Annotated in this window: 54 protein-coding genes and 1 tRNA gene (1 of these 55 running past the window's edge); 19 read left to right on the forward strand and 36 right to left on the reverse strand. The window is 71.0% G+C overall.

Annotated features, from left to right (window positions below):
* From CcI49_RS31910 to CcI49_RS43785, 3 genes are all read right to left on the reverse strand, one after another.
* The coding region (locus CcI49_RS31910) for a methylmalonyl-CoA mutase family protein (protein WP_241840364.1) at window positions 1–433 on the reverse strand (433 nt) is incomplete at its 3' end.
* Window positions 434–727: 294 nt separating this feature from the next.
* Window positions 728–1,363: a hypothetical protein gene (locus CcI49_RS31915; protein ID WP_076832898.1), complete on the reverse strand. Its 636-nt coding sequence runs from the start codon at window positions 1,361–1,363 to the stop codon at window positions 728–730.
* 117 nt (window positions 1,364–1,480) lie between these two features.
* Window positions 1,481–1,813: an STAS domain-containing protein gene (locus CcI49_RS43785; RefSeq protein ID WP_054565073.1), complete on the reverse strand. Its 333-nt coding sequence runs from the start codon at window positions 1,811–1,813 to the stop codon at window positions 1,481–1,483.
* Between the two features lie 493 nt (window positions 1,814–2,306).
* Here CcI49_RS43785 and CcI49_RS31925 point away from each other — a divergent pair, with 493 nt between their 5' ends.
* Window positions 2,307–2,879 carry a hypothetical protein gene (locus CcI49_RS31925; RefSeq protein WP_076832901.1) on the forward strand — a complete coding sequence of 191 codons (573 nt, stop codon included), beginning with the start codon at window positions 2,307–2,309 and terminating at the stop codon, window positions 2,877–2,879.
* A gap of 85 nt (window positions 2,880–2,964) precedes the next feature.
* Here the strand turns inward: CcI49_RS31925 and murA are convergent, their stop codons facing one another.
* Both murA and CcI49_RS31935 read right to left on the reverse strand, forming a co-directional pair.
* Window positions 2,965–4,227: a UDP-N-acetylglucosamine 1-carboxyvinyltransferase gene (gene murA, locus CcI49_RS31930; protein ID WP_054565464.1), complete on the reverse strand. Its 1,263-nt coding sequence runs from the start codon at window positions 4,225–4,227 to the stop codon at window positions 2,965–2,967.
* A 26-nt stretch (window positions 4,228–4,253) separates the two neighbouring features.
* Complete coding sequence (locus tag CcI49_RS31935) at window positions 4,254–4,877, reverse strand: NUDIX hydrolase (protein ID WP_347280158.1); 624 nt, start codon at window positions 4,875–4,877, stop codon at window positions 4,254–4,256.
* Between CcI49_RS31935 and CcI49_RS31940 the strand changes: the two genes are divergently transcribed.
* Both CcI49_RS31940 and CcI49_RS31945 read left to right on the forward strand, forming a co-directional pair.
* Window positions 4,867–5,925, forward strand: a complete 1,059-nt coding sequence (locus tag CcI49_RS31940) for a hypothetical protein (protein ID WP_241840365.1) — start codon at window positions 4,867–4,869, stop codon at window positions 5,923–5,925. The two genes, CcI49_RS31935 and CcI49_RS31940, sit on opposite strands and share 11 nt — an antisense overlap.
* A 39-nt stretch (window positions 5,926–5,964) precedes the next feature.
* The gene (locus tag CcI49_RS31945) at window positions 5,965–6,555 is read left to right on the forward strand and encodes a cob(I)yrinic acid a,c-diamide adenosyltransferase (RefSeq protein ID WP_054565075.1); all 591 of its coding nucleotides are present in this window, start codon (window positions 5,965–5,967) and stop codon (window positions 6,553–6,555) included.
* Between the two features lie 276 nt (window positions 6,556–6,831).
* On the opposite strand, the gene CcI49_RS31950 is transcribed toward CcI49_RS31945, so the two are convergent.
* From CcI49_RS31950 to CcI49_RS32060, 22 genes are all read right to left on the reverse strand, one after another.
* The gene (locus CcI49_RS31950) at window positions 6,832–7,089 is read right to left on the reverse strand and encodes a F0F1 ATP synthase subunit epsilon (protein WP_006544715.1); all 258 of its coding nucleotides are present in this window, start codon (window positions 7,087–7,089) and stop codon (window positions 6,832–6,834) included.
* Window positions 7,089–8,528 (reverse strand): F0F1 ATP synthase subunit beta, encoded by a 1,440-nt coding sequence (gene atpD, locus CcI49_RS31955; RefSeq protein WP_054565076.1) that lies wholly within the window; start codon window positions 8,526–8,528, stop codon window positions 7,089–7,091. The genes CcI49_RS31950 and atpD overlap by 1 nt, the downstream gene beginning before the upstream one ends.
* Before the next feature lie 99 nt (window positions 8,529–8,627).
* The gene (locus CcI49_RS31960; protein ID WP_076832904.1) at window positions 8,628–9,524 is read right to left on the reverse strand and encodes a F0F1 ATP synthase subunit gamma; all 897 of its coding nucleotides are present in this window, start codon (window positions 9,522–9,524) and stop codon (window positions 8,628–8,630) included.
* Between the two features lie 3 nt (window positions 9,525–9,527).
* On the reverse strand, window positions 9,528–11,186 hold the full coding sequence (gene atpA, locus CcI49_RS31965) for a F0F1 ATP synthase subunit alpha (RefSeq protein ID WP_076832906.1): 1,659 nt from the start codon (window positions 11,184–11,186) through the stop codon (window positions 9,528–9,530).
* 99 nt (window positions 11,187–11,285) lie between these two features.
* A complete protein-coding gene (locus CcI49_RS31970; RefSeq protein ID WP_054565079.1) occupies window positions 11,286–12,125 on the reverse strand; it encodes a F0F1 ATP synthase subunit delta in 840 nt (279 codons plus the stop codon).
* A gap of 2 nt (window positions 12,126–12,127) precedes the next feature.
* Complete coding sequence (locus tag CcI49_RS31975) at window positions 12,128–12,706, reverse strand: F0F1 ATP synthase subunit B (RefSeq protein WP_076832909.1); 579 nt, start codon at window positions 12,704–12,706, stop codon at window positions 12,128–12,130.
* Window positions 12,707–12,719: 13 nt separating this feature from the next.
* Window positions 12,720–12,968: a F0F1 ATP synthase subunit C gene (locus CcI49_RS31980; RefSeq protein ID WP_076832912.1), complete on the reverse strand. Its 249-nt coding sequence runs from the start codon at window positions 12,966–12,968 to the stop codon at window positions 12,720–12,722.
* A gap of 68 nt (window positions 12,969–13,036) precedes the next feature.
* A complete protein-coding gene (gene atpB, locus CcI49_RS31985; protein WP_076832917.1) occupies window positions 13,037–13,918 on the reverse strand; it encodes a F0F1 ATP synthase subunit A in 882 nt (293 codons plus the stop codon).
* Between the two features lie 387 nt (window positions 13,919–14,305).
* Window positions 14,306–14,662, reverse strand: a complete 357-nt coding sequence (locus CcI49_RS43795; RefSeq protein WP_083749846.1) for an AtpZ/AtpI family protein — start codon at window positions 14,660–14,662, stop codon at window positions 14,306–14,308.
* A 6-nt stretch (window positions 14,663–14,668) separates the two neighbouring features.
* The gene (locus CcI49_RS31995) at window positions 14,669–15,163 is read right to left on the reverse strand and encodes a hypothetical protein (RefSeq protein WP_076832920.1); all 495 of its coding nucleotides are present in this window, start codon (window positions 15,161–15,163) and stop codon (window positions 14,669–14,671) included.
* The gene (locus CcI49_RS32000) at window positions 15,160–16,269 is read right to left on the reverse strand and encodes an MraY family glycosyltransferase (RefSeq protein WP_006544705.1); all 1,110 of its coding nucleotides are present in this window, start codon (window positions 16,267–16,269) and stop codon (window positions 15,160–15,162) included. The genes CcI49_RS31995 and CcI49_RS32000 overlap by 4 nt, the downstream gene beginning before the upstream one ends.
* A 100-nt stretch (window positions 16,270–16,369) precedes the next feature.
* Window positions 16,370–17,626 carry a serine hydroxymethyltransferase gene (gene glyA / locus CcI49_RS32005; RefSeq protein ID WP_076832924.1) on the reverse strand — a complete coding sequence of 419 codons (1,257 nt, stop codon included), beginning with the start codon at window positions 17,624–17,626 and terminating at the stop codon, window positions 16,370–16,372.
* Between the two features lie 195 nt (window positions 17,627–17,821).
* Window positions 17,822–18,475 (reverse strand): L-threonylcarbamoyladenylate synthase, encoded by a 654-nt coding sequence (locus CcI49_RS32010; protein ID WP_198955703.1) that lies wholly within the window; start codon window positions 18,473–18,475, stop codon window positions 17,822–17,824.
* Window positions 18,472–19,569, reverse strand: coding sequence for a peptide chain release factor N(5)-glutamine methyltransferase (gene prmC / locus CcI49_RS32015; RefSeq protein WP_083749847.1), 1,098 nt, complete (start codon window positions 19,567–19,569; stop codon window positions 18,472–18,474). The genes CcI49_RS32010 and prmC overlap by 4 nt, the downstream gene beginning before the upstream one ends.
* Complete coding sequence (gene prfA, locus CcI49_RS32020) at window positions 19,566–20,636, reverse strand: peptide chain release factor 1 (protein ID WP_054565086.1); 1,071 nt, start codon at window positions 20,634–20,636, stop codon at window positions 19,566–19,568. The genes prmC and prfA overlap by 4 nt, the downstream gene beginning before the upstream one ends.
* Before the next feature lie 102 nt (window positions 20,637–20,738).
* On the reverse strand, window positions 20,739–20,975 hold the full coding sequence (gene rpmE / locus CcI49_RS32025; RefSeq protein ID WP_006544700.1) for a 50S ribosomal protein L31: 237 nt from the start codon (window positions 20,973–20,975) through the stop codon (window positions 20,739–20,741).
* Window positions 20,976–21,236: 261 nt separating this feature from the next.
* Window positions 21,237–23,609 (reverse strand): transcription termination factor Rho, encoded by a 2,373-nt coding sequence (gene rho / locus CcI49_RS32030; protein ID WP_076832927.1) that lies wholly within the window; start codon window positions 23,607–23,609, stop codon window positions 21,237–21,239.
* 510 nt (window positions 23,610–24,119) lie between these two features.
* Window positions 24,120–25,085, reverse strand: a complete 966-nt coding sequence (thrB, locus tag CcI49_RS32040; protein ID WP_198955704.1) for a homoserine kinase — start codon at window positions 25,083–25,085, stop codon at window positions 24,120–24,122.
* Between the two features lie 59 nt (window positions 25,086–25,144).
* Entirely contained in the window at window positions 25,145–26,269 is a 1,125-nt protein-coding gene (gene thrC, locus CcI49_RS32045; RefSeq protein ID WP_076832935.1) for a threonine synthase, read from the reverse strand.
* On the reverse strand, window positions 26,266–27,579 hold the full coding sequence (locus tag CcI49_RS32050; protein WP_347280159.1) for a homoserine dehydrogenase: 1,314 nt from the start codon (window positions 27,577–27,579) through the stop codon (window positions 26,266–26,268). Before CcI49_RS32050 ends, thrC begins: the two co-directional genes overlap by 4 nt.
* A gap of 5 nt (window positions 27,580–27,584) precedes the next feature.
* On the reverse strand, window positions 27,585–29,288 hold the full coding sequence (argS, locus tag CcI49_RS32055; protein WP_076832938.1) for an arginine--tRNA ligase: 1,704 nt from the start codon (window positions 29,286–29,288) through the stop codon (window positions 27,585–27,587).
* 223 nt (window positions 29,289–29,511) lie between these two features.
* Window positions 29,512–29,898 carry a response regulator gene (locus CcI49_RS32060; RefSeq protein ID WP_006539829.1) on the reverse strand — a complete coding sequence of 129 codons (387 nt, stop codon included), beginning with the start codon at window positions 29,896–29,898 and terminating at the stop codon, window positions 29,512–29,514.
* A 73-nt stretch (window positions 29,899–29,971) separates the two neighbouring features.
* Between CcI49_RS32060 and CcI49_RS32065 the strand changes: the two genes are divergently transcribed.
* Window positions 29,972–30,043: transfer RNA gene (locus tag CcI49_RS32065), tRNA-Arg, on the forward strand.
* Window positions 30,044–30,965: 922 nt separating this feature from the next.
* Here CcI49_RS32065 and CcI49_RS32070 read toward each other — a convergent pair.
* Complete coding sequence (locus CcI49_RS32070) at window positions 30,966–31,448, reverse strand: GNAT family N-acetyltransferase (RefSeq protein ID WP_054565090.1); 483 nt, start codon at window positions 31,446–31,448, stop codon at window positions 30,966–30,968.
* A gap of 472 nt (window positions 31,449–31,920) precedes the next feature.
* On the opposite strand from CcI49_RS32070, the gene CcI49_RS32075 reads away from it, so the two are divergent.
* On the forward strand, window positions 31,921–32,358 hold the full coding sequence (locus tag CcI49_RS32075) for a DUF4362 domain-containing protein (protein WP_076832941.1): 438 nt from the start codon (window positions 31,921–31,923) through the stop codon (window positions 32,356–32,358).
* A 147-nt stretch (window positions 32,359–32,505) separates the two neighbouring features.
* Window positions 32,506–32,940 (forward strand): hypothetical protein, encoded by a 435-nt coding sequence (locus CcI49_RS32080; RefSeq protein WP_054565092.1) that lies wholly within the window; start codon window positions 32,506–32,508, stop codon window positions 32,938–32,940.
* Between the two features lie 186 nt (window positions 32,941–33,126).
* Here CcI49_RS32080 and CcI49_RS41105 read toward each other — a convergent pair whose 3' ends face one another.
* From CcI49_RS41105 to CcI49_RS32090, 3 genes are read right to left on the reverse strand one after another with little or no spacing between them, the layout of a single operon-like run.
* Complete coding sequence (locus CcI49_RS41105) at window positions 33,127–33,534, reverse strand: arsenate reductase ArsC (protein ID WP_116437560.1); 408 nt, start codon at window positions 33,532–33,534, stop codon at window positions 33,127–33,129.
* A 39-nt stretch (window positions 33,535–33,573) separates the two neighbouring features.
* On the reverse strand, window positions 33,574–34,284 hold the full coding sequence (locus CcI49_RS41110; RefSeq protein ID WP_116437561.1) for an aquaporin: 711 nt from the start codon (window positions 34,282–34,284) through the stop codon (window positions 33,574–33,576).
* A gap of 11 nt (window positions 34,285–34,295) precedes the next feature.
* Window positions 34,296–34,886 carry an ArsI/CadI family heavy metal resistance metalloenzyme gene (locus tag CcI49_RS32090; RefSeq protein ID WP_076832944.1) on the reverse strand — a complete coding sequence of 197 codons (591 nt, stop codon included), beginning with the start codon at window positions 34,884–34,886 and terminating at the stop codon, window positions 34,296–34,298.
* 102 nt (window positions 34,887–34,988) lie between these two features.
* On the opposite strand from CcI49_RS32090, the gene CcI49_RS32095 reads away from it, so the two are divergent.
* From CcI49_RS32095 to CcI49_RS32115, 5 genes are all read left to right on the forward strand, one after another.
* The gene (locus tag CcI49_RS32095; protein WP_054565470.1) at window positions 34,989–35,429 is read left to right on the forward strand and encodes a metalloregulator ArsR/SmtB family transcription factor; all 441 of its coding nucleotides are present in this window, start codon (window positions 34,989–34,991) and stop codon (window positions 35,427–35,429) included.
* A 52-nt stretch (window positions 35,430–35,481) separates the two neighbouring features.
* On the forward strand, window positions 35,482–35,751 hold the full coding sequence (locus tag CcI49_RS32100; protein ID WP_054565095.1) for a metal-sensitive transcriptional regulator: 270 nt from the start codon (window positions 35,482–35,484) through the stop codon (window positions 35,749–35,751).
* 377 nt (window positions 35,752–36,128) lie between these two features.
* Entirely contained in the window at window positions 36,129–37,601 is a 1,473-nt protein-coding gene (locus CcI49_RS32105; protein ID WP_076832947.1) for an MBL fold metallo-hydrolase, read from the forward strand.
* Complete coding sequence (locus CcI49_RS32110; protein WP_076832949.1) at window positions 37,598–38,197, forward strand: rhodanese-like domain-containing protein; 600 nt, start codon at window positions 37,598–37,600, stop codon at window positions 38,195–38,197. The genes CcI49_RS32105 and CcI49_RS32110 overlap by 4 nt, the downstream gene beginning before the upstream one ends.
* Window positions 38,194–38,970 (forward strand): sulfite exporter TauE/SafE family protein, encoded by a 777-nt coding sequence (locus CcI49_RS32115; RefSeq protein WP_076832952.1) that lies wholly within the window; start codon window positions 38,194–38,196, stop codon window positions 38,968–38,970. The genes CcI49_RS32110 and CcI49_RS32115 overlap by 4 nt, the downstream gene beginning before the upstream one ends.
* Before the next feature lie 57 nt (window positions 38,971–39,027).
* Here the strand turns inward: CcI49_RS32115 and CcI49_RS32120 are convergent, their stop codons facing one another.
* Together CcI49_RS32120 and CcI49_RS32125 are read right to left on the reverse strand one after the other, a co-directional pair.
* Entirely contained in the window at window positions 39,028–39,717 is a 690-nt protein-coding gene (locus CcI49_RS32120) for a hypothetical protein (protein WP_235497693.1), read from the reverse strand.
* Window positions 39,718–39,840: 123 nt separating this feature from the next.
* Window positions 39,841–41,088 carry a DNA methyltransferase gene (locus tag CcI49_RS32125; protein WP_076832956.1) on the reverse strand — a complete coding sequence of 416 codons (1,248 nt, stop codon included), beginning with the start codon at window positions 41,086–41,088 and terminating at the stop codon, window positions 39,841–39,843.
* A 406-nt stretch (window positions 41,089–41,494) separates the two neighbouring features.
* Between CcI49_RS32125 and CcI49_RS32130 the strand changes: the two genes are divergently transcribed.
* On the forward strand, window positions 41,495–42,325 hold the full coding sequence (locus tag CcI49_RS32130; protein ID WP_054565101.1) for a patatin-like phospholipase family protein: 831 nt from the start codon (window positions 41,495–41,497) through the stop codon (window positions 42,323–42,325).
* 61 nt (window positions 42,326–42,386) lie between these two features.
* Here CcI49_RS32130 and CcI49_RS32135 read toward each other — a convergent pair whose 3' ends face one another.
* On the reverse strand, window positions 42,387–43,259 hold the full coding sequence (locus tag CcI49_RS32135) for an LLM class F420-dependent oxidoreductase (RefSeq protein WP_054565102.1): 873 nt from the start codon (window positions 43,257–43,259) through the stop codon (window positions 42,387–42,389).
* A gap of 169 nt (window positions 43,260–43,428) precedes the next feature.
* Here CcI49_RS32135 and CcI49_RS32140 point away from each other — a divergent pair, with 169 nt between their 5' ends.
* From CcI49_RS32140 to CcI49_RS32150, 3 genes are all read left to right on the forward strand, one after another.
* Window positions 43,429–45,849 carry an EAL domain-containing protein gene (locus tag CcI49_RS32140; protein WP_083749849.1) on the forward strand — a complete coding sequence of 807 codons (2,421 nt, stop codon included), beginning with the start codon at window positions 43,429–43,431 and terminating at the stop codon, window positions 45,847–45,849.
* A complete protein-coding gene (gene aat, locus CcI49_RS32145) occupies window positions 45,843–46,721 on the forward strand; it encodes a leucyl/phenylalanyl-tRNA--protein transferase (protein ID WP_076832962.1) in 879 nt (292 codons plus the stop codon). The genes CcI49_RS32140 and aat overlap by 7 nt, the downstream gene beginning before the upstream one ends.
* Before the next feature lie 669 nt (window positions 46,722–47,390).
* On the forward strand, window positions 47,391–48,668 hold the full coding sequence (locus tag CcI49_RS32150; protein WP_054565104.1) for an ABC transporter substrate-binding protein: 1,278 nt from the start codon (window positions 47,391–47,393) through the stop codon (window positions 48,666–48,668).
* A 170-nt stretch (window positions 48,669–48,838) separates the two neighbouring features.
* Here the strand turns inward: CcI49_RS32150 and CcI49_RS32155 are convergent, their stop codons facing one another.
* The gene (locus CcI49_RS32155) at window positions 48,839–49,660 is read right to left on the reverse strand and encodes a class I SAM-dependent methyltransferase (RefSeq protein WP_198955705.1); all 822 of its coding nucleotides are present in this window, start codon (window positions 49,658–49,660) and stop codon (window positions 48,839–48,841) included.
* A gap of 614 nt (window positions 49,661–50,274) precedes the next feature.
* On the opposite strand from CcI49_RS32155, the gene CcI49_RS32160 reads away from it, so the two are divergent.
* The 4 genes from CcI49_RS32160 to CcI49_RS32175 are packed head-to-tail and all read left to right on the forward strand — an operon-like array spanning window position 50,275 to window position 54,257.
* Window positions 50,275–51,636 (forward strand): pyridoxal phosphate-dependent aminotransferase family protein, encoded by a 1,362-nt coding sequence (locus tag CcI49_RS32160; protein WP_076832965.1) that lies wholly within the window; start codon window positions 50,275–50,277, stop codon window positions 51,634–51,636.
* A gap of 57 nt (window positions 51,637–51,693) precedes the next feature.
* On the forward strand, window positions 51,694–52,653 hold the full coding sequence (locus tag CcI49_RS32165; protein ID WP_054565106.1) for an ATP-binding cassette domain-containing protein: 960 nt from the start codon (window positions 51,694–51,696) through the stop codon (window positions 52,651–52,653).
* Window positions 52,650–53,471: an ABC transporter permease gene (locus CcI49_RS32170; protein WP_076832968.1), complete on the forward strand. Its 822-nt coding sequence runs from the start codon at window positions 52,650–52,652 to the stop codon at window positions 53,469–53,471. Before CcI49_RS32165 ends, CcI49_RS32170 begins: the two co-directional genes overlap by 4 nt.
* A gap of 12 nt (window positions 53,472–53,483) precedes the next feature.
* Window positions 53,484–54,257 carry a MerR family transcriptional regulator gene (locus CcI49_RS32175; protein WP_054565473.1) on the forward strand — a complete coding sequence of 258 codons (774 nt, stop codon included), beginning with the start codon at window positions 53,484–53,486 and terminating at the stop codon, window positions 54,255–54,257.
* 789 nt (window positions 54,258–55,046) lie between these two features.
* Here CcI49_RS32175 and CcI49_RS32180 read toward each other — a convergent pair.
* On the reverse strand, window positions 55,047–57,671 hold the 3' portion of the coding sequence (locus CcI49_RS32180) for a UvrD-helicase domain-containing protein (protein ID WP_076832972.1). Its footprint extends 852 nt past the window's final position; 2,625 of the gene's 3,477 nt are visible here — the last part of the coding sequence; the start codon falls outside the window, past its right edge — the gene reads right to left on this strand; the stop codon is at window positions 55,047–55,049.

Here is a 57,671-nt window from a genome sequence, read left to right on the forward strand (position 1 = left end):
GGCCGGGCGGGAACACATAGGTCCCGCGGGACAGGTACTCCTTGATGATGTCGTTCTGCGTCGTACCGGTCAGCTCGGCCGGCGCCGCGCCCTGCTCCTCGGCGGCCACCTGGTACAGCGCGAGGAGCCACATCGCCGTCGCGTTGATGGTCATCGACGTGTTCATCTTGCCCAGCGGGATCTGGTCGAACAGCGCCCTCATGTCACCCAGGTGCGCGATCGGGACGCCCACCTTGCCGACCTCACCCCGCGCCAGCACATGATCGGGGTCGTACCCGGTCTGGGTCGGCAGATCGAAGGCCACCGACAGACCCGTCTGCCCCTTCGCGAGATTGCGCCGATACAGCGCGTTGCTCTCGGCCGGGCTCGAATGGCCCGCGTAGGTCCGGATGATCCACGGCCGATCCCGCTCTGGCCGAGCCGTCTCCGTCATCGCCGTCTCCTCGCGCTCCGTGCGGGGGTGGTGCCCGGAACCAGCGGTCGGGCATGACGGCACCAGGCGGCACAGGGCATGGCAGCACAGGCTTGGCCGTCACCGACGCCGGGCCGGGACAGAGATCGTTCGCCGCCAGCTCGAAGGCTGCCGGCGACCGAAGCAGAGTAACGGCCCGAGCCGCCCGCGCGCCCCGGATGTGACCTGGCCTACGACGAGGTCGAACCGGCCCCGCGCCGGTGCCGAACCGGCCCGCGGGAGATGAACCGGGCTGTGAGATCCGGTCCGGTCGGCTCAGGAGGCGCAGATACCCGGGCTCAGGACCGTCATCAGCTTGGCCGGAATCGAACTGCACGCACCGGGCCCGAGGGCGACCAGCGTCCAGGGCTCGCTGCCGACTCGCTTCCACACATGCGGGTCGGGCGCATCCGTCTCCGGCACGTCCTTGATCTCGGTCTGGGCGACGGCCCAGAACTCGTCATGTGCGCTGTCGGCGCCCTCGATCGCGCCGTAGAACAGGGTGTCCTTGACGATGGTGACATCGTCCATGGTCGGCGTGGTGCTGCCGGGGGTCTTCTCGCGCACCTTCCAGGCGGCGAGCCACTGCAGCGGCAGGCGCACGCTCTGACGCTCGGTGGCCGACAGCGTCACCTTGTGCGGAGTGCCCTCGACTCGGCTCGTCGCCCAGCTCACCAACGGGAGGGCCGGGCTGAGGACCGGGTTGTCGGGCAGCTCGGTCGTGGCGGTGACAGTGGCCGGCTCCTCGTCGTCGGCCCAGGCCAGTCCGAGAACGACCCCGAGCAGGATCGCGACCACGAACGAGCCCGCGACGAGAAGAGGTCGCTTCCGCTCGGTCCACGTCGCGGCGCCGGATCCGGCCACGCGACCACTGGCTGAGTCCACCCCTGCGGGCACCTCCACGTCCAGCATGTCTGCGTCTGCCCTCCACCATGCCATGCCTCGGCCTGATTATCGGGAAAGCATGCCCTATCGCGACTCGACATCCTCCGACGGGCGGTCGTCAGTCACGCACCGTCTCGCGACAGATCATTCCGGTGACGTATCTCGTGAGGCAGCCGGAACCAGCGGTTCATGCACACTGCGCACCCGCAGCAGCTGCCCGAGGCGGTCGGCCGCCAGCAGCGGCCACAGCGCCGCGGGCACGTCCAGCAGGACCAGCGAACGCCCGATCGAACGCGCCCGCCGGGCACCGCCCAGCAGCACCCCGACACCGGCATTGTCCGTGAGCTCCAGGCCGCCGACATCCACGTGCAGCGGCCCACACCCCGCGTCGATCGCCGCGTGCAGCTGGATCCGCAGCTCACCGACGGATCGGACGTCCACCGTCCCGGTGAGCCGCACCGTCTGGTGCACGTCCACCTGGTTCGGGTCTGCATGGTGCGTGTCCGCCCGGTGTCGGTCCGCCCGGTGTGGGTCCGCCCGGTGTGGGTCCGCCCGGTGTGGGTCCGCCCGATGTGGGTCGAGGTCGGCACGATCGGCTGCCGCCACCGCCCGTACGGCGCCTGGAGGCACCACCGCCTGACCTGCCGACAGCACGTCCACCGAGGCCTCCGATCCCATGCACCGGCTGCCCGAGACGTCTGTCGGGGCCCGCCGTTGGGCACCTGGACACGCGCTCGAGCTGCCCGCACGAACCGGACATCCGACCGCGGAAGTGGGCCACTCGGAGCCCACTCGAACTGATGATCCCACCAACCCGGCCACGATGTTCGATTCCGCCGCCGCGACAGCCTGATCAGGGACGAAGTTCTCTCCGGCAGACCCGCGACGGTGCGACGATGGACCCGGCGGCAGCGATCCGGCGCCCTGCGCGGGATCGCCCAACGGCACGTCGCGCGTCCAGGAGGCGACCGTGGAGACCACCGCGCTCGGTTTTCTCTACGGGCCGACCCTGGTGCTGCTCACCATCGGCGTGCTGGTCTTCATCTGCCGGCTGACATCCGGTTCGGCGCCCCGCGGCCGGGCCGGCAGCCCCCGGAACGGCAGCGCCCGGCCCAGAAGCCCACGAGACGGCACATCCAGGCACAGCGGATCCCGGCGCCGTGGGCCACGGCGTGCGCATCCCCGCAACCGTGGCTCGAGGCCGGGCCTGGCCTGGCCCGGCGCCCGGCAGCCGCAGGACTTCGGCCTGCTCGTGCCGGTCGCCACCGGGCCGAAGGAACGGGCGGCGCAGGTGCGGGCCGTGCTCGCTGCCGGTGGGGTCCGCGCCACCCTCGGCCCGGCCGGGACGGCCCGGGCCCGGCATGGCCGCCCCGTCGAGCTCGCCCACGTGCTCGTCTTCGCCAACGACGTCCCGAGCGCGTTGCGGACCCTGCGACAGGCCCGCGGCGCACCCGGCCAGCGGCCGGACCGCGGGCCGGACGGCGGCGGGCCGGGCAGCGGGTCAGCCGGCAGGCCGGGCGGCGGGGGCGGCACGAACCGCTGACCCCGCACCCAATCTCGGGGTTCGGGGCTGAGGGCGCACGGGTTCAGGGCCGCTGCGTTTCAGGGCCTCGTGCCCTCAGAGGGCCTCAGGCGGCCACCACCGAGGGCGGCTCACGGCGTACCTGGGCGCCCAACCCGGTGAGGCTCTCGACGAAGTTCGCGTAGCCCCGGTCGATGTGGTGCACGTCGCGGACCTCCGTGGTGCCCTCCGCAACCAGCCCGGCCAGCACCAGCGCCGCGCCGGCCCGGACGTCCGACGCCAGCACGGAGTCGCCCACCAGGCGGGGGGTGGGACGAACCACCACATGGTGGCCGTCGGTGCGCAGGTCCGCACCGAGCTTGTGCAGTTCACGGCAGAACACGAACCTGCTGTCGAAGACGTTCTCCGTGATCAGAGACGTGCCTTCGCTGATCGCCTCCAACGCGATCACCTGGGGCAGCAGGTCGGTCGGGAAGCCCGGATACGGCAGTGTGACGACATCGATCGACTTCGGCCGCCCCTGCGCGCTGACCCGGAAACCGTCCGCATGCAGTTCCACCAGGGCACCGGCGTCGCAGAGCTTCTCCAGCACGATCCCCAGATGATCGGCGCGGCCATGGTGGATCATCACATCGCCGTCGGTCATCAGCGCGCCGATCGCCCAGGTGCCCGCGACGATCCTGTCCGGCACCGTCCGGTGCGACACCGGGCTCAGCGTGTCGACACCGTCGACGACCAGCGTGGACGTGCCGACCCCGCCGATCCGCGCGCCCATCTCCACCAGCAGCGCGCACAGGTCCGCGATCTCCGGCTCCTGCGCGGCATTGTCGATCACCGTGGTGCCCTTGGCCAGCACACCGGCCATCAGCAGGTTCTCGGTCGCGCCGACGCTGGGGAAGTCCAGCCAGATCGACGCCCCCTGCAGGCGCCCGGACGAACGGGCCACCAGCGCCCCCGCCTCGACGTCCACGACCGCGCCCAGCTTCGCCAGGCCGTTCATGTGGATGTCGAGCGCACGCGAGCCGATCGCGTCACCTCCCGGCAGCGCCACCCGGGCCTCGCCGCGGCGGGCCACCAGCGGCCCCAGCACGGCGACCGACGCACGGATCCGGCGGACCAGCTCCGCCGGTGCGGTGGACTCCACCATCTCGGGCACGTCGATGACGACCCGCCCCGCATCCCGGTCACGTGAGGTGCTGGCACCGAGACCGCACAGGACGTCCGCCATCACCGACACGTCGAGGATGTCCGGCACGGCCTCCAACGTGGTGCGGCCGGGTGCGAGCAGGCTCGCCGCCATCAACTTGAGCACCGAGTTCTTCGCACCCGGAACGGCGACCTCGCCGACCAGCCTGGTCCCGCCTGTCACGACGAAGCGTTCCACGGRCTCCGATGCTAGGTGCTGCGCGGGGGATCTTCAGACCAACCCCGGGGATTGGCCGCTGTGGACCACGATCGGACCCCCGGTCCGGCCTCCGCTGACGCCCCTTCTCCCACGCCGTCCAACGCGCCACTCTCCACGCCAAGGAGACGAACGCCGTCATGGTGGCGCAGGACAGGCTCCTGCCGACCGGCCAGCGCGTCCGTGACCCGCACGGCGAACGCGGGCGTCGACCGCCGCACGACCTCCTCCACCGTGAGCCACTCGACCGCCGTGGCCTCCTCGGTCTCCGTCAGCGGCTCCGCCTCCGCCAGGTCCTCGGTGTGCCCCTCTCGGCAGAGAAAGACCAGCGCGACCACGCCCAGCGGCAGGTTCAGGTAGATCCCGGTGAGCCGCTCCGGCTCGACCGACATTCCGGTCTCCTCGCGAACCTCACGGCGAAGCGCCTGGTGAAAGGTCTCGCCGCGTTCGAGCACCCCACCCGGAATCTGCCAGGCCCCGTTGTCCCGCCGCCGGATGCAGACCACACGACCGTCACCCCGACGGATCACCGCGGCCACGCTGACACCGACGCGCACCTGGGTGTGGAGAACTCCCGGGACGTCCACGCCCGCATCATCGGTGGACGTGACAGCCACCTCCCACTACCTGGTGTCGGCGTGTTACTACTCTGAGGAGGCGGGTTCGGCGATGTGGGAGGCGATCACCGGGATGCGCACCACGGTGGCCAAGAGCTGGTCGTTCAAGGCTCACAACGAGGACACCTGCGGAACGCGCGCGGACGGCGCCTGGGTCATCGACGGCGCCTCTGCGCTGGAGCCAGGGCCGTTCCTCGACGGGCTGCCCGGGCCCGCCTGGGTGAGCACCCTGGCGGGGGCCTATCTCAGCGAGGTCGACTGGGACGGGCAGGCGCTGCGGGACGTCCTGGTAGAGCTCATCGAGCACCTGATCGAGCGGGGTCGGCGGGCCGGGCTGGTCGACGCGGGCACCGCCCGCTCGTCCGGATTCCCCACCGCCGCGATCTCACTGGTCCGCCAGCGCGGCGCCCTGCTGGATGTCTGTCTGCTCGGCGACGCTCCCGTCGTACTCAGCGGCTTCGCCACCCCCGCAAGCACCGCGAGCACCGCCGGGGCTGACGGGCCCGGCGGGCCCGGCGGGCCCGGCGGTCAGCCGATGGTCCTCACGGATCCGCAGTACGACGATGTCGAGCGTGAGCTGCTCGGCCGGGTCCGGGCGAGCCTCGACCGAGGCGACGATCCGGCCACGGCCTATGGACGACTCCACGAGACCCTGCTGGACCACCGCAGACGCCGCAACACCGACGCCGGCTCGTGGATCCTCGGTGACGTCCCGGCCGCCGCCGCGCACGCCCGCTGCCTGAGCATGCCGCTGGCCGGCGACGCGGAGGTCCTGATCTGCTCGGACGGGTTCGGCCGCCTGGTGGAACCGTTCGGTCTGGTGGACGGCTACGGTGCCCTGCTGGCCGCGGTCCGCGACGGAGCGGCCGGCGAACTGGTGGAGCGGCTGCGCGCGGTGGAGGYGGCGGACCCCGACCGCGTCCACCGTCCGAGATTCGGCGCCAGCGACGACGCGAGCGTCGTACACGCCATCATCGACCCGATTCTCGACCCGAGCGGCGCGGACGGGTCGCGATCGCGATCACGGTCAGGATCGCGCCGGCTGTAACCGCGGGCATCCGCGCAGGCTCCCCCATACAGTGACGGCATGGCGGTGCACCTGACCCGGATCTACACCCGGACCGGCGACGACGGGACGACGGCGCTGGGCGACATGTCGCGGGTGCCGAAGACGTCGGTGCGGCTGGCGGCCTACGCGGACGTCGACGAGACGAACGCGGCGATCGGGGTGGCGCTCGCCCTCGGGGATCTCGGCGCTCTCGGAGAACTCGGCGCCGAGGTGCGGGAGACGCTCGCCCAGGTGCAGAACGACCTGTTCGACGTGGGTGCGGACCTGTGCTCCCCCGTGGTCGCGGAGCCGAAGTACCCACCGCTGCGGATCACCGACACGTATGTCGACCGGTTGGAGGAGGCCTGCGACCGGTACAACGAGACGCTGACGAAGCTCAACTCGTTCATCCTGCCGGGGGGCACTCCCGCCGCGGCACTGCTCCACGTGGCACGCACCGTGGCCCGTCGGGCCGAACGGTCCTGCTGGGCGCTGCTCGAGGCGGAGCCGGACAGCACGAACCCGCTGCCCGCCCGCTACCTGAACCGCCTGTCGGACCTGCTGTTCATCCTGTCCCGGGTCGCGAACCCCGACGGCGACGTGCTGTGGAAGCCCGGCGCCGGAGGCTGAGCGAACGCCGCCGGCAGGCTCGAGCACCCCGGCCGCCGGCTACCCGCCGCGCCACCGGAGGCTCAGCTCGTCCGAAGAGCTGAGGATTTCGGTCGTTCCCACAACCGAAATCCTCAACTCCTGCCCGGGAGCAAGGCTCTCCGTAAAGAAGCGGAGAAGCGGTTGGATTCCGGTTCCGGGGGAAAACGGATCTGGCCCGGGCTCGGCGCTGGCGGCGTGCCAGCACCGGAAACCGGGCCAGAGTCAGAACAACAGTTCAGAACAAAGGAGTGCAGGTCAGGCGACCGTCGCGCTTTCCGCGAGGATGCTGACGCCCTCCTTGGTGACGGACAGGAAGCCGCCGTCGACACCGGCGGAGATCTCCTGCGAGCCGACCTTCACGCGGACGACCTGGTCACGGACCAGGACCGCCAGCATCGGGACGTGACCCGGCAGGACACCGATGTCGCCCTCGACGGTCCGGGCGACGACCATGTCGGCGTCGCCGGACCACACCTCCTGCTCGGGCGAGACGATCGCCACCCGCATCGGCATTACAGGTTCTCCGCGTTCTTCTCGGCGTCCTCGATCCCGCCGCACATGAAGAACGCCTGCTCGGGCAGGTGGTCGTAGTCGCCCTGGGTGAGCTTGCGGAACGACTCGATCGTCTCCGCGACCGGGACGAACTTGCCGGGGATGCCGGTGAACTGCTCGGCCACGAAGAACGGCTGCGACAGGAACCGCTGGATACGACGGGCCCGGTTGACGAGGATCTTGTCCTCTTCGGAGAGCTCGTCGATACCGAGGATGGCGATGATGTCCTGCAGGTCCTTGTAGCGCTGCAGGATCCGCTGCACCTCACGGGCGGTGTCGTAGTGCGCCTGCCCGATGTAGCGCGGGTCCAGGATCCGGGAGTTCGAGTCGAGCGGGCTCACGGCCGGGTAGATACCCAGGTCGGAGATCGCTCGGTCGAGCACCGTGTTGGCGTCGAGGTGGGTGAACGTCGTCGCCGGAGCCGGGTCGGTCAGGTCGTCCGCGGGCACGTAGATCGCCTGCAGCGAGGTGATCGAGTGACCACGGGTCGAGGTGATCCGCTCCTGCAGGGCGCCCATCTCGTCGGCGAGCGTCGGCTGGTAGCCCACAGCGCTGGGCATCCGGCCGAGCAGCGTCGACACCTCGGAACCGGCCTGGGTGAACCGGAAGATGTTGTCGATGAACAGAAGCACGTCCTGCTTCTGCACGTCCCGGAAGTACTCGGCCATGGTGAGGGCGCCGAGGGCGACCCGCAGCCGGGTGCCGGGCGGCTCGTCCATCTGGCCGAAGACGAGGGCGGTGTCGTCGATGACGCCGGCCTCGGTCATCTCCAGGAAGAGGTCGTTGCCCTCACGGGTGCGCTCGCCGACACCGGCGAACACCGAGACGCCACCGAACTCCTTGGCGACTCGACGGATCATCTCCTGGATGATGACGGTCTTGCCGACGCCGGCGCCGCCCATCAGACCGATCTTGCCGCCTCGCACGTACGGGGCGAGCAGGTCGATGACCTTGATGCCGGTCTCGAACATCTCGGTCTTCGACTCGAGCTGGTCGAAGGTCGGCGCCGAGCGGTGGATCGGCCAGTAGGTCTGGGCGTCGACGCTGTCCACGTCGAGCGGCCGGCCGAGCACGTTGAACACGTGCCCCTTGGTGGCGTCTCCGACCGGTACGGAGATCGGCGCGCCGGTGTCCTGCACCGGGGCGCCGCGGACGAGGCCGTCGGTCTGCTGCATGGAGATCGCGCGGACGGTGTTGTCGCCGATGTGCTGCGCCACCTCGAGGGTGAGGACCGCGGTCTCACCGTTGATGGTGCGCTCCACGTGCAGCGCGGTGTAGATCTCGGGCAGTTCGTCGGGTGCGAACTCGACGTCGACGACCGGTCCGATGACTCGGGCGACTCGGCCGGTCCCCGGAGTCCGGCCCTCCGCCGTGGCCGGCGAGCTGGTGGTGACGGTCATGGCGTCCTCGGTTTCACTGTCGTTGCCCGCCGCCGCGGGCTTCGGGCTTGACGTTCTGCGGTGTCGACGGGCCGGAGTCTCACACCTGACTCCTGACTCCTAGGAGCCGGACGCCAGGGCGTTCGCGCCACCCACGATCTCGGAGATCTCCTGGGTGATCGCGTCCTGCCGGGCCCGGTTCGCGGCGCGGGTGTAGGTCTTGACCAGATCCGTGGCGTTGTCGGTCGCCGACTTCATGGCGCGCTGGCGCGCGGCGGACTCGGAGGCCGCCGACTCCAGCAGCGCCGCGTACAGGCGGCTTTCGACGTACCGCGGCAGTAGCGCGTCGAGCACCGCCTCGGCCGACGGCTCGAACTCGTAGTTCGGCAGCGGGCCACCGGGCGGCGGCTCGTTGTGCTCACGCAGCACCATCGGGAGCAGCCGGTGCGCGACCGGAGTCTGGGTCATCGCACTGACGTACTCGGTGAAGACGAGGTGGATCTCGTCGACGCCGCCCTCTTCGGTCGGGGTGGTGAACGCGTCGATCACCGCGTCCGCCACCGCCTTGGCGTCACCGTAGCCGGGCTGCTCCGAGAAGCCGGTGTATTCGCCGGCCAGCGTCCGGCTGCGGAAGCGGTAGTACGACACCGCCTTGCGGCCGACCGCGTAGAGCACCGGCTCCTTGCCCTCCTCGCGCAGCAGCTCGGCCAGCTCACCGGCACGCTTGAGCGCGTTGGAGCTGTAGCCGCCGGCGAGGCCGCGGTCACTGGTGACCACGACCACGGCGGCGCGGGTCGGCTGCGGGCGCTCGGTGGTGAGCGGGTGCGCGATCGTCGTCTGCGAGGCCACCGCGGTGATCACACGGGTGATCTCGTCCGCGTACGGCCGGGACGCGGTGACCCGCGCCCTGGCCTTGGCGATCCGCGACGCGGCGATCAGTTCCATCGCCTTGGTGATCTTCTTGGTCGAGTTGACCGTCTTGATCCGCCGGCGGTACTCGCGAAGCTGGCCCGCCATAGGTCAGCGACCCTTGTTCTCGGACGGCTTGGGGTGGTGGACGGCGATCTCCTCACGCTCGACCGCGGACGGGTCGAGTGCCTCCGGAGTCGCCTCGTTCACCAGCGGGCTGCCGCTCGACAGGGTGAACTGCTGCTTGAACTCGGCGATCGCCGAGGTCAGCGAGGCGATCGTGTCGTCGCCGAGCTTGCCGGTGTTCACGATGGCGTCGTAGATGCCGCCGTGGGTCCGCCCGACGAAGTCGAGGAACTCGCCCTCGAAGCGGCGGATGTCCTCGACCGGCACGTCGTCCAGCTTGCCGGTGGTGCCGGCCCAGATGGAGACGACCTGGCGCTCGACCGAGAACGGCTTGTTCTGGGGCTGCTTGAGCAGCTCCACCAGCCGCGCACCGCGGGCGAGCTGGTCGCGCGAGGCCTTGTCCAGGTCGGAGCCGAACGCCGAGAAGGCCTCCAGCTCGCGGTACTGGGCCAAGTCGAGCCGAAGCCGGCCGGCGACCGACTTCATCGCCTTGACCTGCGCACTACCACCAACTCGGGAGACCGAGGTACCGACGTTGATCGCCGGCCGGACGCCCTGGTTGAACAGGTCGGACTCCAGGAAGATCTGGCCGTCGGTGATCGAGATGACGTTCGTCGGGATGTAGGCCGAGATGTCGTTGGCCTTCGTCTCGATGATCGGCAGCCCGGTCAGCGAACCGCCGCCCAGCTCGTCCGAGAGCTTCGCGCAGCGCTCCAGCAGGCGGGAGTGCAAGTAGAAGACGTCGCCCGGGTAGGCCTCACGGCCCGGCGGGCGGCGCAGCAGCAGCGAGATGGCCCGGTAGGCCTCGGCCTGCTTGGAGAGGTCGTCGAAGACCACCAGCGCGTGCTGCCCGTTGTACATCCAGTGCTGCCCGATGGCGGAACCGGTGTACGCGGCGATGTACTTGAAGCCGGCCGGCTCGTCCGCCGGGGCGGCGACGATGGTCGTGTAGGCCAGCGCGCCGGCCTCTTCAAGGGTGTTGACGACCTCGCGGATCGTCGACTTCTTCTGGCCGATGGCGACGTAGACGCACTTGACCTGCTTCTTCGGGTCGCCGCTGAGCCAGTTGTCACGCTGGTTGATGATCGCGTCGATCGCGACCGTCGTCTTGCCGGTCTGCCGGTCGCCGATGATCAGCTGACGCTGACCACGGCCGATGGCGGTCATCGCGTCGATGGCCTTGATGCCGGTCTGCAGCGGCTCCTTGACCGGCTGACGCTCCACGACCGACGGCGCCTGCAGCTCGAGGGCACGGGTGCCCTCGGCCACGATCTCGCCGAGGCCGTCGACCGGCCGGCCCAGCGGGTCGACGACCCGGCCGAGGAAGCCGTCGCCCACCGGGACGGCGAGGATCTCGCCGGTCCGGCGGACCTCCTGGCCCTCCTCGATGTGCTCGGCCTCGCCGAGGATGACGCAGCCGATCTCGCCGACCTCGAGGTTGAGAGCGAGGCCCAGCACGCCGCCGTGGAACTCCAGCAGCTCGTTGGTCATCGTGTGCGGAAGGCCCTCGACCCGCGCGATCCCGTCACCGGTCACGACAACGCGGCCGACCTCCTCCCGTTCACCGGAGGTGGCCTGGAAGGAGTCGACGTACTCCCGGAGGGCGTCGCGGATCTCCTCCGGCCGGATGGACAGCTCAGTCATCGCGTTGGTCCTTCATGGCTGACGTGGATCTGGTCATAGGTCGTCACTGCCGGCCCTGGCCTCGGGCCCGCTCTGCGCTCGCCCATCGCGCGTCCAGGCCTAGCCCGTCAGCCCGCGGCGGGCCGCGGCGAGCCGGCGCAGGACGGTGCCGTCCACGACCTCGTCGCCGACCCGCACGGACAGACCGCCGAGGATGGACGGGTCGAGGTCGATCTGGAGCTGGATCTGCCGGCCGAAGAAACGGCTGACCGCCGCCTTCAGCCTTGCGATCTGGTCTTCGTCGAGCACGCTCGCGGTGCGGACCACCGCGACCACCCGCCCGCGGCGGGCGGCCGCGATCCGGCTCAGATGCTCCAGACGCCGTTCGACGTCACCCTGCGAGGGGTCGGCCGTCGCCTGCTGAGCCAGCCGGACGGTCACCGGATGGGCCCGGTCGGACAGCAGCCGGGACACCAGGGCGGCCTTCGCCGACGCCGGCGCGGCCGGGTCGGTGAGCGCGAGGGAGAGCTGCGGGTTCTGCCCGAGGATCCGGCCGAACCGGAACAGCTCGTCCTCCACCTCGTCCAGCACGTCAGCCGCCTGTGCCTCGGCCAGGGTGGCCTCGACCGCGAGCTCCTCCAGTGCGAGGCGCAGGTCGATCGGCCGGGACCAGCGGCCGGAGACGGCCGCTGAGACCACGGAGAGCGACGCCGGGCTGATCTGGGTACCGAACAGGCGGCTGGCGAGACCCGCCCGCGACTGCGCCGGCGCACCGGGATCGGTCAGCGCACGGCGCACCGTCGCCTCACGGCCGACGAGCGCCGCGACCGCTCCAAGCTCCTCGGCGATCGCGCGCACATCGGGCTGCCCCGAGCCGGTGGTGGCGCCGACCGGCACCGCCGTCACCTGGTCGAGGACCGACCTGGCGGCGGCGAGTGACTGCCGGCTGGCTCCCTCCACCGTCAGGCCCCCGGCCCGGCCGGGGCGGCCGCGGGACGCGGCGCCTCGTCGAGACCCGCAATGAAGTCGTCGACGAGCTGCCGCTGGCGCGTGTCGCTCTCGAGCTCGTGCCCGACGATGCGGGTGGCGAGCTCGAGCGCGATCTCGCCGATCTCACGGCGCACCGACGCCACGACCTGGGCCCGTTCGGCCACCAGTGTCGCGTCGGCGCGTTCCCGGATCTCGGCGACTTCCTGCTGGGCCTGCGCGCGCAGTTCCTCGACGATCTGCCGCCCCTGGGCCTGGGCGTCCTCGCGGATGCGAGCCGCCTCGGTCCGGGCTTCAGCAAGCTGGGAGCGGTACTGCTCGAGCAGGACCTGTGCCTCCGCCTGCGCCGTCTCGGCGCGCTTGAGGCCACCTTCGATGCGTTCGGTCCGTTCCGCATAGGTCTTGCGGACCTGCGGATAGACCTTCCAGAAGAAGAAGCCCACGAGCAGGCCGAAGGCCAGCAGGCCGACGATCAGCTCGGCGAGCGGCGGCACAAGGACGCTGTCCTCGTGCTCCGCGCCTTCTTCGGCGGCGAGAATGAGTGTGTGCAGCACCAGGCGCCCCGGATCAGGTGAAGACGAACGGCACGACGAAGCCGATGAGGGCAAGCGCCTCGACGACGGCGAAGCCGATCAGCATGTATCGGAAAGCCACCTGCTCGGCCTCGGGCTGGCGAGCGATCGCCTGGACACCCAGACCGAAGATGATGCCGACGCCGATGCCGGGACCAAGGGTGGCGATGCCGTAGGCCACCGTCCCGATGTTGCCGCTGATGGCCTCATCAGCGGCGAGCAACGCGGACGCGGAAAGAGACATCGTTGTTATCCGTCCTTCTGTGGTCAATGCACCGGGGATCTCCCACGGTGCGCGTGGGTCGTTTGGCTTCAGGCCCGCGCCACCGCGACGGCGGCGACCGGTTCGCTGTGTTCGTGGTCGTGCGCTGCGCCGTGGTCAGCACCGTGGTCGCCGCCGTGCGAGGAGATCGCTCCGCCGATGTAGGCGGCCGTCAGGACCGTGAAGATGTAGGCCTGCAGGACATCGATCATCAACTCGAAGGCGGTCAGGCCGATTGCCACCACGCCGGAGACCACACCGAAGATGAACTGCGGCTTGGGTAGCAGGTAGTCGGCACCGAGGGCGAACACGAGCAGCAGCATGTGGCCGGCGAACATGTTGGCGAACAGCCGGATGGCCAGCGTGGCGGGCCGGGCGACGATGGTCGAGACGAACTCGATCGGCGCCAGGATGATCTTGACGAACAGTGGGGCGGTCGGCGCCGGGACCAGCATGTCCTTGAAGTAGGCACCGAACCCGTGTTCGCGGATACCGACGACGTTGAAGATCACCCAGCTGGTCAGCGCCAGGATCAGCGGAACCGCGATCCGGGACGTCACCGGGAACTGGGCGACCGGAATGACCGCCAGGACATTCGCGACCAGGATGAAGCAGAAGAGAATGGTCAGGTACGGGGCAAAGGTCTTACCCCGCTCCCCGATCACGTTCCGCGCGATCGAGATGTCGACGAAGTCGTAGATCGACTCACAGAAGTTCTGCAGGCCGCGCGGTACCAGCGTCGCCTTGCGGAACCCCAGCCAGAGGAAACCTCCGACGAAGAGCGCCACGAACAGCGTCAGCGCGGTCCACTTGTTGAAGTAGAAGTCGATCGGTCCCAGGTCGAACTCGAACCAGCTCTTCGGCTTGAAGACATCGGGAGTCGGCCCGTGGAAGCCATCGTCGGCCGCCAAGAGCACCGATCCGCTCGGCACTTCCGATACCTCCAAGATCATTTATGCTGACAAAGTTCGCGATCCCCCCAGGGCTGGATCGACCTCACCCTATACGGGATGGGCCGCCGCCCCGGGCAATCAAAGACAAGCGGAGGACCGCTGAGCGCTACCCGTTCAGAGCTTCGGTGGCAGGGGACTTGCTGTCCCGGTACCGATGCGGTCGAAGTGGTGGCGCCCAGTGCCGACAGCGTCCACAGACGCTCCCCGACAGGGCAGATGCTATCCGGCCGGGCGCGCGAGAGCACTCGTTGCAGGACTAAGATCTCCGACGGACGGTCGAACGTTCATCTTCCGTTGGGTTTTTGGACATATTGTCACACTACGTTGTCGAGTCCTTGCCCAACGCCCCGCCAATGACACGCTCCGTCAACGGCGGGCACCGAAACGGTAGATGACCAGATAGAGCGAGGCGACCATGCCGACGATGAGCCCGATCGGAAAGAACACGGGGCCGAAGCCCGCCAGGTGATCGACGCCAAAGCCCACCAGCCCCCAGAACCCACCGCCGGCCACGAGAGTGCCGATGATGCCCCAGGCCTCTCCCGGCGGCGGACCGGCATCGACCGGTCCCGATCTTAGTCTTTCATCCTTTTCACCACTGCCCTTTTTGCCCGATAGGCCGCGATTCTGCCCATTGGTGCCATTCGCCGCCACGTTGCGCCTAATCCGGGCCGACGAACGCTCCAAGGCCGCGCCCACCTCGGGCTGCCTACGGCTGGCCATGCTTGCCTACAGCTCCTCGTGTGACGGTGCGGCCACGCCCGAGGTGCCCCCGGCCGGGCGCCCCTGAGCGGAGAAAACCGGCGCGACCCGGGACGGATCGAAAGTCTGCGGATCATAGAAGGGCACCCGCAACCGGGCGGCGACCCACACCTCGGCCCCCACCCAGCACAGCGTGGCGGCCATGATCGACCAGGCGAAGCTGGGCAGGTCGATCGCGGTCGCGTCGCGCAGCGCCAGCAGGACCACGCCGAGGACGGCCACCTTCGCCGCGTAGACCCCGAGCGCGGCCGGCAGCAGCATCGTCGTGGCGCCCCGGCGGGCCACCGCGACCAGAGCGAGCTTGCCCAGCGCGAAGAAGGCCGCGACCAGGCCGACGGCGAGGGCGGCCCCCGCCACCCCGGACGCACCCCGCAGGACACCCCCGAGGGTCAGCACGACGACCAGCAGGGCCGCCATCGCGCCCAGGCCGGCACGCAGCGCGGGCAGCGCGGTGGCGATCATGCCCGACGCGCCGCTCGCTGCCCGGTGAGCAGCAGGGCGACCAGCGCGAGCAGGCCCACACCGACGGTCGCGGCGAGGATCGGGAGCGGCGAGTCCGAGAAAGATGCCGCCACTCCCCCGAAGCCGACGAGCGCGGCCCAGAAGTACATCAGCAGAACCGCCCTGACATGGGAGTTTCCGATGGAAAGAATTCGATGATGTAGATGCATTTTGTCCGCAGCGAACGGCGAGCGACCCGCCTTCGTGCGCCGGATCACCGCCAGCCCGAAGTCCAGCACCGGCACGGCGAGCACCGCGAGCGGAATCGCCAGCGGGATAAGCGACGGTAGCTGCCGGGAGGGTCCAGCGTAACCCCCGTACGCGACCTGGCCCGTCACCGAGATCATCGAGGCCGCTGAAAGGAGCCCGATGAGCATCGATCCCGAGTCCCCCATGAACAGCCGGGCCGGATTGAAGTTGTGCGGCAGGAAGCCGACGCAGACACCCGCCGTGACAGCGGCGAGCAGGGCCGCCGGCGAGGCCCGGTAGAAGCCGTTGATCACCGCGATCTGATAGGCGAAGTAGAAGGTCGCCCCGGCCGCGATCGCGGCGACGCCGGCGGCGAGCCCGTCCAGGCCGTCGATGAAGTTCATCGCGTTGACCAGGATGAGCGTCGCGAGAATGGACAGCGGCACAGCGGTTTCGGGCCCGAAGCTGATGGTGGTCTGGCTGTCCCGGTCGATCGCGAAGGACCATTGCACACCCAGCAGGACCATGACCCCCGCCGCGGCCACCTGGCCCGCGAGCTTGGTCAGCGAGTCCAGCTCCCAGCGGTCGTCGGCCACCCCGAGCAGGCAGATCAGCGTCCCCGCGACGAGCACCGCCCTCGTCTCCGACCAGTCCTGGGAGACCACGGAGAGAAAGGGGAGCCGGTCCGCTACCTCGAGGCCGGCGTAGAGCCCGGCGAGCATCGCCAGACCGCCGAGGCGCGGCGTCGGGGTCGCGTGCACGTCGCGGGCCCGCGGCCACGCGACCGCACCGATGCGGAAGGCGATCCAGCGGGCGACCGGAGTCGTGAGGAAGGTGACCGCCGCCGCGACCGCGAAGACGAGCAGGTACTCGCGCATGTCAACTCATTCCGCAGTTCATCGTTCGCGCACTCGGTGCGCCCCCTCGGTGCAGGTCCTCAAGACAGGGCCGGTCGGACGGACAGTCGCTCCCGGCCCACTACCTCGGATACGCGGGGAAACGCGTGACCAGCGCGGCCACCGCCGCCGTCACCTCCGGCGCGGACTCCGGCTCGCGGACAGCCCGGGAGATCAGGCTGGAGATCTCCTTCATCTCACCCTCCCGCATGCCCTGGGTCGTCACCGACGGGGTGCCGACCCGGACACCGGACGAGACCGCCGGCGGCTGCGGATCGAACGGGATGGCGTTCTTGTTGAGCGTGATGCCGGCCGCGCCGCAGCGTGCCTCCGCCTCGCGGCCGGTGACGCCCAGCTCCTGAAGATCGAGCAGGGCGAGATGGGTGTCGGTGCCACCGGCGACCGGTCGCAGCCCCTCGGCGGCGAGCCCGCCCGCCAGCGCCTGGGCGTTGGCGACCACCTGCCGCGCGTAGGCCGCGTACTCGGCGGTGGCGGCCTCCCGCAGGGCCACCGCCTTGGCCGCGATCGCGTGCATCAGCGGGCCACCCTGGCTGAACGGGAAGACCGCCTTGTCGATGCGCGACGCCAGCTCCTCCCGGCAGAGGATCATGCCCCCGCGCGGCCCCCGCAGGACCTTGTGGGTCGTGGCGCTGACGACATCCGCGTAGGGCACCGGACTGGGCACCGCACCACCGGCCACCAGGCCGATGAAGTGCGCCGCGTCGACCAGCAGCCAGGCTCCCACCTCGTCGGCGATCGAGCGGAAGGCGGCGAAGTCGATCAGCCGCGGGTACGCCGTCGCACCACAGATGATCATCTTGGGCCGGTGCTGCAGGGCGAGCTGACGGACCTCGTCGTAGTCGATGAGCTCGGTGTCCCGGCGGACTCCGTAGCCCACGACGTCGAACCAGCGGCCGGAGAAGTTCACCCGGCTGCCGTGGGTGAGGTGCCCGCCGTGCGGCAGCGACATCGCCAGCACCGTGTCGCCCGGCGTGAGCAGAGCCGCATAGACGGCGAAGTTCGCCTGGGCGCCGGAATGCGGCTGCAGGTTCGCGTGATCGGCGCCGAACAGGGCCCGCGCCCGCGCGATCCCGATCTCCTCGGCACGGTCGACGACCTCGCAGCCGCCGTAGTACCGCCGCCCCGGATAGCCCTCGGCGTACTTGTTCGACAGGGTCGAGCCCAGCGCCGCGAGCACCGCCGGAGAGGTCAGGTTCTCACTGGCGATCAGTTGCAGACCGCCGCGGAGCCGGTCGAGCTCGCCCAGCACGACCGAGGCGATCTCGGGATCGGTGGCCCGCAGCTGGTCGAAGTCCGGGCCCCAGAACGGGGTGCTCATGATGCGTTCACCTCCCGCGGCTGCAACGCCAGGATAAGTCCGGCCGCCGCGGCACCGCGCGTCGCCGCCATCCCATCCGGCCGGGCACCGGCCCGCCGCGCCACCGGAACACCTGCGGGCAAAGGGCCGACGACGGCCAGGGGTCGACGACGGCCGGGCGGTCAGCGACGCGCGAAGATCAGCGGCGCGCGAAGATCAGCGGCGCACGGGCTCCGCGATGTGCGGCACCACCGAGCGCAGCGCCTCGAGGTCCACCGCGCCCTCCCGGACGACCACCGGGACGGTCCCGGTGCAGTCCAGGATCGTCGAGGCCTTGCCGACCGGCGTCCGGCCCCCGTCGAGGTAGACGTCGACCGCACCGCCGAGCTGCGCGAGCGCGTCATGGGCCGTCGTCGCGGGCGGACGCCCGCTGATGTTCGCGCTGGACACGGCCATCGGGCCGGTCCTGGTCAGCAGCTCGATCGCCACCGGGTGCAACGGCATCCGGACCGCGACGGTGCCCCGGGCGTCGCCGAGATCCCAGCTCAGCGACGGCGCATGGTTGACGACCAGCGTCAGCCCGCCCGGCCAGAAGGCCCGCACGAGGTCACGAACCTGATCGGTGACCTGCTCGACCAGGCCGTCGAGGGTCCGCCAGGAGCCGACCAGCACCGGGACGGGCATGTCACGGCCCCGGCCCTTCGCCCCGAGCAGGCACCCCACCGCAACCGGGTCGAAGGCGTCCGCACCGATGCCGTACAGCGTGTCCGTGGGCAGCACCACGAGCCTGCCGCTGCGGACGGCGGCCGTGGCGGCGTCGAGTCCGGCGGCGCGTCGATCCTGCTCCGCGCAGTTGAACACCTGCATCATGCGTCCTCTCCGGCGCCGCGCGGCCGGCCCCGCTCCGGCGGGTTCCAGCGGGCCGTGACGAACCTGTCCCGCCCGGCGAGATCAGGATGATCAACGATATGAGACCACAGGCCGGCCCATCCCGCGCCGCCGGACGGCCCGCTCGCAGCAGGCCCGTGCGCGGACGGCCCGTTCTCGGACGGCCCACTCTCGGCCAGCAGGGCGGGAACAGCCTGGCCGTGCTCGTCGGCGTGCTCCATGACCAGCACGCCGCCCGGGCGCAGCAGGACGGCGGCGGCGGCCACGACAGCCCGGGGGCCGTCCAGCCCGTCCGGTCCGCCCCACAGCGCGGCCGGCGGGTCATGGCGGCCCACCTCGGGCTCGACCAGTGCGCGGTCGCGGTCGGGAAGATAGGGAGGGTTGCTGACCACCAGGTCGACCCGCCCCGCCAGGTCGGCGAGCGCAGCCCGCACCGGCGGCGCTGGCGGGCGCCCCGTGCCGGTGCCAGTGCCAGTGCCGGTGTCGGTGTACGCGGAGATGCCGACATCAGCCTGGTGCACATGCACCGGCAGCCCGGTGCGCTCGACGTTACGGCGCAGCCAGTCGAGCGCGGACGGCTCGATCTCCACCGCGTGGACCTGGGCGGCCGGGAACTCGTCGGCCAGTGCCAGGGCGATCGCACCCGATCCAGCGCACAGATCAACACAGACCGGGCGGGCGACCCCCAGCGAGCGCAGCGCCGCCAGCGCGCCCTCGACGACCCACTCCGTCTCCGGGCGCGGGATGAAAACCCCCGGGCCGACGGCGATGTCCAGCCGGCGGAAGCCCGCGACACCGGTCAGGTGCTGCAGGGGAACTCGGCCCGCCCGCCGTTCGACCAGCGCCCGAAGCTCGGCCGCCGCGGCGGCGTCGATCCGGTCGACCAGGGCCAGCCGGCCGCGGGAGACGTCCAGCACGTGTGCGGCGAGCTGCTCCGCGTCGCCGCGGGGACTACCCACCCCGGCGGCCTCCAGACGTGCCGCGGCAGAGATCAGCTCGTCCCGCAGAAGAACGGAATCGTCCCCGGCCGCCGCCGAGACGCCGGTGCCCGCCGCCGCGATCCGCGGCAGGGTCACGGGGCCGCCACCATCCGGGCTGCCTGGTCCGCCTCGATCAGGGCGTCGACCACGGCGTCGAGGTCTCCGTCGAGCACCTGCTCGAGGTTGTGCGCCTTGTAGTTGATCCGGTGGTCGCTGATCCGGTTCTCCGGGAAGTTGTACGTGCGGATCTTCTCGGAGCGGTCCACGGTGCGCACCTGGCTCGCCCGGGCGGCGGCGGCCTCCGACTCGGCCTTCTCCCGGGCGGCGGCGAGCAGCCGCGACCGCAGGATACGCATCGCCGACTCCTTGTTCTGGAGCTGGCTCTTCTCGTTCTGGCAGGAGACGACCACCCCGGTCGGCAGGTGGGTGATGCGCACGGCCGAGTCGGTGGTGTTCACGCTCTGACCGCCCGGGCCGGAGGAGCGGAAGACGTCGATACGCAGGTCGTTCGGGTCGACGTCGACGTCGACGTCGGCCGCCTCGGGGAGGACCAGGACCCCGGCCGCGGAGGTGTGGATCCGCCCCGCCGACTCCGTCACCGGCACCCGCTGCACCCGGTGCACCCCGCCCTCGAAGCGCAGCCGCCCGAAGACACCCTGGCCGGGTCCGGCGGAGCCGCGGGCCTTCACCGCGACGCTCACATCCCGGTAGCCGCCGAGATCGCTCGGGTTCGCGTCCAGGATCTCGGTTCGCCACCCGCGCCGCTCGGCGTACCGCAGGTACATCCGCAGCAGGTCGCCGGCGAACAGCGCCGACTCCTCGCCGCCGGCGCCGGCCTTGACCTCGAGAATGGCGTCCCGGCTGTCGTCGGGGTCGGTCGGCACGAGCCAGGCACGCAGACGGCTGGCGAGCTCGGCCCGACTGTCCTCCAGCGCCGTGATCTCGTCACGGAACGACGCGTCCTGCTCGGCGAGCTCACGGGCCGCTTCCAGGTCACCCTCGACGCTCTCCAGCCGCAGGGCGAGATCGACCGGGGTGGCAAGCTCGGCGTACCGACGGGTGAGCTCCCGCGCCACCGACGGATCGTTGTGAATGGCAGGATCCGCCAGCCGCTTCTCGATGTCGGCATGCTCGGCGATCATGCTCGCGAGCGGGGAGGTCATCGCTGTTCCTTCAGTCATCGGGCCGTGCAGCATCGGGGCCGGGCAGCCGCCAGGACGCGAACGGCGCCCGCCCGGGGGTCCGGAACGGGCGCCGTGGACGGCCTACTTCGCGCCGCCGGCCTTGTCGCCTGGCCGGCGCCGACCGAAGCGACGCTCGAACTTCTCCACACGACCACCGACGTCCATGATCTTCTGCTTGCCCGTGTAGAACGGGTGGCACTGCGAGCAGACCTCGGCGCTGATCGCGGCGTTGTCCTTGGTCGAGCGCGTGGTGAACGTGCTCCCGCAGGTGCAGGTCACGACCGTCTCGTGGTACGTCGGGTGAATGTCAGCCTTCATGGTCCCTCTTCCGATGTGGCCGCCGGGTCGCCGCCGCGGGCGCGGAGGGCGTGAACCGGAGCCGCTGTTCCAGTAACGCTGCTGTTCGGGGTAACGCTGGTGTGTCGCTGGTGTTCCCAGTCTGCCAGACCCGTCCGACCGGACCCGGCCAGCAGCACTCGACAACGCCTCCGGCGAGCCTCGATGTTCCCCGGGGCCCGTCGGAGGCGTCGTCGCGCCGGTCCGCGCCGGTCGGTGAACCCTTCCGGCGACGGAACAGGCTCAGTCCTGCGGCGGCGCGGTCTTCGCGATCTGCATCAGGAACTCGTAGTTCGTCCTGCTCTGCTTGAGCCGGTCGAGCAGCAGGTCGAGCGCCTGCTGCGGCTCCCGGGTGTGCAGGACGCGCCGCAGCTTGTGCATGATCACAAGCTCCTCGGGCGCCAGCAGGATCTCCTCCTTGCGGGTTCCGGAGGCGTCGACGTCCACCGCCGGGAAGGTCCGCTTGTCGGCGATCTTGCGGTCGAGCTTGAGCTCGGCGTTGCCGGTGCCCTTGAACTCCTCGAAGATGACCGTGTCCATCGTCGACCCGGTCTCGACCAGCGCGGTCGCGATGATCGTCAGCGAGCCGCCGTTCTCGATGTTGCGCGCCGCGCCGAGGAACCGCTTCGGCGGGTAGAGCGCCGTCGAGTCGACACCACCGGACAGGATCCGCCCGGACGCCGGCGCCGCCAGGTTGTAGGCGCGGCCGAGCCGGGTGATCGAGTCCAGCAGGACGACGACGTCATGCCCCAGCTCGACGAGCCGCTTGGCCCGCTCGATGGACAGCTCGGCCACGTTGGTGTGGTCGGCCGGCGGGCGGTCGAAGGTCGAGGCGATGACCTCGCCCTTCACCGACCGCTGCATGTCGGTGACCTCCTCGGGACGCTCGTCGACGAGCACGACCATGAGGTGGCATTCGGGGTTGTTCGTGGTGATCGCGTTCGCGATCGCCTGCAGGACCATCGTCTTGCCGGCCTTCGGCGGGCTGACGATCAGTGCCCGCTGGCCCTTGCCGATCGGCATCACCAGATCGATGACCCGGGTGGTCAGCATGTGCGGCTCGGTCTCCAGCCGCAGCCGCTCCTGCGGGTACAGCGGGGTGAGCTTGTGGAACTCCGGCCGGCCGCGCGCCTCGTCCGGCTCCATGCCGTTGATCGTGTCGAGCCGGACCAGCGCGTTGTACTTGTCCCGGCGCTGCTCGCCCTCCTGCGGCGCGCGCACGACGCCGGTGATGGCGTCGCCGCGGCGCAGGCCGTTGCGCCGGACCTGGGCGAGGCTGACGTACACGTCCGTCGGGCCGGTCAGGTACCCGCTTGTCCGGATGAACGCGTAGTTGTCGAGCACATCGAGGATGCCCGCGACCGGCACGAGGACGTCGTCCTCGCGCACCGTCGGCTCGGTGTCGGCCGGGCCGCCCTGGCCACCGCGCCCACGGTTGCGGCCACGCTCGCGGAATCGGCCGCGGCGCCGGCTGCCGAACTCGTCGTCGCCCTGGCCCGCGCCGTCGCCCGGCACGGAGGAGCGGTCCCCAGCAGGGGCCCGGTCACCGGAGCGCGTCCGGTCGGCGCCGCCACGGTCACGGTCGCCGCCGCGGTCGCGGTCCCCGCCACGGTCACGGTCGCCGGTCCGGTCACGGTCGCCGCTCCGGTCACGGTCGCCGGTCCGGTCACGGTCTCCCGCGCGGTCCCGGTCGCCCGCGGGCTGCGAACGGCCCTGACGGTCGTTGCCGGAGCGCTCCGCCCGGTCGCCCGAGCGGTCCCGTTCGCCAGACCGGTCGCGGTCGCCGGAACGGTCCCGATCGCCGGACCGATCCCGGTCAGCGGAACGGTCCGCCCGGTCACGGTCGCCGGAGCGCTCCCGGCGGTCGTCACGGCTGCGGGTGGGGGCCTCGGAGCCGCCGGCCGCGGCACGCGGCGCGGTGGCCACCGGCGCGGTCGCGGCCGGGGCCTCGGCGGCGGCCTGGGGGCGGACAGCCTCCTCGGCCGGCTCGCCGGCGGCCGGCGGCGCGGACGGCAACGTCTGCTGCTCACCAGCAGGACTCGTCACCCCGCGGGAGGCACCACGCCGGCCACGTGCCCGGGCCGGGGGCGCGGACGGCGCCTCGGTGCCGGTCGGCGCCGCCGCGCTGGGCGCGCCGCCCTGCGTCGGCGCGGTGGCGGCCTTCTCCTCGGCCGGCGGCGCTGCGGTGACGGTGGCGCCCGCGGAGGCGGGCTTTTCCGACACGGCCTGGTCGGCGGTGGCGGAGGCTACGGAATCGGCGGCCGCCGTCGGCGCCGCTGAGGATCTGGGCACCGGTCGGGTCGCCGCGTCTCCACTCTGAACGTTCTGTATGGCTGCGATCAGCTGGCCCTTGCGGAGTCGACCGACTCCGGGGATGCCCATCTGCGAGGCCATGGCCTGCAGCTCAGGCAGAAGCATCGCGGACAGGCCGGTGCCGGACCTCCGGCGCCGGGGAGCCGTGGCCGATCCGGCCGAAGTGGCGTGGTTGCCGTTCGAGTCGATCGGGTCGGCCGAGTCCACGGTCGTCGTGCCGGCCGCAGCGGGACTGTCGACGGGCGAGGCAGGCGCCGCAGACTCACGTGCGCTGTCGGGCAGCACGTCGGTGGTGTCGCTCAAGGTTTTCCTTCCTGGAAGGAACCGGCCTCTCAGGCCGGGCGTAGCGTGTGAACTTTCTTCGCCTGCGCGCATGCCGGATGTGTGGAGATGCAGCACCATTTGAACGGCGAGCAACGCGCCCTCAAAGGCCCTGACGGCCGACAGCCGCGAGCGAACCCGATTTCCCGCCGACAGGTGCCGGTACGCCAGCCGAGGCAACGGCGACGAGGCTTGAAGCACCGGGAACCCTGACCAGGACCAGCCACCGTGTGCGACCGATCGCTGAGGTGAGGCTCCACCACAGCTTGGTCACCACGAAGGACCAGATCAGGCTGGCGGGGGCGAGCACGCGCCGCGGCGGCAGCGGGTGCAGTCATCAGACTATCCAGACGGAGACACCTCGGCAACAACCTAGAGACCTCTGGATCTCTCGATGACGTCACGAGGGACTCTCGATGACTACCCGCAGCCCCTTCCTGGCACCCAAACCGGTCGGGCGCCGCCATTTGTACACCAGTAGGAGTTAGCCGACTACTCCTGGGAGTCGACGGTCTCCACCTGTACGCCCTCGGCGTCGAGAGTCAGCGGGATCACCGAGAACCCGGGCGCGGCCACGCCGATCGCGGCCGCGGCCTGACCCCCGCCGACGGCGAGCGCGACGACGGAGGGCCCCGACCCGGACAGCGCCGCCGGGATTCCCTCCGCGCGCAGCCGCCGTACCAGATCCGCGGACGCGGGGAGCAGGGGCAGCCGGTAGGGCTGGTGCAGGCGGTCCTCGGTCGCGGCGAGCAGGAGCCTGGAACGCTCGACACCCACGGCCACGGCGGGTTCCGCGCCGCTGAGCGCGAGAGCCAACAGGGTGGCCCGCCCGAGGTTCACCGCCGCGTCGGCGTGCGACACCTGCTCGGGCAGCACACCCCGCGCCTGTTCGGTCGACTGACGGCGGGATGGGACGAAAAGGACCGGTCGTACCTCACCCGCCGGTTCGACCCGCAGCGTCTGCGGAACGCCCGCCTCGAACCAGGCCACGGTAAGACCACCGAGGAGCGCAGCCGCGACGTTGTCCGGATGGCCTTCGATCGCGGTCGCCAACCGAAGCCGGCCGGCCGGGCCGAGCGGGGAGCCCGCAAGGGTGTCGGCCGCCGCTACTCCCGCCACGATCGCCGCGGCCGACGAGCCCAGCCCGCGGCCGTGCGGGATCCGGTTCACGCAGCGCAGCGCCAGGCCGGGCTGAGCCCAGCCGATCTCGTCGAAGGTGGCCCGGATAGCCCGGACCACAAGGTGATCCTCGGTGGCGGGCACAACGTCCGGGCCGACCACGTCAATGGTGAGACCAGATCGCGTCGGGTGGACGGACACCTCGTCGTACAGGCCGAGGGCGATCCCGAAGGCGTCGAAGCCCGGCCCGAGGTTCGCGCTGGACGCCGGTACTCGCAGCCGGACCCCGCCTGCCGCCGGCTCACCAGCTTGCTCCGCCGCCTCCACGGACGTGCTCACCGCGACGCCGGTGGCGTGCGTGGCTTCGTGGGCTGCGGCGGCCCGACCACCGACGGCTGTCACAGGTTGCGCAGGCCAAGGGCCTGCGCGGCCCCGGCGACGGTCGGCGGGATGGTCTCGGGCTTCGCGGCTCCGCTGATGGCCCAGTCGGGGTCCTTGAGACCGTTGCCGGTGACCGTGCAGACCACGCGCTGACCGGCGTCCAACCGACCGTCGGCGTGGGCGGCCAGCAGCCCGGCGACGCTGGCGGCGCTGGACGGCTCGACAAAGACGCCCTCACGGCGTGCGAGGAGCCGGTAGGCGGCGAGGATCTGGCGGTCGTTGACCGCATCGATGAGGCCACCCGAGGCATCGCGGGCATCGGTCGCGAAATCCCAGGACGCAGGATTGCCGATGCGGATCGCGGTGGCGATGGTCTGCGGCGCGGTCACGACCTCACCGCGCACGATGGGCGCCGCACCGGCGGCCTGGAAGCCGAACATGCGCGGGCGGCCGCTTCCGACCCGGGTGTCCTCCTCCACGTRGCCACGCCAGTAGGCCGTGATGTTCCCGGCGTTCCCGACCGGGAGGCAGTGCACGTCCGGCGCCTGGCCGAGCGCCTCCACGATCTCGAAGGCCGCCGTCTTCTGGCCTTCGAGGCGGTGTGGATTGACCGAGTTGACCAGGGTCACGGGGAACGTGTCGGCCAGCTCGCGGGCGACGCGCAGGCAGTCGTCGAACGAGCCGCTGACCTGCAGCAGGCGCGCCCCGTGGACCAGCGCCTGAGCCAGCTTGCCGAGCGCGATCTTGCCACTGGGCACGAGCACCGCGCAGGTGAGCCCGGCCCGGGCTGCGTAGGCCGCAGCCGAGGCCGAGGTGTTCCCCGTGGAGGCGCAGATGACGGCCTGGGAGCCTTCCCCCACCRCACGGCTGATCGCGACCGTCATGCCCCGGTCCTTGAAGGAGCCCGTCGGGTTGGCCCCTTCGACTTTGAGATGAACATCACACCCGGTCAGCTGCGACAGGTGATCCGCGTGCAGGAGCGGCGTGCCGCCTTCCCGCAGGGTGATGACCGGAGTCTCCGGCGTGACCGGCAGCCGGTCCCGATACTCCTCGATGATCCCGCGCCAGGCCCGCGGCAGCTGCCCGGAGACCTCAGCGGAGCTCGACGCACTCGAAACCGGCATCGACGACATCGTGGTCATGACTCAACTCCCTCGACCCGTACCACGCCTGACACTGCCCGTACCCCGTCGAGGACACGTAGGTCCTCGACGGTCGCGGACAGCGCCGCGTCCGCGGCCGGATGGGTGACCAGGACGAGGCTGGCGTCGTCGCCACGGCCGTCCTGACGAACACTTCTGATGGAGACATCGTGCCGGGCGAACGCACCGGCCACCGACGCCAGCACACCCGCCTTGTCCGTGACGTCGAGCTGCAGGTGGTAGCTGGTGACCGTCGGCCCCATCGGCAGGACCGGCAGCGCCGCGTACGCGGACTCCCCCGGGCCCTGTCGGCCCGCGATGCGGTTGCGGGCGACCGCGACCACGTCACCGAGGACCGCCGAGGCGGTCGGCGCGCCGCCCGCCCCGCGGCCGTAGAACATGAGCTGACCGGCGGCCTCGGCCTCGACGAAGACCGCGTTGAACGCCTCGCGCACACCGGCGAGCGGATGCGAGCGGGGAATCATCGCCGGGTGGACCCGCAGGCTGATGCCCGGCCGGTCGCCGGCGCGCTCGGCGATCACGAGGGCCTTCACCGTGCAGCCGAGCTCACGGGCGCTGGCGATGTCGGCGGCGGTCACCCCGCGGATGCCCTCCCGGTAGACATCGTCGATGGTCACCCGGGTGTGGAACGCGAGCTGCGCGATGATCGCCGCCTTGGCGGCGGCGTCGAAGCCGTCGATGTCCGCGGACGGATCAGCCTCCGCATACCCGAGCGCGCCGGCCTCGGCCAGCGCGTCGTCGAAGGAGGCCCCGGTCTCGTCCATCCGGGTGAGGATGTAGTTCGTCGTGCCGTTCACGATGCCGAGGACACGGCGGATCCGGTCCCCCGCGAGGCTTTCGCGCAGTGGCCGCAGCAGCGGGATCGCGCCCGCCACCGCGGCCTCGTAGTACAGGTCGACACCCGCGGCGGCCGCCGCGTCGTGCAGCAGCGAACCGTGCGTCGCGAGCAGCGCCTTGTTCGCGCTGACCACGGATTTCCCGGACTGCAGCGCGGCGAGCAGCCAGCTGCGCGCGGGCTCGATACCACCGACGACCTCGATCACGATGTCGATGTCATCCCGGGCGACCAGCGCACCGGGATCGGTGGTGAGCAACGCCCGGTCGACCGCGATCCCGCGGACCCGGTCGGGGTCACGGACAGCGATGCCGGCGATCTCCAGCGGAGCGCCGACCCTGGCGGCCAGGTCGTCGGCATGCGTGCGCAGCAGACGCACCACCTCGGTACCGACGACGCCGCAGCCGAGCATCGCGATTCTCATCGGGCGCGGACGCCCCCCGTCGATCGTCATTCGCCTCACATCCGTTCCGGCGCGCCGACGCCGAGCAGATGCAGCCCGTTCGCGAGGACGACCCGGGTCGCCTCGACCAGCAACAGCCGGGCGGCCGTCAGCGCTGTCGCCTCCTCGTCGCCCTGGGGCAGCACGCGGCAGGAGTCGTAGAAGCGGTGGTACGTCCCGGCCAGCTCCTCCAGATACCGGGCGATGCGGTGCGGCGCCCGCAGGGCGGCCGCCGACTCGATCACCCGCGGCAGCTCACCCAGCGCCCCGAGAAGCTCCACCTCCCGCTGATGGGTGAGCAGCGACACGTCGACCGCCTCGAGGTCGAACGCCGGATCGGCGGAGGTCGCCAGACCCAGCGCGGCCGCGTTGCGGATCAGCGAGCTGATCCGGGCATGTGCGTACTGGACGTAGAAGACCGGGTTGTCGTTGGTCTGCCGCGCGATCACGTCGAGGTCGAGGTCGAGCGACGAATCCATCGACGCCCGGACCAGCGAGTACCGCGCCGCGTCGACGCCGACCGCATCCACCAGGTCGTGCAGTGTCAGGAACGTGCCGGCACGCTTGGACATCTTCACGGCCACCCCGCCCCGCGACAGGGTCACCAGCTGGCCGATGATCACATCCAGGGTCTGCTCGGGATCGTCACCGAAGCACGCCGCGATCGCGCGCAGCCGCCCGATGTAGCCGTGGTGGTCAGCGCCCAGCAGGTAGCAGAGCCGGTCGAACCCACGGCGGCGCTTGTCCCGGTAGTAGGCCGCGTCGGCGCAGAAGTAGGTCGGGTGCCCGTCGCTCTTGACCAGGGCGCGGTCCTTGTCGTCGCCGAAGTCGGTGGTGCGCAGCCACACCGCGCCGTCCGCGTCGAAGACGTGCCCCTTCGCCCGGAGCTCCTCGATGGCCGCGGTCAGCTCGCCGGCCTCGTGCAGGCTCCGCTCCGACTTCCACAGGTCGAACTCGACCCCGAAGCCGGCCAGCGTCGAACGGATCTCCGCGAGCATCATCTCGACGCCGTCGCGAGCGCAGACCGCGAGTGCCTTCTCATCCGCCACCTGGCCACCGGACCCGGCGGCGACGAGCTGCTCCAGGCCGGGGTTCGCCRCCACGACCCGCGCGGCGATCTCGGCGACATAGGCGCCGTGGTACCCGTTCTCGGGCGCGGGCTCGCCGCGCAGCGCGGCAAGGATCGACGCCCCGAACCGCTCGACCTGCACCCCGGCGTCGTTCACGTAGTACTCGGTGCCGACCTCGTAGCCGGCCGCCGCCAGCACCCGGGCCAGCGCGTCACCGACCGACGCCCAGCGTGTGGACGCCAGCGTCACCGGGCCGGTGGGGTTCGCACTGACGAACTCCAGGTTCACCCGCAGGCCCCGAGGCGTGGTCGCACGGCCGTAGGCCGCACCGCCACGGACGACGGCCTGCGCGATCCCGCCGAGGGCGGCGCCGGCGAGCCGGATGTTCAGGAAGCCGGGCCCGGCCACCTCGACCTCCGCCACGCCCGGGTGCGTTCGCAGGCGCGCCGCGAGAAGCTCGGCCACCTGCCGGGGCGGGCGGCGGGCCGCCTTCGCCAGCTGCATGGCGACCGGTGACGCGTAGTCACCGTGCTCTGGTTGCCGCGGGCGCTCGATCGTGACCGTGGTGGGCACGGGCACATCAAGCTCACCGCCTGCGACGGCATCACGAACGGCCGCGACGATGGAGTCGGCCAGCTCGGCGGGGGTCATGTCGCGATGCTATCGGCGCGCCCGCCCATTCCGGTCGCCGCGCGTACGGACCGGGCGGCGAAGGGTGCCGCGCCCCGTTCGGCATCGCCCCAGGCAGCGCCCACTGGAGACCTTCCGCACGCAGTCGGTGGCGTCTTCAGGAAGGTCACGGAAGGACACACCGGCACCAGCCCCCGCCGCGCCGCCGGCATGTGCGCCGATCCCCGCTACCGGAGCCGGGCCCTCAGACCGGCTGGCCCGCCGCGAGGCGGCTGACCACCCCGATCAGCAGATCGGGGTCGAACGGCTTCGTCAGGTAGTAGTCCACGCCGAGGCGCGCACCGCGTTTGACGTCGGCCTCCTGCGCACGCGCGGTAAGCATGATCACCTTGATGCCGGCCGTCGCCGGGTCGTCACGCAGCCGCGCGGCGACGTCCCAGCCGTTCACCCGCGGCATCATGATGTCCAGCGTGATCACCTGTGGCGCGATCTCATGGACCCGCTCAAGACAGTCAGCACCGTCGACAGCGGTGTGCACCTCGAAACCTTCCAGTTCGAGGTTGACGACCACGAGCTGACGGATCACGGCGTCGTCGTCCACGACGAGCACGCGGGGGGCGCTGAAGTACACGGGCGAAGCTTACGGGCACCGGGTTGCACAGTCTGCCGATCCCACCTGGTACGGTATGCCTCGTTGCCCTGGAGCCCCCGTAGCTCAGGGGATAGAGCACCGCCCTCCGGAGGCGGGTGCGCAGGTTCGAATCCTGCCGGGGGCACACGACTTGGGGTGCTTTGCGCCCAGCGGGGCTGGGGTTTGGCGTCGTGTCAGTTTGTTGGGGGGCGGCCACCCAAGCCCCCCGGGCGGCCGGCGCTCTTGGGTGGCCGGGGTTTTTATGGTGGCTTGCGGGGCTTGGCTCGTCGCCAACGCCGCGCGATCGGTGCCTGGGTGGGTTCGTGCGTCGCCAGCGGTTCGCAGATCTTCGCCTCGCCCAGGTCGAGCATGTCGCGGCCTCGGAGGGCTGCGGGAGCAGGCGCGCGCCGGCCGGTGCCGTCACCTCGTCCGGTCGTTCGTCCCACCGACGTCGACGTCTGGGGAGTCGGCCGCGCTGTCGAACTCATGAGCCCAGGGCTGGCCGTCAGCCGGAATGCCGCGCTCCGCATCAGCCCGGACATCCCGCGAGCCGTTCCGCGAAACCGTGGCATCCAGCGCCCTGGCGGAGAAACGCTACACCGAGAGGCTCCGGAACCTCGCCGCCTGGATCGGCCTGGACCGCTGAGCGCCAGGTGTCGAACGCCGACGCCGCGGGTTGCCGGATCAGTCCCTTTATTGATCAAGCCGTGGTGCGGGTTGCGCCGCGCGGCCGGCTGGGTGTGGCCGGCTGCGCGTGGCGGTGAACGGCTGTGCTCGCCGGGCGCGTCGCAGCCCGCACCGCGTAGATGATCCCGAGATGTTCGAGGAACGCGCACCGGCCGACAGCACCCCGGAATCGGCCGAGACACGCACAGGGAACCGCGGGCTGCCACCGCGTACGCGGTGGCAGCCGAGAACGAGCAGAGGGCACGGCCAGCGCAAGACCGGGAGACAACGCCAGGACGCTACGCTCCCCGGACAGCGCGGGTGAACTCCATGCCGTCAGGCCATCACCGCGTTGCGCCTGAGTCAGCAACAGCGACCGCGCCTGTCGCGTGACGACCACCTCAGAGATTCCTGTGGTACCGGACCATGGGCAGTGCCGTGAAACCGGCGCTTTCGTAGGTGGCTCGCGCGGGAGCATGACCCGGATCACCGCCGGTCTCGACGATGGCAACGCCGCATCCAGATTTGCGGATGTACTCGATGGCTTGCGTCATCAAGGCATCCGCGACGCCTTTCCGTTGATGGCGCGGATCCACGCCGATTATCTCGATCTCGCCGCGGCTCGACTCCCGATCGATGATGACAGCCACGAAGCCGACGGCGTGTCCGTCGACGTCCGCCACCCAGACCCTGGCCTTGTCCCCCACGCAGACCCCGCGCACGAACTCCGCATGGGACACCGGCCAGTCCGGCCATACTCGAAGAAAGACGGCACGACCAAGCACCTGTTCGACCGACGCGAAAACCGGGCCCCATGCATCCACCGAGAATGCGACGACCTCTTCCACGTCCGCGGTGACCAGCGGCCGTATCACCAGGTCCACGGACTCAGTATGGCTGGTGCGGGTGTGCAGTCAATCGGCTTTCGGCGTCCTATGACGTACCGCAAGCCGAACGGCCGGGGAGACCGTCACGACTTCCATACTGGGCCCCTGATCACGCCGGAGGGTCTTAGCCTCAGGTATGAGCGCCGTTCCCCGGCGGTGCGCACGACGATCCCGCCGGGGAAGGGGTAGGGGGCGCCCGTAGCCCCGTCGGACGGCCCTGCGTCCCTCGCCCATGTACCGCTCCATCGCCGTCCGGCCCTCCTCGTAGCGCTCCCGCATCAGATGGATGTAGGCCCTCCGCCGTCAGGTTCGGTGAACGGCGCCCGAGCCGCCGTTGCACGCCGAACAGCACGTCGAACAGCACGTCGAACAGCAGGGTGAACCGCGAGGCCCGCGCCTGCGTCCAAAAGCCATGACGTCAAGGGATATTGATCGCAGGCTGACCGTTGTCGGTGCTCTTGCCTCTCTTGTGGCAGCTCTTGCACTGGCGGGCTGCGAAAACTCGGGCGAGCCCACTCAGCCGCAGGTCCTGCCCTCGACGACCAGTGGCGGCACCGTTGGGACCGCCGTCGTCGACTGTGGGAGCGAGCGGATCGGGCCGAGCGGTCTGGCCGCCGGGGAGGCCCGACGGTGCTTCATCGAGGCCGTCGCCGCTGGGCGGGCAGCGACCCTGCAAAGCACCGTGCTCAGCACGGAAGGCGATCCAGTTGTCTACTCGCTCACCAGTGACACCCGGCGTGGCATCACCGTCGTCGAGGACCGCGGTGAGGACCGGTTCCGCGGTGCCGGTCCAGCCCGGTGGCGGTTCGTCTGTACGTCCATCGACAGCGCCGAGGAGACCAGGCCTGGTCATGCCGATCTCGTCGTCAATCGCCTGCGCGGCTGTACCTCTCCGGAGCCTGTCTGATCCAGCTGGGCTGTTGTCGGCCGGATCGGTCTGAACGATGCATGCAACGGCCCGCCGGCGGGAACGTGCCCGCCGGACGGCGGACAATTCGAACTCGCCACCGGCGACGAATCTCGAAGCCGGAACGGCCCGGCGCTGGGAGTGAAAATGGATACGACGACTCCAGGGGATGGCGACGGCAGCCCCGACGACGACCATCATGATGGTCCGCGCGACGTCGTGCAGCTCGCCATTCCCGCCGCCGGGGCTTTCCTGGTCGTCCTGCGCACCGCGACCGCATCCCTGGCCGCGCGGGCGGACTTCACCCTTGACGACATCGAGGATCTGCGGATCGCCGTGGACGAGGCCTGCGCCCAGCTGCTGGTCTCCGCGGTCCCCGAATCGGCCCTGGAGTGCGTTTTCACGCTGTCGGCAGGCCTCCTGAGAGTGACCGTCTCAGTCGACAGCCTCGACGGTGAGCCGCCGTCGAAGGACACGTTCGCCTGGACAGTGTTGAGCGCGTTGGCCTGCGAGGTCGGCACCGCCACAGGGCCGGGCCAGCGAGTCACGATCGAGCTGGCGAAACGGCGCGGCGGCGAATAGCCGATCGCCCGCGCCCGCCGCTGCCTGCGGCCTGGACGAGGCACCTCGGAGGTTCGCGTGCATAGTTGCCGGTGATCGGCCGCCGTGCCCCCGTGGGCCGGCCGGGGGCCTTCGGGGAGCACGCGTCCAGCTCGGGCGACCGGTTCTGCGCGGATTTCAGGCCATCGTGGGTAGCCGCTCATCGCCTCAGCGGGGGGGCAGGAGTTCGTTCAGGAGCGTTTCGACGTGGGCGCGGATCGCGTCGCGGATCGGGCGGACGGCGTCGAGGTCAAGGCCGGCGGGGTCGTCGAGCTTCCAGTCCTCGTATCGGATGCCGGGGAAGACCGGGCAGGTGTCGCCGCAGCCCATGGTGATGACCAGGGTCGAGGTCGCGACCGCGTCGGCGGTGAGGATCTTCGGTGTCGCGGCGGCGATGTCGATGCCGATCTCGGCCATCGCCGCCACGGCTACCGGGTTGACCTCAGTCGCCGGAACTGAGCCGGCGGAACGGACTTCGACCTGGTCGCCGGCGAAGTGGGTGAGGAAGCCGGCGGCCATCTGGGAACGGCCGGCGTTGTGCACGCAGACGAACAGGATCGACGGTTTCTCGGGCACGGATGGCTCAGTCCTTTCACGGGCGGGAAAAATGCCTGCTCACCGCCCGGCAGACGCGAGCGGGTAAAGCACGCGGACCAGGCAGTAGCCGACCAGGCCACCAACGACCTGGGCGGCGGCGAAGGGCGGGACGGATGCGGGGGCGATACCGGCGAACGTGTCGGAGAGCATCCGTCCGAGGCTGATCGCGGGATTCGCGAAGCTGGTGGAGCTGGTGAACCAGTAGGCGGCGCCGATGTAGGCGCCGACCGCCGCCGGTGCCCGTTCCGCGCGGGCGGTCCGGGTCAGCGAGAAGATCAGCAGGATCAGTCCGGCGGTGGCGACGACCTCGGCGAGCAGGCGGGCTCCCGACGCCCGGTGGTGCGTCGAGATCGACACCGCCGGGCCGTCGAACATCAGGTTCGCCAGGATCGCGCCGCAGCAGCAGCCGGCGGCCTGGGCGGGCAGGTAGGCGGCGGCGTCCCGCCACGGCAGGCCACCGAACGCGGCGTCGACCGCCGTGACGACCGGGTTGAGGTGGGCGCCGGACACCGGCCCGACCATCAGGATGATCGCGTACAGGCCGGCGGCGGTCGCCGCGGCGTTCTCTACCAGTTGCAGGCCGACCTGGCCGGGGCTCAGCTGCTGCGCGGCGATTCCGGAGCCGACGACCAGTGCCGCCAGCAGCAGGCTGCCCAGCGCCTCGGCGAGCAGCCGTCGTGCCAGCGGCGGCCGTACCAGCGGCGGATGGCCCGCCAATGCGTTCGTCACGGGCGGCGGGTTCAGCAGCAGGAGCCGGTCGAGGCCGGTCCCGGCTCCGCGTTGGATGCGTTGGATGCGGTGGATGCGGTGACTGTGCCGACTGCGGTGGATGCGGTGGATGCGGTGGCGTCTGGCGCGCAGATCGGGCCGCAGTCGCAGGCGGAGCCCGGCCCCCCGGCACGCTCCGCACGTTCGGCGGCCGACGGCGTCGCATCTGGACGGGTCGTCTCGGCGACGTCGGCGAGCACCGTGTAGACCTCCCACGGCGCGCCGTCCGGGTCGTCGACCCACACCTTGTCCTGCAGGGCGTAGCAGCAGGCCGTGTTCTCCTCCACCGCCGTCGCCAGCCCGGCTCCGGCGAGCCGCGCGGTGGCCGCGGACACCTCCTCGGACGTGCCGACCTCGATGCCCAGGTGGTTGAGCGCCCCGGCGACCCCGGCGCCACGCGCCGCCGGGTTCTCGATCAGGACCAGCTTCAACGGCGGCGCGTCGATCGCGAAGTTCGCGTACCCCGGCCGCAGTTTCGCCGGCTCGGCCCCGAACAGCCTCCGGTAGAACTCCACCGCCGCGTCCACGTCCGAGACGTTCAGCGCCAGCTGCACCCGCTCCATCAGGAACCCCCACGATCACATCGATGGCCGTCTATGTCTGGATGAGCAGAGGATGACCGACCAAATAGACGACTGTCAATGTCCTGGGGCATGCTGGGATCCATGGCGACGACACCCCCGCCGGCCGCGAGCCCCGCCCTCGCCCCTCGCGCCGAGGCCCCCGAGCTCACGGGAGCACCAACGGGAGCGCTCTCGGCCTGCTGCGGGCCACTGGCCCGTGAGCCGCTGTCCGTCGAGGACGCCGAGCGGCTCGCCACCGTTCTCAAGGCGATCGCCGTGCCCACCCGGCTGCGGCTGCTGTCCATGATCTACGCACGTGACGGCGGTGAGGCCTGCGTCTGCGAGCTCACCGAGCCGCTCGGCCTGACTCAGCCCACGGTCAGCCATCACCTCAAGGTCCTCGTCGACGCCGGTCTGATCACCCGCGAGAAGCGCGGCGTCTGGGCCTACTACCGTCCCGTGCCCGGCACCATGGCCACCCTCGCGGCGATGCTCACGCCGGCACCGGCACCAGCACCTGTTGCCTTTCCCACCGTTCCGTAGCGAGGCTGCCCAGGTACCCCGGGGGGTACCCTCGCCGTGGAGGTGGGGCCTGGTGGAGATGAACGCCGCGATCCTGTCGGACGCGCTGACACGGTTGCGTCGCGCCCACGGTCAGCTCGGCGCCGTCATCGGCATGATCGAGAACGGTGACGACTGCGAGCGGGTGCTGACGCAGCTCGCGGCGGTGTCACGGGCGCTGGACAAGGCGGGCTTCAAAATCATTTCCACCGGCATGCGCCAGTGTCAGGCCGCACGCGAACGCGGCGAGCAGCCACCGCTTACCGAGGATCAACTGGAGAGGCTGTTCATGGCCCTGTCCTGACGCACGTACCGGGGCGCTCCCGGGGCCGTGCGGGCGCTGGAACCGCGAGGCGGTCCCACCACCCGCGCGGTGTGGCACCGCCCGGGCGGTACCAGGTTCCGCAGATACCCCCCCGGGTATGGGGGCGCCCGTCCGGGGTGCGGCGGCGACGGCCCGGCGTGGTGGATCCGTCCCGCCGGGCATCGGTGGGTGCCGTCGCGCCGCCGCCGGGCACCGGTCAGGTGCCGGCCCGCACTCCGCGGGGCCCCGGCGAGCCGCTGACCCGGCCGCACCCGGCACCACCTCGACATCAGCGACCAGGCACGACCAGCGAGCACGAGCAGGCACGACCAGCGAGCAGACAAGCAGACGACCAGACGAGCCGAAGGGAAAAGCCGATGACCGTGGGAGCGGAGCTCCGGATCGACGTCCAGGTCGTGGAGACCTCGTCGCTGGGTGATCGCAGCTACCTGGCGCACGACGGGCAGGTCGCGGTCGTCGTCGATCCGCAGCGTGACATCGACCGGGTCCTCGCCCTGGCCGGGCGGCTCGGGGTCCGGGTCACCCACGTCGCCGAGACGCACCTGCACAACGACTACGTCTCCGGCGGGCTCGCCCTGGCCCGGATCACCGGTGCCCGGTACCTGGTCGCGGCCAGCGACGTGGTGGGCTTCGACCGCCTCCCTGTCGCCGACGGCGACGAGATCGCGGTGTCGGGCGCGATGCGGCTGCGGGTGGTCGCCACTCCCGGGCACACGTTCCACCACCTGTCGTACGTCCTCGACGGCACCGACGGGTCCGTGGGGGTGTTCACCGGCGGGTCGCTGCTGTTCGGCACCACCGGCCGCACCGACCTGCTCGGCCAGCGCCACGCCCACACCCTCGCCGCGCAGCAGCACGCCTCGGCGCGCCGTCTCGCCGACCTGCTGCCCGACGGCACGCGGATCTGGCCGACCCACGGGTTCGGCAGCTTCTGCTCCGCCACCCAGTCCGACGCCCGTGCCTCCACGATCGGCCGAGAACGGCAGGTCAACCCCGCGCTGCGGCTGGAGAGCGACGCGTTCGTCACCGAGGTCCTCGCCGGGCTCGACGTCTACCCGGCCTACTACGCGCACATGGGTGCCCGTAACGCCGACGGCGCCGCGCCGGTCGATCTCACCCCGGCCCGCCCGGCCGACCCGGCCGAGCTGCGCGAGCGGATCACCGCCGGCGAGTGGGTGGTCGACCTGCGCTCGCGCAGGGCGTTCGCGCACCGGCACCTCGCCGGCACGCTGAGCTTCGGCCTGGACGGACCGATGTCCACCTGGCTGGGCTGGCTGGTCCCCTGGGGCACGCCGATCACCCTGCTCGGCGAAAGCGAGCGGCAGGTCGCCGACGCCCAGCGCGAACTCGCCCGCATCGGCATCGACCGGCCCGCCGCCGCCGCGACCGGCGATCCCGACCGCTGGGCCGCCGGCGAGGAGCAGCACCTCGCCCGGCTCGCCACCGCCACGTTCGCCGACCTCGCCGCCGCCCGCCGCGGAACCGTCCCGCCCGGGCTGCCGCTGCCGCCGCCGTCTCTCCCTCTGCCGCCGCTGCCGCCGTCACCGTCGCCGCCGCCGGATGTCGTGCTCGACGTGCGCCTGGGCAACGAGTGGCGCGCCGGCCGCCTCGACGGCGCCGTGCACATCCCCCTGCCCGACCTGCCGGCCCGGCTCGACGAGATCCCCGCCGGCACCGTCTGGGTGCACTGCGGATCCGGGTACCGCGCCGCGGTCGCCGCCAGCCTGCTGCAACGCGCCGGCCGCCAGGTGGTGCATCTCGACGACGACTTTCCCGCCGCCGCCGAGGCCGGCCTGACCATCGTCAACGACGAAACGGAGATCCGATGACCCGCCACGCCCCCACCGCCGGCGGGAGGCCCGCCACGATCGACGCGGCCACCCTGACGCAGCTGATGGCCACGGCGCAGCCGCCGCGGCTGGTCGACGTGCGCACCCCGGGCGAGTTCGAGACGGCCCACATTCCCGGCTCGCACAACGTTCCGCTCGACCTGCTGCGCACCCACCTCAGCGACCTGCGCTCCCACCTCGACGACCACGTCGTGCTCGTCTGCGGCTCCGGGCAGCGTGCCGCCGCGGCCGCCGCGGACCTCGCCGCGGCGGGCGTGGCGAACCCGCGAGTCCTCACCGGTGGCCTGGGCGCCTGGCAGGCCCTGGACGCCCCCGTGCGCGCCGGCCGGCCCCGCTGGGAGCTCGAACGGCAGGTCCGCCTCGTCGCCGGCTCCCTCGTGCTCGGCTCGGTCGTGGCCAGCACGGTGATCCCACGCGCGAAGTGGGTCGCGGCTGGGATCGGCACCGGCCTGACCGTGGCGGCCCTGACGAACACCTGCACGATGGCGATGCTGCTGGCGAAGCTCCCCTACAACCGCGGCGCCCGCCTCGACATCGGCGGTGTCATCGCGACCCTGGCCGGCCCGCGGCCGTGATCGCCGCGCTGGGCCTCGGCGCGGCGATCGGAATCCTGCTCGGCCTGCTCGGCGGTGGCGGCGGCATCCTGGCCGTCCCCGCGCTCGTCTACGGAGCCGGGCTCTCGGTGCAGGCCGCCGTGCCGACCTCGCTGGTGGTGGTCGGGATCTCGTCCGCCACCGGGCTGCTGCCCCGGCTGCGCGCCGGCCAGGTCCGCTGGCGCATCGCCGCGGTCGTCGGCACCGCCGGCGCGCTGGCGGCCTTCGGCGGTGCGGCTCTCAACCGGCTGCTCGACCCCCGCGTCGTCCTGATCGGGCTGGCGGCCGTGATGGTCGCCGCCGCGGCCCGCCTGCTGCACGGGGACACCGAGGCCCGTGGCGACTGCGCCAGGCCCGACGGCGGCGTCAACTGGCGCGGCTGCCTGCCCAAGGCCATCGCGACCGGCATCGCCGTCGGGTTCCTCACCGGCCTGTTCGGCGTCGGCGGCGGCTTCCTCGTCATCCCCGCGCTCGTCCTGTTCCTCGGCCTGCCCATGCCCCTCGCGGTCGGCACCTCCCTGGCTGTCCTCGTCATCAACTCCGCCGCCGGTTTCGCCGCCCATGCCGGTGACGCCACGCTCGACCACGGCATCACCGCCGCGTTCACCGCCACCGCGATCATCGGCTCGCTGCTGGCCGGACGGTTCGGTGCCAACCTGCCCGCCGACCGCCTACGCAGGTCCTTCGCGTACCTCGTGCTCGCCGTCGCCGCGTTCGTCGCCGTCCAGGCCGCCGTCAACCCGCCCAGCAGCTGACATCCCGAAGCGACTCCCGAAGCGACCTCCCGAAGCGACGTCCCGCCGGGCAGCCCGTTACCTGGCGCCGGCGAGCAGGTAGGCGGCCGTGACCGTCACCGCGGCCACCACCGCGCCGGCGACGGCCTGCGCCGGGGTGTGACCGTCAAGCTCGTCGTGATCCGCTGCGGGGTCCTGGCCCTCCGCCGGGCCTTCGGCCAGGCGGGCGGTCCGGGCCTGTACCCGCGCCCATGCCACAACCGGGACCAGCAGCCAGCCGAACACGAAGGCCGGGCCGAACACGAAAAGGACGACGGTGGCACAGCTGGCCGCGGCCGCCACATGTCCGCTGATCTTCCAGAACTTCGTGATCACCGTGAGAATCAGCGCCTCGACGATGATCGCCGCGTACACGGTGACCAGATTCCGCGGCGCTCCCAGCACCGCCAGCAGAAAGCAGCCGGCGCTCACCGACGCGCAGCCGAACAGCATCGGCGCCATCCGTTTGCTGCGTTCGGGAACGTGGTGCCCGGACCATCGGCGCTGCCGCACCCCGTGAAAGATGAACGCCATCGGGATGACCGTTCCGAACAGGATGGAGACGGCACCCCAGAGCAGGGCGTGCGCGGAATCCGGCGCATCGTGCCAGGCGATGAGCGCGAGTAGCGCCGTGACTAGCACCGCCGGCGCGGCGACCTCGGCGACGATGACGGCGACCCGGGTCGCGGGTGTCGATTTCGGTGGTGTTCTGGTCGTGGTGGTCGTCACCTGATATCTGTCCGCCCCGCTTCCGCCGGAATCATTTTCCCCTGCCATCCCGAGGATAATCGCAGGCGGCCGGACGCCGGCCGTCCGACGGACTTGTCGGTGGGTCGGTCCGTACCGGGCATGTCACGGGCGGAAGGCCCGGACATCGAACTCGAAGAGAGCCTTGTTCGAGTTCCTCTTTCGTATTACCTCGACCTCTACGCCGACATAGCCGAGCTCACGCAGCATGCAGGCGTACCAGTCCTGCGCGGGTACGACATGACCGTAGAAGGTGGAGTTTCCGACAATATAGGAGATCCGCCCGCCGGGCCGGACGAGACCGGTGCTGGCCTGGAAGTGCAGCCACATGTCGTGGTGGTATTTCCGGACGTACGCGGCCAGCAGCGGCCCGCTCCGGTCGTCGGCGGCGGCGATGCGCGCGCACACGGCRTCGAGCTCGTCGTCGACCGGCGTGCACGTGCTCGGCAGCCAGGTCCGCAGCCTCGACGTCGCGCTGCCCCACGTGCCGCCGATCGCGCGCCAGTCGAGCTGCCCGGCCTCCACGGGGCGGTCGAGGAAGCGCAGCCAGTACATGTAGGGCCGCAGCTCCCGGATGTAGGACATCCGGTTCACGTAGGGCGGGCTGGTCAGCACCAGGTCGGCCGGGCGCAGCTGGGCGGGGCATCCGCGCGAGTCCCCCTCGTGGACGGCCGCCGTGCCGGGTAGGTCGAGGCGGGCCGACTCGATGAGGTCCGTGGCCTCGGCCTCCCATCTCGCGATCGCGGCCCGCGCGATCGTGGCCCGTGAGATCGCGGCCCCCACTGCCGGGGCGCCGGCGCGCAGGGACATCGACTGGTGGTTGAAGGCCGCGTTGCTGACGGAGATGAGCACCCGGCACAGCGCGATCTGGAGCAGGTCCGCCACCGGGCCGCTGAAGGCGTCTATCTCGGCCCGTAGCGCCCGCAGCGCCTGCAGCTCACCGGGTCCCCACCAGCGCTCGATCCGGTGGATGTCCGGCTGCCACAGCGCCTTGTCTCGATCGCTGCGGGTGGCGCCGGCCGCCACGTCCCGGGCCGCGGCACTGGCCTGCTCGAGGGTGTCGTGCGGGTAGTGGCGGACCTTCGCCCGGCCCAGCCAGACCAGGAACGGGTTGACGTCGGTGCTCTGGCCGAGATGCCCGAGCTCGGCCGCGGCCAGCGGCGTGGTTCCGGTCCCCGAGAAGGGGTCCGTGACGACCGATCCGGCGGGCAGCGCACGTAGCCGAGCCCGCACGAGCCGAACCCCGAACGCGGGGGTGAGGCGAAGCCAGCCGTGCCGCCCGACGCCATGGTTCGCCCGAAATGTGAAGTGTTCGTTTCGCGCCAGGGACGTCCGGTCAATGGCCGCGGTCATATGACCTCCCGAAGATGCTCCGATGTTCGGCATGGCGACCTGCCCCGGAATGTCACCCTGGCAATGTCACCCTGGCACTGCAGACCCGGATCGGCCATCCCGGGACGTGAACCCCGACACCCCCTCACGATGCGGATCCGGAGGCCGCGACACGATTCGCACCGAACCCGGCTGGAGAAGGCTCCCCCACTGCCGCCCGCCGCACTTGCTCTAAAGCACAGGCGGGCCGCTGTCGATCGAGCCTGGTCACCGCCCCTTTATCTACACCGCAGCGATCTCCATGCCGCAATGGCATGGCACTGTCGGGTGATTTCGGYGGTGGCTTGCCACCTCCGGTGCGTACTTCCCAAAAGCCCTTCTGAAAGCGACGCGCCCTGACGAGGGCCGTCGCGGAGAGGTGTGTTGGATGCGGCACGCGCTGGTCCTCGGCGGCGGAGGCGTGGCCGGCATCGCCTGGGAGATCGGCCTGCTGGTCGGTCTCGCGGAGGCGGGCATCGATGTGACCGATGCCGATCTGGTCGTCGGAACCTCGGCAGGCTCTGCCGTGGGCACGATGATCAGCAGTGGCGCGGACCTGGACCTGCTGTATTCACGGCAGCTGGCTCCCGCCGACCCGGACGCTGAACCGACCGTCGAATTCGACTACAGCGAACTCATGTCCACCCTTGCCCAGGTCACCGCGGGCTCTCGGGGCGCACGCGACGCCCGGGCCCGGATCGGTGCGTACGCGCTGACTGCCGCGGTCCCCTCAGAAGAGGATCGCTGGCAGATCGTGGCCGGCCGGCTGCCCGTGCGCGAATGGCCCCGCCGCCGCCTGATGGTGGTGGCGGTGGAGGCCGAAACGGGTGACTGGGTGGCGTTCGACCGCGACTCGGGAGTCCACCTGGTCGACGCGGTGGCGGCGAGCTCCGCACTGCCCGGCGTGTTTCCGCCGGTGACCGTGGACCACCGCCGGTATGTCGACGGCGGAATGCGATCCGTGATCAATGCCGATCTGGCGGAGGGCCATGAACGGGTGCTGATTCTCGCCCCGGTCAACGGCCTGGGCATTCCGACCGAGGTGCGGCGCCTCGAACGCGCGGGCAGCCGGGTGCTCGTGGTCGCCGCGGACGAGACGTCCCGGGCCGCGTTCGGCTCGAACATTCTCGACCCGGCGATCCGTGCCGACGCCGCCCGGGCGGGACGGGCGCAGGCCGCCGCGGTCGCGGACAGCGTCCGCGACCTGTGGAAGGGCTGACCCGCCGCTACCCCGGCCCGGCGCCGGCGGCTGGTCTCGGCCGCCGGCGCCCGGCCCCGGGTCAGAGCTTGGCGGCCGCGGGGACCACCTGCTCGCCCAGGATCCGCAGCGGTTCGACGTCCCAGATGTCGGCGACGCTCCCGAGCGCGACCGAGACACCGAGGTCGGCAAGCGTTCCGAGATCGTCCAGGATGCGCCCGACGTTCTCGCCGGAGGAACCCACGTCGAACGAGTAGTAGCAGGTCTTGGTGATCTCGTCGTAGTCGCGCCCCTCGGCGTCACAGTGCCGGCGCAGGACGTCCAGCTTGTGGCGCAGCTCCGGACCGAAGAAGAGGTTGCAGGCCTGCCCGTACCTCGCCACCAGCCGCAGCGTCTTCTTCTCTCCCCCACCGCCGATCATGATCGGCGGGTGCGGGCGGGTGAGTGGCGCGGGAACGTTCAGCGGCCGGGCCAGCTGGTAGTGCTTCCCGGACCAGGGGCTCTCGTCCTCCGACCACATCCGCAGGCAGATCTGCAGAGTCTCCTCGAGCCGCTCGAACCGCTCGGCGACGGGCGGAAAGGGAATGCCCAGCCCGACCGATTCCTCCTCGTTCCAGGCCGCGCCGATGCCGAGCATCGCCCGGCCGCCGGAGAGCACGTCGAGGGTGCTGATGATTTTGGCCAGAACTCCCGGTTCCCGGTAAACGGTCCCCGTGACCAGGGTCAGGAGGGTGACCCGGCTCGTGTTCGCCGCCAGAAAGCCGAGTGTCGTGTAGGCCTCCAGCATGTCGTGCTCGGGTGGGCCGACGAAGGCGATCTGGAAGAAGTGGTCCATCACCGCCAGATAGTCGAACCCCGCCGCGTCCACCTCCCGGGCGACCTCGGCGAGCGCGGGCCCGAGGTCCGCGGGCCCAGCGGGACGGGTGAAGTCCGGAATCTGAACGCCAAGTCGCACGTCGTCTCCTCTCAGGCGGCGCGGCCGTCCGGGACTCGGTTTGTTCCCGTCACCAGACCACGCGGCGACGCTGTCGACACCAGCATCCGCCCGTGCGACGTCCACCCCGGACAACGTCCACCCAGACCTCCCGCCACGGACCACCACCCATTGCAGCTCACGGGGGCGCGTGCAGCAGAATTTGGCCTATGTCCAGGCCAGCCACCAGCCGTGCCGTTTGCGGAGATCGGGCGAGTGGCGGTTGAACATCTCCCCACCAGCGCCCCGCCGATTCCGTGTGATCCGGCTGGCGCAGCTTTCGCTGCTGCTCGCCGCCGGGCTGTACGCGGTGCTCACGCTGGCCGGCACCTCCGGCGACGAGCCGGCCGTCCTGGCGCTGCGGGCGTCCATCATCGTCGCGTCGGGTCTGCTGTGCATCCTGCGCGCGGTACTGCTGCGTGGTGCGCGGGCGCCGTGGGCGCTCTTCGGCGCCGGGATCATCAGCTACGGTCTCGCCGGCGTCTATTTCAACCTGGTGGTCGACGGACCCTCGGGCGGTGGGAGCAGCATCGTCTCCGCGGCCGACATCGGCTGGCTTCTCTTCTACCCCGCCTGTTACGTCGCGGTCATCCTTTTGCTGCGGCAGCGGATCCTTCGCTTTCACCCGAGCGTGTGGCTCGACGCCCTGGTCGGTGTTCTCGGGGTGGCCGCGCTGTGCAGCGGAATCACCCCGTGGATCTCGGAGTCGGAGACGGATCCCGGTGACACCGCGACCATCGTGTTCGGGCTCATCTACCCGCTCGCCGACCTGCTGCTGCTCCTGCTGGTCGTCACGGCCTTCGGGCTGATGGACTGGCGCCCCGGGCAGGTGTGGTGGCTGCTCGGCACCGGGCTCGGCGGCTTCGCGCTGGCCGACTCCTACTTCCTGTTCCTGATCGCGAACGGCGAGATGCAGGGCGGCGTGCTGGACATCGTCTGGGTGCTGTCGCTGCTCACCCCCTCGTTCGCGGCCTGGCAGCGCCAGCCCTGGCGCAGACCGGCGCGGATGTCCGGCTGGAGCGTCATCACCGTCCCGCTGGTGCTCAGCGTCGTGGCGATCGCGCTGCTCGTGCTCGGGTCGACCGTGCACCTTCCGCTGGTCACGGTGATCCTGGCGGCGACGACCGTGCTCGCCGCGCTCGCCCGCGCCGCGCTGACCTTCATCGAGGTCCAGCAGCTCGCCGAGAGCAGGGCGCTGGCCCACACCGACGACCTCACCGGGCTGACGAACCGGCGGGGTTTCCTCGAACGGCTCTCCCAGATGGAGATGAACTCCGGGCAGGGCGACTCGTCCGCACTGCTGCTGCTCGACCTGGACCGCTTCAAGGAGATCAACGACTCGTTCGGCCACCACCTGGGCGACGCGCTGCTCATCGAGGTCGGCGCCCGCATCTCGGGCGCCCTGCGGCCTGGTGATCTACAGGCTCGCCTCGGCGGGGACGAGTTCGCCGTGCTGCTGGAGGACGCCGACGCCGACGCCGCCCGGCTGGTGGCCGAGCGGGTGCTGCAGGCGCTGTCGGGCCCGTTCGAGGTCGGCGGGATGACCCTGCACGTCGGCGCGAGCATCGGCGCGGCCCTCTACCCGGAACACGCACTCGACGCACAGACGTTGCTCCAGCGTGCGGATGTCGCCATGTACGGTGCGAAGGCCGGCCGGACCGGCGTCGGCTACTACCGGCCCGGCGCGGAGGTCGACACGCTGCTGCGCCTCGACATGATCGAGTCGCTGCGCGCGGCCCTGGGAACCGGCCAGATCGAGGTCCACTACCAGGTGAAGGTCGATCTCGGCTCCGGGAGCCCGCACGGTGTGGAGGCCCTCGTCCGCTGGCGGCACCCGACCCGGGGCCTGCTCGCACCGGACGCCTTCGTGCCGCTCGCCGAGCAGGCGGGGCTGATGCGCAAGCTCACCATCGAGGTGCTGGAGCTGGCGCTCGCCCAGTGCCGGCGCTGGCGGGACGGCGGTGTCGACATGACGGTCGCCGTCAACCTCGCCGCCTCGGACCTGCTCGACCGCGCCTTCCCGGAGCAGGTCCGCGGGCTGCTGCAGCAGTACGGTCTGCCGCCCTCGGCGCTGGAGGTGGAGATCACCGAGACGACGCTGATGCGCGACCTCGTGCGTTCCGCCGCGGTGCTGGACGAGCTGCGCGAGCTCGGAGTGAAGATCGCCGTCGACGACTACGGCACGGGCTACTCCTCGCTCGCGTACCTCCAGGAGCTTCCGGTCGACATCCTGAAGCTGGACAAGTCGTTCGTCACGCGGCTGGAGGACGGGTCCGAGCGGCGCCGGCAGAAGGCGGAGGCGATCGTCCGGTCGACGATCGGGCTCGCGCATGCGCTGGGCCTGCGGATCGTGGTGGAGGGTGTGGACAGTGCGAGCGTGCTCGCCAAGCTGCGCAGCTACGGGTGTGACCTGGCCCAGGGCTACTTCCTGGGCCAGCCGCGGCCCGCGACCGAGCTGACGGCGACCCTGTCCGCGCTCGGCCACCAGGACTGCGCGCAGCAGCTGACCCCGGCGGCGACGGCGACGGCGACGGCGACGGCCCCGACTCCGATGGGTCCGCTGCGATGCTGACCCCGCCGAGCCCCGAACCGCCCTCCTCGGGCTGGGACCATCCGATCCTGGCCCGGTACCTGGATCAGGCCCCGCCGTACGGGCCGGTCGCCGCCGGCGGCGGGATGACCCCGGCGACCCTGGTCGGGGCCTACCGCCAGGGGGTCTTCCCGTGGCCGACCGACGATCCCGCCGAAGCCGACGAGCTGCGCGCGGCACTGGGCGTGGCCGTCGCCCGCGGGGCGATCCCACGGATCCCGGCCGCGCGGACCGGTCGCCGCCGCCGGACCGCCGGTGGGAGCCCGGAGCTGCTGGACCCGCCCTGGTGGTGCCCCGATCCGCGGACCGTGCTCGCGCCCGGCACGATGCGGGTCCGCCGCTCGCTGGTCAAACGTCTGCGCAACAGCAGCTGGACCAGCACCATGAACGAATCCTTCGTGGACGTCGTCCGCCACTGCCGGCGGGACGGCCCGCACCAGTGGATAACCGAGGACCTCATCGAGGGCTTCGCCGAGCTGCATGCCTGCGGCTGGGCCCACAGCATCGAGATCTGGGACGATGACCGCCTGGTCGGCGGGATGTACGGCGTGCTGGTCGGGCGGATCTTCTGCGGTGAGTCCATGTTCCACCGCGCCTCGGACGCCTCGAAGGTCGCCCTGGTCGACTTCCTGGACCGCTTCGGGCAGGCCGGCGGGGTGCTCCTCGACACGCAGCTCACCACCGAGCACCTGATCACGCTCGGCGTGCAGGAGATTCCGCGCTCGGAGTTCCTCGCGACCCTGCGGGCCGTCCGTGATGACCGCATCCGCCTCGAATGCGACCGGCTTCCGGTCTCCCGCCTCGCGCCGCCGCGCAGGCCACCGCAGAACCGGCCCCGGCCAACCGACGTCTGAGCGAACCGGACGCATCCGACTCGCCAGCCCGGCCCTGCCCCACATGCCCGAAACCCGAGACGCATCCATACCCCTGATTCCGCGGGACGCGTTCTGATTCCGGCCGTGAATCATCAGGTCCGTGCCGAAGTCGAGGCCGGAGTCGAGGTCGAACCCGAACCCGGAGTCGGAGTCGGAGTCGGAATGAGCCGATACATCCGGTGCGCCCCGAAATTCTTGGTCGATGTCAGCTTTGACGTAACAAGTACACCTGAAGCATTCCATGCACAATCCGACAGCCATCTGTATTGTGGTCGAAATCGTCGACCGCATTGATCTTCTTCCATCGTTGACTCGGACCCGCGGCATCCCGGCCCCGGACCGTGAGATGGAAGAGGAACTTTGAACGACAGTTCATCAAATGAACGCCGGTTCACCGCGAACCTGGCGACCGGCAGTCGCCCAACCAAACAGAAGACCCGGGCAGCTCCAGCATGCCCGTACCCGAAAAGACAACCAGGCCGCCCGCACCCACCCAGAACGAGAATCACGAAGCACCCGGCCAGAAACGTTGTTCTCATGCCCTGGATCGCGGTCGCCACGGGCTCGAAGACGCCCGTTCGACATCCGGATCCAGGTCCCCGCCCAGGCCACCGATCCCGACCAATCGCATCCTGCGGAGGAGCACAGATGGCCCGTCGTCACCACCGGAAGCTACGAGTGGCAGGCGGGCTCGTCACGTCCGCCGTGATCGCCCTCGCCGGATGCTCCCTGGTCGGGTCCGCCGACGACGGCGCCAGTTCACAGAAGGCCGGCTGTGTCGCACCCGGCGTGACCGACGACGAGATCCAGATCGGGTTCGTCGTCCCGGACACGGGCCCGCTGGCGAAACCCCTGGCGGCGATGCGCAGCGGCTTCGACGCACGCATCGGCCTGGCGAATGCCGACGGTGGGATCCACGGCCGGCGCATCGTCGCCACCGCGCGGGATGACGAGTCAAGCCCGGCCACGAATAATGAGGTCGTCCGTGACCTCATCGATCGGAAAAACGTTTTCGGCCTGGTGGAGGCGACAACAGCGGCCTCCGGCGGCGCTGACTACCTGCACGACCTCAATATTCCGGTTGCCGGGCTGCCGGCCGAGGGCGTGTGGTCCGAATACCAGAACATGTTCGCGTACTCCTACGTGTTCGGCGAAGGCCCGTCCGTCGACACCTTCGGCCAGTACGTGAAAGCACGGGGAGGTACCACCGCCGCCGTCATCAGGACCGATATCGGTGACGCCCCCCAGGACTTCAGCAGCAAGATCGTGGACAGTCTCGTCGCCACCGGAATCAGAATCCTGCCCGGCCCGTTCATCTGGAACCTGAACACGACCACGCCCGAGGCGATGGCCCAGCAGCTCAAGGCCTCGGGCGCGGACACGATCATCGCGCCCATCTCCAGTGACGAACTCGCCGACATCATGCGGGTGGGGCAGCGGATCGGCCTGAAGCCGAAAGTCATGCTCGCCGCCAACGGCTATGATCCGAGCCTGCTGGCCCGGCAGGGCAACGCGCTGGCCGGCCTGACCACCTTCGTCAACTACGTGCCCTTCGAGGCACGCACCCCGTCACAGCAGATCTACCTGAACGCGATGAGCGAGTTCGCGCCCCAGCTGAGCCGGCCCGACCAGGAGCTCGCGCTGGTGTCCTACATCCTCACGGACGTCTTCCTGCACGGGCTCCAGCTCGCCGGCCCCTGCCCGACCCGCGCCGGTTTCATCGACACCCTGCGCGGGTCCAAGGGCTACAACGCCTCCGGGCTGCTGGCCGGCGACGTGGACTTCCGCAACGACTTCGGCAGGATCAGCAGCTGCTACAGCTTCGTTCAGGTCAACGACGCGGGCACCGGCTACGACATCGTCCGCAACGAGGCACCCGGCGCCCAGAACGCCTCCCTCTGGTGCGGCCAGCGCCTCGACCACTGAGCTGGCCGCAGCCGCGGGTCGCCGCCACTCCCGGCATTGCGGTCAGACAACAGTGGAGGATCTCGGTCGTCGAAACGACCGAGATCCTCCACTGGTCGGGCTCTTCGGACGGGCACTGCTCCCGGTCGACGGCGAAGCCCTGCTGAGACGCCGCGCCGGACGACGCCGCGCTAGACCTTGCGCAGGACCATCGCGAGGTTCCAGGTGACGACCTCGCGGGCGCCGGGAACGCGGAGGACGACCTTCGCCCAGTCCGGCAGGTAGCGCGGCATCGCGTCGACGACCACGACATCGTTGCGCTGGCGTGCCCAGGCGAGGGTGCCGGCGACGGAAACCGGGAACAGGGTCTCGCCGAACCGGTTCTTCGGCGCCTTGCCCTCACGCTTGCGGAACCGCTCGGCGGCCCGGTGGCCCCCGAGGTAGTGCCACGGCGCGGTCTCGTGGCCGCCCCACGGGGAGAGCCAGTTGGTGTAGCTGAGGAAGATGAGGCCACCGGGCTGGGTGACCCGCACCAGCTCCGAGCACATCCGCCACGGGTCGGGCACGTGCTCAAGGACGTTCGAGCTGTAGCAGAGGTCGATCGAGTCGGAGCGGAACGGCAGTTCGAGCGCGCTGCCGCGGATTCGCCCCGGAACGTCGATGCCGCCGGCCTCCATCTCGGAGACGTCCGGCTCAACCCAGTAATACCGGGCGCCCGCGTCCAGGAAGGCGGACCGGAAGTAGCCCGGGCCGCCGCCGACGTCGAGCACCAGCTGGCCGGCCAGGGAGGTGTACCGCTCCAGCTGGCGGACGGAGTCGGCCGCGATGAGCGAATAGAACCCGGCCGGGTCGACCGGCTCCTTGCGGTGCGCCTTGAAGAGCGTGACCGACCGGTTCAGGCCGAAGCCCGCGTACGGGAGGTCACGGAGGGGCGGCGGGCCCTCATACGCGGGCCTGGCCGAAGCCGGCGCGCTCGACGACGGGCTGTTCGAAGCGGACACGGTCTCGGACATGCCGGGCACGATAACACCACTGCCGCGCCGGGTTGTTCGCTGTGGCCGCGACGAAAGGCCTGCTCCCGCGGCAGGCGCCGACGGGCCCGCCCGCGGGTCGCCGCGCGGCCCGATCCGGTGCCCTCGTTCGCCCTGCCGTTCGGCCGGTCGTTGCGCTGCCGCGGGCCAGCCGGACGAGTGCCTGCACGCCAGCCGGAGGAGTGCCTCCGCACCAGCCGGACGAGTGCCCGCGGACCGGCCGGACGAGGCGGCGGGGCGGGCCGGACGAGGCGGCGGGGCGGGCCCGGATGCCCGCGGGAGGCCACCCCACGGACACCCGGAGAGGGCCCGGAGACCGCCCGGAGCGCCGGTCGTCGTAGGACGCCCGGCGCCACCCCCGCGATAGCGCCCAAGAAAACTGAAAGCGGTGGAAGGCACCGGTTCAACCCGCTATGTTCTTCCTTGGCTCTTCGTCAAGCGTCACCCTCACCTGACTTCCCGACGACTCGGGCAGCCTTTCGTCGATTTTTCTCGTTTCCCATGCCCGGAGACCGGACTTTCGGGCGTCCCGAAAGGTCGGTGCCGGCGATGACCCCGACGGCTCTGCGCCACCCGCAGAACGAAAGCTGGCCCGAGTGACCCAGATCTCGGATTCCGCCCCGGCCGGCGCCGAGTCGATCCGCACCACGGCCACCGCCGACGATCCGCGGCTCGCGGCGCCGGCCGTGGCGCCGGCCCGGCAGGCCGACGGCGCAGGTCTTCGCCACGTGCTGGCCCGTCCGTACGGTGTCATGGCGGAAATGGCCCGGATGCGCCGCCAGTCACCGTTCTATGACTCGCGGGTCGACGAGATCGCGGGGCGACGCATTCGCATCGACGGCCGATGGCTGATCGACTTCGCGTCCTGCAACTATCTGGGATTCGATCTGGACCGCGAAATCATCGAAGCCGTGCCGGAGTATCTCGACCGTTGGGGAACCCACCCCAGCTGGTCCCGGATCATCGCCAATCCACGGCTGTTCACCGAGATCGAGCAGAGCCTCTCCGAGCTTCTCGGCGCGCCCGACACCCTGCTGCTGCCGACGATCAGCCACATACATCTGTCTGTGCTGCCCGCGCTTGTCGGCCAGGGCGCCCTCTTCGTCGAGGTGCATGCCCACAGCTCGGTGCACGACGGGGCGGCGATGGCGTTGGGCCGAGGCGCCACCGTGCGCCGGTTCCGAGAGGCCCGGCTCGACCGGCTGGACCGCGCGCTGCGCGCGTGCCGGCTCTTCCCCCGGGTCATCGCGATCGACGGCGTGAACAGCATGACGGGCAACGGGCCGCGGCTGGCCGAGATCCTCGCCGTCGCCCGGTCGCACGAAGCCGTCGTCTACATCGATGACGCGCACGGGTTCGGCGTCATCGGCGAGCGCTCCCCGGCGGAGCTCACTCCGTACGGGCTGCGCGGGAACGGCATCGTCCGCCATCTCGGGCAGTCCTACGACGACGTCGTCATGGTCGGCGGCTTCTCGAAGTCGTATTCCTCGCTGCTCGCGTTCGCGACCTGCCCGACCGAGCTGAAGGACTACCTCAAGACCATGGCCAACCCTTACATCTTCTCCGGCCCGCCGCCGGTCGCGTCGCTGGCGACCGCGCAGGTCGGGCTACGGGTCAACGCCGAGCGCGGCGAACAGGCCCGGCTGGCCCTGCACACCCTGACCGCCAGGGCGCTGGCCGGGATCCGCTCGCTCGGGCTGGCCACCCTGAACAGCTCCGGCCATCCGATCATCGAGATTCCGCTCACCGACCCCGGCCCCGACCACGCGGACGCACTCGGCGCGTTCCTCTTCGAGCGGGGCATCTACGTGACGGTGGCGCCGTTCCCGCTGGTGCCCCGGGACCAGGTCGGTGTGCGCGTCCAGGTGACCGCCGCGAACACCGAGGCCGAAATCGACACGCTCCTGGACGTCCTGAGCGACGCGGCCCGGCGTTTTCCCCTGCGCCGCCTGGACTGATTTCTTTTCGGGCGGCGGCTTGACCTTGACCCTGCGTCAGGCCTCCAGCATGGCCCCATGACCGCCATCAGGCCCGCGATCGAGGTTTCCGGGCTTACCAAGTCCTACGGGCGACACGCTGTGCTCAACGGCGTCGACCTGACCGTCCCGCAGGGCTCCGTCTACGCGCTCCTCGGGCCCAACGGTGCCGGCAAGACGACCATCGTCAACATCCTCTCCACCCTGCTGGCCCCCGATGGCGGCGAGATCCGCGTCGGCGGCTTCGACATCCGACGCGAGCCCGCCGGGGTGCGTGCCGCGATCGGTGTGACCGGGCAGTTCTCCGCGATCGACGAGCTGCTCACCGGGCGTGAGAACCTGCGGCTGATGGCCGAGCTCGCCCACCTGGAGCGGGCGACCGCGACCGCGGCGGTGACGGTGCTGCTGGAGCGGTTCGACCTCGTCGCCGCGGCCGACCGGCGGGCGCAGACCTACTCGGGCGGCATGAAGCGTCGCCTCGACCTGGCGATGACGCTCATCACCCGGCCCCGGCTGATCTTCCTCGACGAGCCGACAGCCGGCCTCGACCCACGCAGCCGTCGCGACCTGTGGGCGATCGTGCGCGAGCAGGTCGCCGACGGCGTGACGGTGCTGCTGACGACRCAGTACCTCGACGAGGCCGACCAGCTGGCCGACCGGATCGGAGTGCTCGACGGTGGCCGCCTCGTCGCCGAGGGTACGGCCGCCGAGCTGAAGCGGCGGGTACCCGGTGGGCACGTGACGGTGCAGTTCACCGACGCCGCGGGGCTGGCCGCCGCGGCGGCCGCGCATCCGCAGGCCTCGTCCAACGTCGAGGCGCTCACCCTGCAGGTGCCGGGCGACGGCAGCGTCGCCGGGCTGCGCCGCCTGCTCGCCGGCCTCGACGACGACGCCGTCGCCGGCCTCACGGTGCAGTCCGCCGACCTCGACGACGTGTTCCTCGCGCTCACCGGCCGCACGGCCGCAGCGGCGCCCACCGCAGAGGGGATCCCCGCATGAGCACCGCCTACGCCGTCCGGGACTCGGCGACGATGCTGCGGCGCAACCTGCTGCACATCCGCCGCTACCCCTCACTGTCGATCATGCTGGTCGCGCAGCCGATCGTGTTCCTGCTGCTGTTCGTGTACGTGTTCGGCGGGACCCTGGGCGCCGGCCTGCCGGGCCAGGAGGGCGTGACGGGCGCGGTGGGCCGGGCCGGCACCGGGGACCGCGGCGACTACCTGGAGTTCATCACGCCGGGGATCCTGTTCATGACCGTCACCAGCATCGCGCTCGGCACCGCGATCTCGACCGCGACCGACATGACCACCGGGATCATCGCCCGGTTCCGCACGATGAACATCGCCCGGCTCTCGGTGCTCACCGGCCACGTGCTGGGCGCCGTCATCAGGACCGGTTTCGCCGTGGTGATCGTGGCGGCGGTCGCGTTCGGGCTCGGATTCCGCTCCGACGCCGGCCCGCTCGACTGGCTCGGTGCGATCGGGCTGCTGGTCGGTGTCTCGTTCGCGCTCACCTGGCTGACCGTCGGCATGGGCCTGGCGGCGGACAGCGTCGAGACAGCCAGCAACACGCCGCTGTTCCTGGTGATCCTGCCGTTCATCAGCAGCGGCTTCGTGCCGACCGACGCGATGCCCACCGGGCTGCGCCAGTTCGCGGAGCACCAGCCGTTCACCCCGATGATCGACACCCTGCGGGCCCTGGTCACGGGTACGTCGGCAGGCGCCGACCTGTGGCTCGCGATCGGCTGGTGCGCCCTGATCGCGCTGCTCGGCTTCCTGTGGTCACGTCGGCTGTTCCTGCGCGTGCCCACGAAATAGGAGACTGGCATGGTGCTCACGATCAGCCAGCTGGCGGCGTACGCGGGCGTCACCGTACGCGCGGTGCGGCACTACCACGCCAAGGGTCTGCTGGCGGAGCCGGAGCGAGACCACTCCGGCTACCGGCGCTACGACGCCCGCGCCGTCGTCGAGCTGGTCAAGATCCGCACGCTCGCCGAGGCCGGCGTGCCGCTCGCGCAGGTCCGCGAGCTGCTGGACGCGGGCGAGGAGGAGTTCAGCACCGCCGTCGCCGACATCGACCGGCGCCTGCGCGCGGAGATCAGGCTGCGGCAGCGGCATCGCGAGCGGATCGCCCAGCTGGCGGCCGGTGACAGCCTCGCCCTGCCGCCGGAGGCGGTGGCCTACCTCGACCGGCTGCGCGAGCTCGGGCTCCCGGAGTTGATGATCGCGGGCGAGCGGGACGCCTGGATCCTGGTCGCCGCCCAGCTCCCGGAGCGCATGCCACTGCTCATGAAGCTGAAGCGGCAACAGCTCGACGACCCGGCGATCGTCACGCTCTACCGCGATCTCGCCACAGTGATCGAATGGGATGCCGACGACCCGCGGGTGGCGGCCCTGGGCGACCGGCTCGTCGCCTCCTTCGAGGCCGCCGACACCACGGAAACGGAAGCGGGGAACCGGGACTGGGAGATCACCGACGAGCTCGCGGAGCTCCTCGACTCCGTCTTCCTCGAGTCGGTGCCGATCGCACGCAGGCTCCTGAAGCAGCTCGAGGAACGCGGCTGGCACGGCTGGACCAAGATCGAGCGAATCCAGCCGAAATAGTGGCGCGGCCGCCAGCGCCCATGGCCGTTCAGATCCGTGGACGGACCGGCTCCCCAGCCCTCGACCCTCATCGGGCAAAGTGACGGAGGCGCCAGAAACCCGAATCGCTCCAATCCGTTGGATGAATGACGGGACACCCGGCGATCGGCCATCGCGGACAAATCGCCGCCACGGGCAGCCCGCACATCCGACATCGCTGGTCCGGCACCGCGTCACAGCAGCCAGCGAGACCCGAAGAACCCCCGCGACCTGCGGCTTCAGGGGCCGCGGACGGCGCCAACGACTCCCTGGAGGGACGGAATCCCACCCCCGCAGCTCCCGGCGAGGTGCGCGGGATCGGCAACTAAAGGGCTCTTCGTTGCCCTTCCGATAAACACCCCTCGAAGACTTGCAAAACCGGCGAAGAAATGGATGTAAAGAGACCCGAAGAAAGAGAAACGCGGAGCCCTTTAGGATCGCGAACGGAACAGCCGTGCACTCGCCGAAAGCTGACCAGCGCTGTCAGAAACCCAGAGGCTCCAATCAAGATCGCCAGCCTGTGGGTGAGGGTGCCCTCCATCAACGTGTCCGGGCCTCCGAGGGTCCGGCAGCCCGGCTTGGCGAGTCGCAAACGTGAAGGATTCTGGTTGTTCCGACGACCGAAATCCTTCACCCTTGCGGCTCGCCAGGCAATCCGGCGCCCCTTTTGCCCCTTTCGAGGACGAACTGCCGGTGCTGCGCGGGATCCTCGATGGGCAGCCGTGCGGGTGCGGTTCGCCTTCCGTCAGCACGCCTCAGCCTCGTTAGCCGTCAGATCAGCCGAAGTTGGCGGCCCTCGGACCGGCGTCGGATCTGCGCGGCGGAGGGCGCTGATCCGATCCGTTTTTCCAGGTACCGACCGTCGATGGCGGAGAGGAACGGCGAAGGCCCGGTCTGGACGACCTCCCCGCCGCGGCGACGTCGCGTGGCATGGGTGAGAACGAGTCGGGTACGCGCCCGGGTGATTCCCACGAACAGCAGGCGCCGCTCCTCCGCCTCGGCGTCGGCAGCAGGGTCAGCGGCACCGGCAGGCCCGACGGCAACGGTACCGCCAGGCCCTGAAGCAGCGGCAGCCCCGGCGGGCGCCGATCTGCCCCAGCGCAACGGCAGCAGCCCGTCCTCGCAGCCGACGATGATGACGAGCCCGAACTCCAGCCCTTTGGACGCATGCAGCGTGAGCAGGGAGATCCGGTCCGCCCGGGGATCCAGGTCGTCGACCTCCGTCCCCAGCGCGACCGCGGTGAGGAAGGAGTCGAGATCTGTTCCCGCGGCGGCGGCCGCCGGGGCCAGGAGCTCCACCGCCCGGCGTARCTCCGCCGCACCGGGCGACCGACCGCCGCCGTCGGCGGCTTCGGCGCGCAGAACCGCCCCCAGCGCGGTGTCCGAACCGGCCGCGAGATCGGTCAGCCGCGCGGCGGCGTCCCGCAGGGCGGCCGACACGGAGCGCGGCGGTTCGCCGGACCGTTCCCGCAGGTCCGCGAGCAGGGCCCCCACCGCGGGCAGCTCCGCGAGCGGGGTGTGGCCGTGCTGGCGGAACGGAAACCCCCGGCGCAGCAGCGCGTCGACCACGGGCTCGGCCTGGCGGGCCGTGCGGTACAGCACCGCGATGTCGGCGAAGGAGAGTCTGCCCCGCTCCGATCCGTCCACCGCACCGGAGTCGAGGGAGTGGAACGAGGTGCCGCCCAGCGCCTCCTCGATGAGGTCGACGACGGCGATCGCCTCCTCCGCCTCGCTCCCGCACGGCCGGATCACGACCGGACCGTCGGCGTCCTGGCCGGTGACCGCGCGCAGCTCCCGGTCGGGGACGAACGTGCTCGGTGCGATCGCGTCCAGCGCGGCCCCGACGATCGTCGGCGTCGACCGGTAGTTGCGGGTCAGCGAGACCCGTCGAGCGCCCGGACGGTCCTGCTCGAACCGCAGGAAGAAGCCGACCTCGGCGCCGCGGAAGCTGTAGATGGCCTGGTCCGGGTCACCGATCGCGCACAGGTCCCCGTCGGGCGGGCACAGCTCCCGCAGCAGCCCGTACTGCACCTCGTCGATGTCCTGGAACTCGTCGACCCAGACGTGCCGCCAGCGCCGCTGGTACTCCTGGGCCAGCTCGGGGGACGACCTCAGCAGCCCGAGCGGGAGGGTCACCAGGTCGTCCAGGTCGACCATGTTGCGGTCGCGCAGCGCGGCGTCGTAGCGCGCGAGCACCCCGGCCGACGGATGGTCCCGGTAGGACCGGCCCAACGCGCGCCGCCGTTTGAGGTCGGCCAGCTCGGCGACGACCCGGCTCCGGGCCTGCGGGCTCTCGGCGCCGTGCAGGGCCTCGTCCACCAGCTCGTCGCGGACGGCGTCGTCCGCCACCCGCACCTCGGCGGCCCGCGCGAGCGCCTCGTGCCGCTCGCGGATGATCGCGAGGCCGAGGCCGTGGAACGTCGTCGCGGTCACCGCGGATCCGGCCACGGATCCGGCCGTCGACCCGGCCGTGTCCGTGCCCGTGCCGAGCAGCAGATCGAGACGCTCCCGCAGCTCACCGGCGGCCCGGCGGGTGAAGGTCACGGCGAGGCACTGCTCGGCGGGCACCGCCAGCTCCCGCACCCGGTACGCGATGGCGTGCACCAGCGTCCGGGTCTTGCCCGTGCCGGGACCGGCGAGGACCAGCATCGGCCCACCGACCTGCTCCGCCGCGCGCCGCTGGTCCGGATCCAGGCCGTCGAGAACGGAACGGCCGCCGGGAGCCGCATCCGGCGCGGAGCCGGAGCCGGGGTCGGGATCGCCCGGTACCGAGCCGAGGACCTCCGGGACGGGGCCTGGCACCTCCGGGGCGGGAGCCTCCCGGGCAGAGTCGGGGGCCTCCGGTCCAGGGGTGGCGGCCTCGGGAACCAGCGCGCTGCGCCGGGCGGAGCCCCGGGCCTTACGTCCGCCCGAACCGCCGGCGCCGCCGGTGCCGGTGGAGGTTGGCCGGGGAGCCGTCGGGTGCACGTCGAACAGCGTGCCCGCGTCCGCGCTCAGCTCGTCCGGCTGGAAGAGCCGGATGACGCCGTACTCACCGTCGTACCCCGCCTGGCGGATCACCTCGCCCCGGCGCAGGCGCCCGATGCCCTCCACCAGCGTCGGTGAGCCGACCTCGGCGATCGCGTCGAGCGGGACGTCCGAGAGGATGCCCAGCTCCGGGCCCAGCCGCGAGACCAGCGTCGTCACCTGGGAGGCGACCGCCTTGCTCTTCGGGCCGACGCCGAGGATCTCGCCGACGATCTCCGGCAGCGCGACGAGCGAGGTGACGTCCCCCGCGGTCTCGGGGCGGGTGGACTCGGTCCGGTCGGCCAGCGTGTCGACCCGGTTCAGCACGCCGACGGTCAGGCCGCGGCCGCACTCCGGGCAGAGCCCGCCGAGCTCACGGGTCTGCTCCGG

Source organism: Frankia sp. CcI49 (assembly GCF_001983215.1).
In the GTDB taxonomy this organism is placed as follows: domain Bacteria; phylum Actinomycetota; class Actinomycetes; order Frankiales; family Frankiaceae; genus Parafrankia; species Parafrankia irregularis.

Bases quoted from the DNA above. Each gene is read 5' to 3' on its own strand.
- CcI49_RS31960 (WP_076832904.1), bottom strand. From the start codon at position 9,524: ATGGCGGGCCAGCTTCGCGAGTACCGCCGGCGGATCAAGACGGTCAAC.
- CcI49_RS32000 (WP_006544705.1), bottom strand. From the start codon at position 16,269: ATGCGCGAGTACCTGCTCGTCTTCGCGGTCGCGGCGGCGGTCACCTTC.
- CcI49_RS32150 (WP_054565104.1), top strand. From the start codon at position 47,391: ATGGCCCGTCGTCACCACCGGAAGCTACGAGTGGCAGGCGGGCTCGTC.
- atpA (WP_076832906.1), bottom strand. From the start codon at position 11,186: ATGACTGAGCTGTCCATCCGGCCGGAGGAGATCCGCGACGCCCTCCGG.
- CcI49_RS32010 (WP_198955703.1), bottom strand. From the start codon at position 18,475: ATGATGCAGGTGTTCAACTGCGCGGAGCAGGATCGACGCGCCGCCGGA.
- CcI49_RS32095 (WP_054565470.1), top strand. From the start codon at position 34,989: ATGGCGACGACACCCCCGCCGGCCGCGAGCCCCGCCCTCGCCCCTCGC.
- aat (WP_076832962.1), top strand. From the start codon at position 45,843: ATGCTGACCCCGCCGAGCCCCGAACCGCCCTCCTCGGGCTGGGACCAT.
- CcI49_RS32170 (WP_076832968.1), top strand. From the start codon at position 52,650: ATGAGCACCGCCTACGCCGTCCGGGACTCGGCGACGATGCTGCGGCGC.
- CcI49_RS31980 (WP_076832912.1), bottom strand. From the start codon at position 12,968: ATGTCTCTTTCCGCGTCCGCGTTGCTCGCCGCTGATGAGGCCATCAGC.
- glyA (WP_076832924.1), bottom strand. From the start codon at position 17,626: ATGAGCACCCCGTTCTGGGGCCCGGACTTCGACCAGCTGCGGGCCACC.
- CcI49_RS32155 (WP_198955705.1), bottom strand. From the start codon at position 49,660: ATGTCCGAGACCGTGTCCGCTTCGAACAGCCCGTCGTCGAGCGCGCCG.
- CcI49_RS32080 (WP_054565092.1), top strand. From the start codon at position 32,506: ATGGATACGACGACTCCAGGGGATGGCGACGGCAGCCCCGACGACGAC.
- CcI49_RS32090 (WP_076832944.1), bottom strand. From the start codon at position 34,886: ATGGAGCGGGTGCAGCTGGCGCTGAACGTCTCGGACGTGGACGCGGCG.
- atpD (WP_054565076.1), bottom strand. From the start codon at position 8,528: ATGACCGTCACCACCAGCTCGCCGGCCACGGCGGAGGGCCGGACTCCG.
- rpmE (WP_006544700.1), bottom strand. From the start codon at position 20,975: ATGAAGGCTGACATTCACCCGACGTACCACGAGACGGTCGTGACCTGC.
- CcI49_RS31950 (WP_006544715.1), bottom strand. From the start codon at position 7,089: ATGCCGATGCGGGTGGCGATCGTCTCGCCCGAGCAGGAGGTGTGGTCC.
- CcI49_RS32105 (WP_076832947.1), top strand. From the start codon at position 36,129: ATGACCGTGGGAGCGGAGCTCCGGATCGACGTCCAGGTCGTGGAGACC.
- CcI49_RS32130 (WP_054565101.1), top strand. From the start codon at position 41,495: ATGCGGCACGCGCTGGTCCTCGGCGGCGGAGGCGTGGCCGGCATCGCC.
- CcI49_RS31945 (WP_054565075.1), top strand. From the start codon at position 5,965: ATGGCGGTGCACCTGACCCGGATCTACACCCGGACCGGCGACGACGGG.
- prfA (WP_054565086.1), bottom strand. From the start codon at position 20,636: ATGACCTCCCCGCTCGCGAGCATGATCGCCGAGCATGCCGACATCGAG.
- CcI49_RS32050 (WP_347280159.1), bottom strand. From the start codon at position 27,579: ATGACGATCGACGGGGGGCGTCCGCGCCCGATGAGAATCGCGATGCTC.
- CcI49_RS31995 (WP_076832920.1), bottom strand. From the start codon at position 15,163: ATGATCGCCACCGCGCTGCCCGCGCTGCGTGCCGGCCTGGGCGCGATG.
- CcI49_RS43795 (WP_083749846.1), bottom strand. From the start codon at position 14,662: ATGGCCAGCCGTAGGCAGCCCGAGGTGGGCGCGGCCTTGGAGCGTTCG.
- CcI49_RS31915 (WP_076832898.1), bottom strand. From the start codon at position 1,363: ATGCTGGACGTGGAGGTGCCCGCAGGGGTGGACTCAGCCAGTGGTCGC.
- CcI49_RS32110 (WP_076832949.1), top strand. From the start codon at position 37,598: ATGACCCGCCACGCCCCCACCGCCGGCGGGAGGCCCGCCACGATCGAC.